Consider the following 57671-nt stretch of genomic DNA (forward strand, 5'->3'; position numbering starts at 1 on the left):
CTGTTTGTGTTCGGTTTTGTCCTGTCATGGTTTCCGACAAGCGGCAGCGTCAATATCCAGGCCCGTGACGGCACGTTTGAATATTACATGAGCAAGGCTTACCATCTGATTTTGCCGGCCTTATCCGGATCCCTGCTCGCAACGGTGGGCACGATCCAGTATTTGCGGAATGAAATCATCGATACAAAAATCAAAGATTTTGTAAAAACAGCGCGGGCAAAAGGCGTGCCTGAGTCCAAAGTGTATACGCGCCATATTTTGAGAAACTCGCTTTTACCGATCGCCACTTTTTTCGGTTATGAGATTACCGGATTAATCGGCGGGTCCGTCATTTTGGAATCGATATTCGGTTATCCGGGGATCGGGCAGCTGTTTTTGCAATCCATTATGCAGCGCGATTACAGCGTGGTCACGGCGCTCGTGATGATTTCCGGCGTGGCGACTTTGTTCGGCACATTATTATCAGATATTATTTTAAGCGCTGTGGATCCGCGTATCCGGATTGAGTAACGGGGGGTGAGAGGATGAAAGCAGTCATTTCAACACAACAGCCCGCAACTGCCGAAACAGAAAAAAGCCCGTCCGGATTTTCGATTATCTGGCGGGAACTGATCAAAGATAAAATGGCCGTTATCTCCATGATCGTGCTGGGGCTGATTCTAGTTACAGTTTACGGCATGTCATTGATTTTAAACGAAAATGAGATTGTAAAGGTTGACCTTTTATCCATTTACGCTCCGCCCTCAGCTGAACACTGGCTCGGCACCGATTACGGCGGCCGGGATATATTCGGACAACTGATTATCGGTGCAAAAAATTCGTTTACAATCGGGCTTGCGATCACATTGATTACCGGTGCGATCGGGCTTGCGGTCGGATTAATTGCCGGTTACTTCGGCGGGATCATTGACAATATCATCATGAGAATCATTGACTTTATTCTTGTCCTACCGTTTCTCATGCTCATCATTGTCCTCGTGACAATCGTACCGAAATATAATGTGTTTTCTTTTATTCTCATTATGAGTGCATTCCTTTGGGTCGGAAAAGCGAGGTTGATTCGCTCCAAGACACTGGCGGAAAGGGAACTTGACTATGTCAGTGCTTCCAAGACGCTCGGCACGCCTGACTGGAAAATTATCCTTTTCCAGGTTCTGCCGAATTTGAGCTCGATTATTATCGTGAACTTGACGATTAACTTGGCAAGCAATATTGGCATTGAATCGAGCCTGACCTATCTCGGCTTCGGGTTGCCAGAAAGCACACCGAGCCTTGGGACTTTGGTTAGTTACGCCACAAACCCGGATGTGCTCCAGCATAAATGGTGGATTTGGTTACCTGCATCGCTCCTGATTCTGGTGATGATGCTGTGTATAAATTTTATCGGCCAGGCGTTAAAACGCGCAGCCGATGCAAGACAAAGACAAGGATAAAAAAGAGGGGGCTTAGCAATGAGGAAAAGAAAATGGTCAAGCGTATTCAGTTTGCTGGTGATGCTCGTATTGGTGCTGTCAGCCTGCAACAATTCACCGAGCAGCGGAAGCAAGGAAGACAAGGCAGTGAAAACGGAAGATTTAACAAGCAAGTTTCCGACTACCGTCAAAAACAACAAAAAAGCGATTGACGGCGGGATTTTGAATTACGGCATCGTTTCCGATACGCCGATTGAAGGCACATTCAACCTTGCTTTCTACCAAGGGACATATGACGCTGAAGTCATTCAGTTTATCGATGACTCGCTGTTAAAAACAGACAAGAACTATGAAATTACGAATGACGGTGCCGCCACGTACAAATTGTCCAATGACAACAAGACAATGACGATTAAAATCAAAGACAATGTCAACTGGTCTGATGGGAAGCCGGTAACCGCCGAAGACCTTGAATTTGCATACCTGGTCATCGGAAATAAAGACTATACCGGCGTGCGCTACGGTGATGCACTGTTCCAAAATATCGTCGGCATGGATGAATACCATAAAGGAAAAGCGAAAAATATTTCCGGTGTTAAAGTAATCGATGATAAAACAATTTCCATTACCTGGAAGAGCGCCAACCCTTCCGAAAAAACAGGCGTCTGGACAACACCGCTTCCGAAACATTACTTAAAAGATGTGCCGATCGCAAAAATGGCACAGTCGGACAAAATTCGGTTACATCCTTTAGGCTTCGGTCCGTTTAAAGTGAAAAAAGTAGTTCCGGGCGAGTCTGTTGAATTGGTCAGAAACGACCATTACTGGGCAGGGAAACCGAAATTGAAAGGTGTCGTCATCAAAGTGGTCAATCCGAAAGTGGTGTTACAAGCCTTGAAAAAAGGCGAGATCGATTATGCCGAATTCCCGGTAGACCAATATGAGGCCGCGAAAGGTGTGAAAAACTTCCAGCTGCTTGGCACGATCGATTTGGCTTACAGCTATATCGGATTTAAGCTCGGCCACTGGGATGCAAAGAAACAGGAAAACGTCATGGATAATCCGAAATTCCAAAATAAAAAATTGCGTCAGGCGATGGCATATGCGCTCGATAACAAGTCAGTTGGCGAAAAAATCTATCACGGTTTGCGTTTCCCGGCGACGACTTTAATTCCGCCATCTTTCCCGGAATGGCATGACAAGTCCGCAAAAGGGTACACGTATGATCCGAAAAAAGCAAAGAAACTGCTTGATGAAGCCGGTTATAAAGATGTCGACAAAGACGGATACCGTGAAGATCCGAACGGCAAAAAATTCGTCATTAATTTCCTTTCCATGAGCGGCGGGGATACGGCCGAGCCGCTGGCAAAATTCTATATACAATGCTGGAAAGATGTCGGCTTAAATGTCAAACTTGTTAACGGTCGACTTGCCGAGTTCAACTCTTTCTATGATATGGTGGAAAAGGATGACCCGAAAGTGGATATCTATTCGGGCGCTTGGGGAACCGGTACCGATGTGGACCCGTACGGCTTATACGGACGGAACGTTATGTTTAACTACACCCGCTTTGTCAGCAAGAAAAATGATGAACTGTTGGAAAAAGGGCATTCTCCCCAAGCCTTTGACACAGCATACCGCAAAAAGGTTTACAATGAATGGCAGGAGTATATGAAAGAAGAAGCGGCAGTCATCCCGACCGTTTACCGTTATCAATTGTATGCAGTAAACAACCGCGTGAAAAATTTGGCTGTATATCCGACTACAGACTGGTATAAGGTAAGTGTCACATCCGAAAAAGCGGATTCCCAGGAATAATCCATAAAGGCCCTGTCTTTGGCAGGGCCTTTTCCCTTTCCGGCTTGTCGGGATCGGGAGAGCAGAGCGTCTTTTTAAAGCAGAGCCTTTATCCTTTGCGACTCACTGAGATTGGGAGAGCAGGGTATCTTTTTAAAGCAGAGCCTTTATCCTTTCCGACTCACCGGGGGAGGGAGAGCAGAGCGTCTTTTTAAAGCAGAGCCTTTATCCTTTGCGACTCACCGAGATTGGGAGAGCAGGGTGTCTTTTTAAAGCAGAGCCTTTATCCTTTCCGACTCGCCGGGGGTGGGAAAACGAAGCGTCTTTTAAAGCAGGCCTTCTTCCTTTTCGACGTGGTGGGATTGGGGTTCTTCTTTTTACAAGCGAAGTGCAATCTTTATTTTCTACACAGCGGAATCCGGAAAAGAAGGAATAATTTAACTGCCCCCTGCCTATACTGAATGACAAACAGAGTATACGGGGGGTTATCCATGCTGTATCTTCACGATATATGGGTCAACTGGTTCGAGGGGGAGGAAAACAGTTATAATGTCTGCCCATTCCATGAGTGGCGGAGGGACGATGTGATTGAACTGCTGGACCAGGTGCCGCTTTTATTTGTGGACACGCTTTTATACGAGTACATTGAAAACGATTTGGCTGAACTGCCGCAAACTTTGCTGAATGATGTTTTCCAGAAGGCGGTTTTGCGCAAAAACCATGAACGAATCCAGCTGGAATATTGTTTTGTCGTGACGGATGGAAAAGGGATTTTGGCGGTGGATACGATCGGCTATACGCTGCCGATCCGCAAAAGCCGGCTGATTCCGAGGCAGGAACAGCTTGTCTATGAAATGATCGAAGGGCATGAACCGGTGTCCTATCCGTTTGAAAACCGCAGCAATCCGAAAGAACATCATATTTTATCCCCGTCGCCGGAATGCATGCAGGGGCTGACAAGAAGGGAACGACAATTAAAGCAGCTGTTATTTATGGCGCTCGACCAGCTCTATTCCTCGAAAAATACGGCGGAAGTGCGGTACTGGTATACAGAGTGGTGCCCGGAGCAGTATGAACACATCCAGTTTATGCCTTTTGAAGATGCGTGGGAGCGGCTTTATGCAGAAACAAAAACAGGCTGGTCCAAAAAGCATGAACAGTTGTGCGAAAATATGATCAAAGGGCAGCCTTTTTTTGAAAAACTATGGGAACTGGAACACAATGAAAAAAGCGAACTGATGTAAAAACGAGTTGCGAAACCTCCGCAACTCGTTTTTTTCTTAATGGCGTTTTTTTCTGCCCAATCCCATCGCATTTTCCATTTTCCTCAGCATATTTCCGGCTACAATACTGGCTTTTTCCGCGCCTTCATCTAAAATCCGGTCCAGTTCCTCCGATTCAATCAGTTCATAATACCGTTTTTGAATCGGGGCAAGCCCTTCATTCACTACATCAACGAGATCCGCTTTAAACGCTCCATAGCCGACGCCGTCATATTTCCGTTCCAGCTCTTCAATGGTCAAGCTGCTGAAGTTGGAATAGATGTCGAGCAAATTGGAAATGCCCGGTTTCCGCTCTTTGTCGTATTTGACCACGCCTTCTGAGTCTGTAACCGCGCTTTTAATCTTTTTGTCGACCAGTTTCGGGTCATCAAGCAGCGAGATAAATGCTTTTTTATTCGGATCGGATTTGCTCATTTTTTTCGTCGGGTCCTGCAGCGACATAATCCTTGCTCCGGAATTGGAAAGCTTAATGTCCGGCAGCGTAAAAATTTCGAGGTAACGTTTATTGAACCTTTCCGCCAAATCCCTTGTCAGCTCGAGATGCTGTTTCTGGTCCTCACCGACCGGCACAAGATCCGTGCTATACAGTAGAATATCAGCGGCCATGAGCGGCGGGTATGTGAGAAGCCCGGCCGATACGCTTTCTTTCCCTGCAGATTTGTCTTTAAACTGCGTCATTCTTTCCAACTCGCCGACATAGGCAACGCATTGCAGCATCCATCCGGCCTGGGCGTGCGCCGGCACTTCCGACTGGATAAAGAGCGTCGCTTTGTTCGGGTCAATGCCGACTGCCAGATAAAAAGCGGCAAGGCTCCTGATGTTTTTGCGGAGTTCAAGGCGGTCTTGCGGGACGGTAATGGCGTGCTCGTCAGCAATGCAAAAATAGCAATTAAAGCTGTTCTGCAATTCCACAAACTGCTTCATTGACCCAAGATAGTTCCCGATGTGGATCGTTCCACTCGGCTGAATAGCTGAAAAAATCGTCCTCATTTTTTCTTCCTCCTAAAGCATGGATATTTTTCCAGAAAAATAAAAAACCCATTCATCCAAAATTAGGGACGAATGGGATAAATCCGCGGTGCCACCCTAAGTGCCCGGCAATACGGGCCGCTTAGTTCCAATACCATTGGAGCCTCGTTAACGCAAGGCGTACGCCGGAAACTAATGAGGCGGCCGCCCGTTCATCTCCGGAGCTCGAAAGCCCATTCCACCTGCAGGCATGTTTGTTTCCACCAGCCACAAACTCTCTGAAAAGCCATAAACAGATGTACTCTTCTTTCTCATCGCTTCTATATACCAGTATCATTATAATGAAAAGATGGAAAAATGTCAAAAATTGCTGTCCGCCAAGGCCCGCTTGTATGCAGGATTCCGCCTTTGCCTGATCGTTTTAAACGGCCAGCATTTCAGGACGAACTTTGCAGAAAAAGGGCAATGGCCATCATTACCATCATGAACACCCCGGTGAGAAAAGGCATGGAAACACGCAAGGTAATCAGCTTCGACAGCGGGCGGACGTCCTCCTCGTTAAATTTGGAAGACATTCTTTGAAACCCGTAAATAAACGCATCAAAAAAACCGGTTCGCGCCATCAAAACCGACGCGGCAAAAAGAATCAACAGTGCCCCGATCGTAAATGAAGTATTAATATAGCTAAGCAAATCGATCCGCTTATACACCAAAAAAGAAAAAAACAAAACAAGCAACTGGGAGGCCAGCAACCAGCAGACAAGCTTTTTGAACATACGCTCACCTACAAAATGATTTTCATTCATTATACAGGAACAAAAGAAAAGATGAAATAGCGGAAAATCTAAACCTAAATTAAAGTTAAATTAAATTTATTAAAATTAATGAAAAAATTATAAATACAACGGAACGCGGAAGTTAAGCGTTTGTTAACGCTTTCAAACAAAAAACATTGTTAAAAAACCTACCAAAGTTTATTCATTTTAATAGTTTTATTTAAAATTTTTTCAACCATTTGTAAGGGGTTACAATATTGAGATGACAATATCTTTTTGGTTTATTACTCCTTTTACGTAATTAAAAAAGATTAAAAAAACATGTACAAGAAAGTGAAATGTTAGTATAATTAAATTCGAAAAGTCGCTCGCTTTTCAGAAAAATAAAAAAAGGGTGGTTAGCTGATGAAGAAGTCAAAATTTTATGTGTTTATGACGCTGACTTTTGCCCTGTCGCTCGTCCTCGGCGCATGCGGCGGCGGAAGCAAAAACAGCAGTTCAGGCTCAAGCGGCGGTTCATCCAAAACCAAGCAAGTGCTGAATATGGATGAGACGGCTGAACTTCCGACAGGGGATCCGACACTTGCAACGGATGTCGCAAGTTTTACCGTTTTCGGTAGTACAATGGAAGGCCTTTATGTCGTTGGGAAAAACGATGAACTGAAGCTCGGGATTGCGAAAGCAGAACCGACAGTCAGCAAAGACGGCAAAACGTATACGTTTAAGCTCCGTGAAGACGCGAAATGGTCAAACGGCGATCCGGTTACGGCAAAAGACTTTGTTTACTCCTGGCAAAGGGCCGTGAATCCGAAGACAGGCTCACAATATGCCTATATTTTCGGAGGTGTCATTAAAAACGCCTCAGATATCATTGCCGGCAAAAAAGATCCAAGCACTTTAGGGGTAAAAGCGATTGATGACCACACATTGCAAGTCCAGCTTGAAAAACCGGTCCCTTACTTAAAATCATTGCTGGCTTTCGGCACGTATCTGCCGCTCAACCAAAAATTTGTTGAGTCAAAAGGCAGCAAGTTCGGGACAAATAGCGACAATATGTTGTTCAACGGCCCGTTCGTGTTGAAAGACTGGAACGGCACAGGCCTGACATGGAAATACGTGAAAAACCCGAATTACTATGACAAGAAACATGTGAAACTGAAACAGATCAATGTCCAGGTTGTGAAATCGCCAAGTACCGGGGTCAACTTGTACAATACGGGCAAAATCGACCGGACTGTTTTGAATGCTGAATACGCGAAACAATATAAAAACAACAAAGATGCGATGACAGTTCCGGAAGCTTCTGTTTTCTACTTCAAATACAATGAAGTCAGAAACGGAAAGAAAACCGCTCTGGCAAACAAAAATATCCGGATGGCGCTTTCAATGGCTTATGATAGAAAAGCATTTGTTAATACAGTGCTATCTAACGGGTCTTTCCCTGCAAACGGCTTAGTACCAAAAGACTTTGCAAAAGATCCGAAAAATGGCAAAGATTTCCGTACGGAATCCGGTTCTTACCTCCAGTATGATCCTGCAGAGGCAAAGAAATATTGGGAAAAGGGCTTGAAAGAATTAGGTACAAAATCATTGTCATTTGAAATTTTATCTGATGATACCGATACGGCTAAATCAACACTGGAATTCATGCAGAACCAGCTTGAAAAGAACTTGCCTGGTTTAAAAGTGACATTGAAAAATGTACCGTTTAAAAACCGCCTGCAGTTGGATACCAACCAGGACTACGATATTCAAGTTGCAGCATGGGGACCGGACTATAAAGACCCGATGACATTCCTCGACTTGTTTGTCACAAACGGGGATAACAACAATTCCGGCTATTCGAATAAAGAATACGATAAGCTGATTGATGAAGCGAAGAACAAATACGGCAATGATCCGGAAAAACGTTGGCAAATCATGCTGCAAGCTGAAAAAATCCTGATGGACGATGCGGCGATCGGCCCGATTTATCAACGTGCTACATTACGCCTTGTTAAACCGTATGTAAAAGGGATCGAGTACCATACATTCGGGCCGGATTACACATTTAAAGATGCATATGTTCAAAAGTAAGAAAACTGCATGACTTCAATTAAAAAGGTAAAAGAGAGTATTTTCTTTCCGAAATACTCTCTTTTCACCGTTAAGCGGATTTTTATGCGAAAAATTTAAACATTCCTTTTCTTTGGGAGGTGTCACGTGTGACGAAGTATATTGTGCAAAGGATTATTTATTTGTGCATTACCTTATTTATTATTGCTTCTTTTACGTTTTTCCTGATGAAATTTTTGCCGGGGACCCCGTTCCGGAACCAGCAAAAATTGTCAACGGAGCAGGTTCAAATCCTGAACCAGAAATACGGGCTGAATGAATCTATGCCTGTCCAGTATAAAAACTATATGGTGAATTTGCTGAAAGGGGATCTCGGTGTTTCTTTCCAGTTTGACAACCAGCCGGTTGCACAGCTGATTGCGGATAGGATGGAGCCGTCCTTGCAGTTGGGGATTCAGGCCATGATTGTCGGCACGTTAATTGGCATATTACTAGGCGTACTGGCGGCAATGTTTCAAAACACATGGATTGACTACGGAAGCACATTTCTTTCGGTCCTCGGTATATCCATTCCCTCGTTTGTATTTGCCGCAGTCCTGCAATATGTGATAGGCGCGAAACTGCAATGGCTGCCGGTTGCAGCTTGGGATGGGTTCGCCTCTTCGATCTTGCCCACGATTGCGCTCGCTATTTTTCCGGTTGCCACAGCTGCACGGTTTATGAGAACGGAGCTGATTGAAGTGTTCGGTTCCGATTACATTACGCTGGCGAGAGCAAAAGGGAATTCTTACGGGCAAATCGCCTTTAAGCACGCGATCCGGAACGCGCTGATTCCGCTTATTACGGTGCTTGGGCCGCTTGCCGTTAACTTGATGACCGGATCGATGGTTGTGGAACAAATTTTTGCTGTTCCCGGGATTGGCGAACAATTTGTTAAATCCATTCAAATGAATGATTACCCGATTATTATGGGGACAACCCTCTTTTTCTCATTCCTGTTAGTTTTGATTACATTAGTTGTCGACATTTTATACGGTGTCATTGACCCGAGAATTCGATTGGCCGGGGGGAATAAATCATGAACAACAACATAGAGGCATTGCCGAAAGAATTATTTGAACCCGCAGCCCCGGATCGTGAACAAAGTGAATTGATTGCCAAACCGCAACTGTCCTTTATGCAGGATGCATGGATGCGGATCCGCAAAAACAAAGGTGCGGTTGTCAGTTTGTTTGTGATTGTAATTTTAATTTTGATGGCGATCATTGGGCCGCATCTTTCCAAATCGGGTCCGTACGCGCAAGATACATCCAGGGCGAATTTGCCGCCAAGAATTCCTGTGATTGAAAAGCTCGGCATTTTTGACGGATCCCAGACGGTTGGCGGGCAAAAAGTGAACATGTATGAACAGAACCATATTCAAACGTATTACTGGTTCGGCACGGATGCTCTCGGCCGCGACTTGTTTGCAAGGGCATGGCAGGGGACGAGAATTTCCTTATATATCGCCTTCCTTGCGGCGTTGATCGATATGATCATCGGCGTTTCTTACGGCCTCATATCCGGATATAAAGGCGGGCAGGTCGATAACGTGATGCAGCGGATTATTGAAGTTTTGTCCGGCATCCCGAACTTGATTGTCGTTATCTTAATGCTGCTGATTTTCAAACCGGGGATCCTTTCCATCACGATTGCCATGGTGATCACCGGCTGGCTGAATATGGCGCGGGTCGTCCGCGGCCAGGTGTTAAAGCTGAAAAATATGGAGTACGTATTGGCAGCAAAGACACTTGGCGCTTCGAACATGCGGATTTTATTTAAACATCTGCTCCCGAATTTAACCGGGGTGATTATTATCAATACAATGTTCACCATTCCAAGTGCGATTTTCTTCGAAGCCTTTTTAAGTTTCATCGGGATCGGGCTCCAGTCCCCGGCTGCATCGCTTGGGACATTGATTGAAGACGGTTATAAGACATTCCAGTTCCTGCCGTATTTGATGGCAGTGCCGGGCACGATTATTTGTCTGCTGCTCGTTGCCTTCAACCTGCTGGCTGACGGTTTGCGTGATGCATTTGACCCGAAAATGCGCGATTAAGAAATGAGGTGAAGCCGAATGGAAAAGATTTTGCAAGTGAAAGACCTGAATATATCCTTTCACACTTTTGCCGGTGAAGTAAAAGCGATCCGCGGTGTGAGTTTTGATTTATATAAAGGGGAAACATTGGCCATCGTAGGGGAATCCGGTTCAGGGAAATCGGTGACGACGAAATCGATTATGCGGCTGTTGCCCCCGAACAATTCGGAAATCAAGTCGGGGCAAATCCTGTTCGGCGACGTCGACATTGCCAAAGTGTCAGAAAGAAAGATGCAGTCGATCCGCGGGAAAGAGATTTCGATGATTTTCCAGGATCCGATGACTTCTTTAAATCCGACCATGACAATCGGGAAGCAGATTATGGAGCCGCTTTTGAAACACCAGAAAATGCATAAAAATGAAGCGAAAAAACGCGCAATCGAACTGTTAAAACTGGTCGGCATCCCGAATGCGGAGATCCGTATCAAACAGTATCCCCACCAGTTTTCCGGCGGGATGCGGCAAAGGGTCGTCATTGCCATTGCCTTGGCGTGCAACCCGAAAATTTTAATTGCGGATGAACCGACAACGGCGCTTGATGTTACGATTCAGGCGCAAATTCTGGAACTGATGAAAAAACTGCAGTCCAAAATTGATACCTCCATTATTTTTATTACGCACGATTTGGGCGTGGTTGCCAATGTGGCAGACCGTGTTGCCGTCATGTACGGCGGGAAAATTGTCGAAATCGGAACAGTGGATGAAATTTTTTATAATCCAAAACATCCGTATACATGGGGGCTGATTAGTTCGATGCCGAGCCTCGATGTCAGGGATGAAGAACTGTACGCGATACCGGGCACCCCTCCGGATTTATTGAACCCTCCAAAAGGGGATGCCTTTGCGCCGCGCAATCCGTACGCACTTAAAATCGATTTGGAGCAGGAGCCGCCGATGTTTAAAGTGTCGGATACGCATTATGCCGCAACATGGCTTCTGCATCCGGACGCCCCAAAAGTGGAGCCGCCGGAAGCCGTGAAAAAGCGGATGTACAAGTTTAAAGGGAACGTGCGCCCGGTACCGGCTGAGGAGGGGAAGTAAAGTGGCAGTGAAAGAAAAACTGATCGAAGTCAAACATTTAAAACAATATTTCAATGTTGGAAGGGCAAATGAAGTCCGTGCTGTCGATGATCTCACATTTGATATTTACAAAGGCGAAACCCTCGGGCTTGTCGGCGAATCCGGCTGCGGCAAATCGACAACCGGGCGGACGATTATCCGCCTTTACAATGCAACGGCAGGGGAAGTTTTGTATGGCGGCAAAAATGTCCATGACAAAATGTCCCATAAAGAGCTGAAACAGTTCCGCCGGAAAATGCAAATGATTTTCCAGGATCCGTATGCTTCGCTCAATCCGCGCTTGAAAGTGGCCGATGTCATTGCGGAAGGAATTGATATCCACGGGCTTGCAAAATCAAATGAAGAACGGATGCACCGGGTTTATGAACTGCTGGAAACGGTCGGCTTAAGCAAAGAACACGCCAACCGTTATCCGCACGAATTCTCGGGCGGGCAGCGGCAGCGGATCGGGATCGCCAGGGCACTTGCGGTCGATCCTGAATTTATTATTGCTGACGAACCGATTTCAGCGCTGGACGTCTCAATTCAGGCGCAAGTTGTGAACCTGTTGAAAAAACTGCAGAAAGAACATCATTTAACGTATCTGTTCATTGCCCACGATTTGTCGATGGTGAAATATATCAGCGACCGGATCGGCGTCATGTATTTCGGCAAGCTTGTGGAACTGGCCGATGCCGATGATTTGTATAACCATCCGCTTCATCCGTACACGCAGTCCTTGCTATCCGCCATCCCGCTTCCGGACCCTGACTATGAACGGACACGGCAACGGAAAATTTACGACCCGTCCGTCCATCAATATAAGGAAGGCGAAGAAGTAAAAATGCGCGAAGTGGCGCCGCACCATTTTGTCTACTGTTCGGAAAGGGAACTCGAGCAGTACAAAAAAGCTTATAATGGCTGACCATTCTCAAGTGGGAAGAAGAACGCATGCCGGTTGAAGTGCGTTCTTCTTTTCGCTTTTTTATAAAAAAATGAAGAATAAGGGTTTAAATAGAGAGAATTGGGGAAAAAGAAGACTATTAAACCGGGGAAAAATACAACAAACTATTTTTCAAAAAAATATATTCAATAACGCGGATATAGTGTATAATACATAATAGAGATTGTTTGATTAAACTTATTTTAATGTGAGAATCAAATGGGAATCCAAATATAAAAATTTAGGAGTGTGAATGCTAGATGGTCACATTATACACTTCACCAAGTTGCACATCATGCAGAAAAGCAAGAAATTGGCTTGAAGAAAACCATATTGAGTATAAAGAGCGCAACATTTTTTCTGAACCGCTTTCACTGGATGAAATTAAAGGGATATTGCGGATGACGGAAGACGGGACGGACGAAATTATTTCCACCCGTTCGAAAACATTCCAAAAATTAAACGTTGATCTGGATGCCCTGCCGCTGCAGGAATTATACACTTTGATCCAGCAAAACCCCGGTTTATTAAGACGGCCGATTATCGTGGACGAAAAACGGCTGCAGGTCGGCTATAACGAAGATGAAATCCGCCGCTTCCTGCCGCGGAAAGTGCGGACATTCCAGCTCAGGGAAGCACAAAGGCTTGTGAATTGACAACTTTTATCATTTCTTTTGCCGGATGCCTTTCATCCGAAAGCGTAAACCGGCAAATCACCTCCCAGGTTCCGGCCCGGGAGGTTTTCTTCACCTTTTTGTCATAAAATTGTCAAATAATGAATATGTATTTAGAAAATTTTGTCTTGAATTTCTGCAGCAAATCGGATACAATACAAAAAAGATGCAAATGATCTTTTTTTGCCGGATGTTTAAGAAATGGGCCGGCGTGGAATTTTAAAAAGGAAAGTTTTTTTATTTCCATTTGCCAGTATTTTATCATAAAATAAAAGTACAAGGTTACCTATACCTGAATGGGGGAACATGTCCCTTCACTACACCTGCAAGAAGGGAGAGCTGATGTATGGAAATCGAAAGAATCAATGAGAACACGGTGAAGTTTTATATTTCGTACGTTGATATAGAGAAACGCGGGTTTAATCGTGAAGAAATCTGGTATGATCGGGAAAGAAGCGAAGAATTGTTCTGGGAAATGATGGATGAGATTCACACGGATGACGATGTATTTGACCCGGAAGGCCCGCTTTGGATACAGGTGCAGGCGCTCGAAAAAGGGCTGGAAGTGCTTGTCACAAAAGCGCAGTTGTCGAAAGACGGACAGCGTTTTGAGCTGCCGATTCCGGACGAAAAGCTGAAAGAACTGCCAATCGGCGACCAGCTTGAAGAATTCTTCAGTGAGAACTTCCAAACGCCGATGCAGCAGGTTTTCACGGACGGCGATCCGCTCGAACAGGTCTTGTATTTCAGGGACTTTGAAGATTTGCTGGCGCTGGCCAAAAACGTTCGGATGGAAGACGTCAGCACGAAGCTGTACGCCTTTGAAGGCAAATATTATCTGTATGTCCGCTTCCCGGAAGAGGAAACGGAAGAAGCCAATGACTTTAAGTTAAGCCAGCTGCTGGAGTATTCCGACCTTTCCTCTGTCACAAGCCACCGTCTCCTGGAATACGGAAAGCTGATCATTGACAGCAATGTATTTGCGAAATTAAACTCGTACTTTTAATCGATAAAAAATCGGTGCCGCAAACGCATCGATTTTTTTGTTTATCCGGAAAAAATTCATCCTGGCAAACAGGATTTTTCGCCCCGGGTGGTGAATGTATTCAATACGGCTGTGCATGGCGTTTATACAGATAAGGGCCGGTCAATCTAAGGCTTGCGGAGAGGCCGGCAACTGCATACGACCGAATGCCACGGCCAAACAAAAGCGGGACTGCCGGCTAGAGGGCCCGCCTACAGTTAAAAAAGGAGAGGATGCCGTTGCTTTCTGCGCTAAACGAGCGGGGGGAGCTGATCATGCTGACGGAACGCTTTACAAGATTGGATCTAAAGCAGTTAAAAACCTCCCATACGTTTTACTGTCGGGACTGCCGTGAACCCCTCATTTTAAAAATCGGCAGCCGTGTCACCCCCCATTTTTCCCATTACCGCCATTCCACTTGTGCCACATTTTCTGAACCGGAAAGCCCGATGCATTTGCAAGGCAAAAAAGACTTGTTTTTATGGTTGAGGGGGCAGGGGCTCGATGTTTCCCTCGAACAATATTTTCCTTCTATCCGGCAAAGGGCAGATCTTGTGGTGCGCAAATACCGGCAGCTTTTTGCCATTGAATACCAGTGTTCCCCGATCCCGTTTGAGCGGCTGATGGAGAGAACGGAAGGGTACAGGCACCTCGGCATTTTGCCTGTTTGGATACTGGGCGGTATGCCTTTCCGGTCCTCAGGGAAAGAGGCGGAAAGCGTGTACCGTTGCAGCGATTTTCAGTTGTCTTTTTTACGGCATACCCGGCACCACTTTTATTTATTCAGCTATGCTCCCGGCAAAAAGAAGGTCTGCCTCTTGTCCCACATGACGCCCATATCCGCCAAAACGTTCCACGCCTGTTACGCGGAAAAGCCGCTGTCTGCCTTTTCTTTTCCGTTTACAGATGACCAGTTTTCACTTGTTTCTGCCCCTGTGCCGCTTCCTGAATGGTTTGCGGAAAGGCGGCGCTGGATCGGCCTGAAGATTCAGTTTGGAAAAGCCTTTCAAGACCCGTTTTTACGGCACGTGTATGAAGCGGGAATGCACCCCGGGTCCCTGCCGCCGTTTATCGGCCTGCCGCTTTTGCACATGGCTGCCTGTAAACAGCATCCGGTCGAGTGGCAATTCTATATATGGCTGGATGCCCTTTTCGCATTGCGGACAAAAGCAGCGGTTTCACTGGACGAACTGCTGCGGCTGTTTACCGTGAGGATGGAAAAAAAGGAAATTGCATTCAGAAAGTCACCGTATGTACGCGAAAGGAACGCGGCGAAAGCGATGATTTATGAGTATGCGCAGCTGCTCGTTCAATTAGGGCTCTGGTCAAAAGGAAAAGCAGGCTACTATATGAATAAAAATGTTTTTGCGCCAAAAAATACAGAAGAACTTGAACATATGGAGCGCCATCTGTCTTCCGTGCTCGGGGCCGGTGTTTCAACCGGGAAAGCGGAACAGTAGCGGGATCAGGGGAGTTACGCTAAAATGAAAAAAGAAGGAATTTTTTGTGAAGAATGGAGGAAAATTGATGGAAAATGGGAAAAAAGTACACGCGTTGCCAAGCCGGGACGAGGTTCGTGAAGCATTAACCTGGAGGCTTGAGGATATTTTTCCAAGCGACGATGACTGGAATAAAGAATACCAAGCAGTAAAAGAAAAGCTGGCCGATGCCGCTTCTTATCAGGGGAAACTTGGCGAAAGCGCTGAACAGCTTTATCATGCGCTAAAGTTCCAGGATGAAGTGACAGAAAGGTTCGGCAAGCTGTATACATACGCGCATATGCGTTATGACCAGGATACAACGAATGCCTTTTATCAGGGGATAGACAGCAAAGCGAAAAGTCTTGCCGCCCAGGTTGGGAGCGCGTTTGCGTTTGTGGTGCCGGAAATTCTTTCGATTGAAGAAGCGAAACTGAACGAATTCCTGGAAGCTTATGAGCCGCTGCAATTGTACCGGCACGCATTGGAAGAAATCAATGAGATGCGCCCGCATATTTTATCGAAGGAAGAAGAAGCATTGCTCGCACAGGTTTCAGAAGTGTTGAATACTTCCAGCACCACTTTCGGCATGCTCAACAATGCAGACCTTGAGTTCCCAACTGTGATCGATGAAAACGGCAATGAAGTGCAGATCACGCACGGCCGTTTTACACGCCTGCTGGAAAGCAAAGACCGCCGCGTGCGCAAAGAGGCATTCCAGAAATTGTATGCGACCTACAAAAAATTCACCAACACGTTTGCGAGCACGCTCAGCGGCCAGGTGAAAAAGAACAATGTTGTTGCGCAAATCCGCCATTACCGTTCGGCGCGTGAAGCTGCCCTTTCGGCAAACCATATTCCTGAAAAAGTGTACGACCAGCTTGTGGAAACGGTGAACAAGCATCTCGGTTTGCTGCAGCGGTATGTTGCTTTGCGCAAAAAAGTGCTGCAGCTTGATGAAGTGCATATGTACGATCTGTATACGCCGCTTGTCCAGGACGCCGATATGGAAGTGACATATGAAAAAGCGAAAGAGATCGTGCTTGACGGACTCCATCCGCTCGGCGGGGAATACCAGGGCATTTTACAGCAGGCGTTTGAAAACCGCTGGATTGACGTGGTGGAAAACAAAGGCAAGCGGAGTGGGGCCTATTCTTCGGGCGCTTACGGGACCAATCCGTACATTTTGCTGAACTGGCAGGACAATATTGACAATGTGTTCACCCTCGCGCATGAGCTCGGCCACAGCGTCCACAGCTATTACACGCGGAAGAACCAGCCGTATCCGTACGGGGATTATTCCATTTTTGTGGCGGAAGTGGCTTCCACGTGCAATGAGGCGCTGTTGAACGATTATTTGTTAAAAACGATCAAAGACGAGAAACAGCGGATTTACTTATTGAATCATTATCTGGAAGGTTTCCGCGGGACGGTCTTCCGCCAGACGATGTTTGCCGAATTTGAGCATCTGATCCATCAAAAAGCGCAACATGGCGAAGCGCTGACAGCGGAACTTTTGACAGATGAGTATTATAAGCTGAACCAAAAATACTTTGGCACGGATATCGCCATCGATCAGGAAATCGGGCTTGAGTGGGCACGCATTCCGCATTTTTATTACGATTATTATGTATATCAGTATGCGACCGGCTTCAGCGCCGCGACCGCATTAAGCAAACAAATCCTCGAAGAAGGGGAACCGGCTGTCAAACGCTATATCGGCTATTTGAGCGCCGGCAGCTCGGAATATCCGATTGAAGTATTGAAAAAAGCAGGCGTCGATATGACGTCACCCCAACCGGTCGAAGATGCGTTAAAAGTTTTTGAAGAAAAATTAACGGAAATGGAAAACTTGCTCGGATAAAGAAACAACGGCGGAATTTTTCCGCCGCTCATTTTGTATGGGACACTTTTTGTAGATAAGGGAGCAGGCCCGCGGCGTTGTTTTTTAAGCCGCTTGCCGCCTGTTAAATCTTTTAAAACGGTTGCATTAAAAGTATTTGAAGAAAAATTAACGGAAATGGAAAACTTGCTCGGATAAAGAAACAGCGGCGGAATTTTTCCACCGCTCAATTTGTATGGGACACTTTTTGTAGATAAGGGAGCAGGGTAGCAAGCGTTGTTTTTTAAGCCGCTTGCCGCCTGTTAAATCTTTTAAAACGGTTGCATTAAAAGTATTTGAAGAAAAATTAACGGAAATGGAAAACTTGCTCGGATAAAGAAACAGCGGCGGAATTTTTCCACCGCTCAATTTGTATGGGACACTTTTTGTAGATAAGGGAGCAGGCCCGCGGCGTTGTTTTTTAAGCCGCTTGTTACAAGTGGCGCCTGTTAAACCCTTTAAAACGGTTGCGGCGGTTTACATGCAAAAGCAGCGCGAAGATGGCCGCGAACAAAAGCGTGGACGTGAGAAAAAGAGGGAGAAGCTTCATCAGGCCGAGCAGATTCAGGCAGAATAAAGCGCAGAAACCGGCGGCAAGTGCGATAAGTTTACATTTTTTCATATCCACCAGGCTCCTTTCATCAGGTTTACACAGTCTCGGTCTTCTGTTATTTACACAGCTTCAGTGCTATTTTATGAACAGGCTGACGCGGTATGCAAAATTTAAATTTGACAGATGTGTGAACTATTTAACAAGTACTTGCATACCGGATAGGGGGATGTTATTATATAGATGTGAAGTTGATCACAAGCAAACATACCCCTTTGTTTGACCGTGAAAAATTTCTCCCATCCCCTTTGTTCGTGTTGAAAGAGGCCTTGCAAACGCAAGGCCTCTTTCTTTTTTAGGGATTGGCAAGGATGTTTGGAAAAAATAAATGCAAGCATTTTATGGAAAATCCAGGACGCGAAAGCTGATTCAACACATGGAGAAGACAAACGCACGCATTTTCGTAAATCAAACTCAAAATCGGATTCGTTCAGCAAGCCTTATTTTAAAATATAAAAATCCCCTGCCAGAGACAAGGGTCAGTTGATATATTTCCAGAATGAGCCGTGCTTTCCTTCGATTTTCCGAACCTTTTGCTGAAGAACGAGCTTTTTCAATTCTTTTTCGGCTTCATGGACCGGCAGATCGTATACCACCGCAATTTCCTTTGATGCCACAAACCCGAAATACTTCAGAAATTCCTCCAATGGGGGGAGCGGCAATGGTGAAGGCTCTTTGCCCAGCATCTCCTGAAGAACTTGTACATAAATATCATAAGAATAGAGTCCGGAAATTTTTAATCCTTCATCTTCAATATGTTCATTAAAGAAAACAAGCGACGGGCTTTCGGTTACTTCCATTTCCGACGTAATTTTCAAATCGCACTGAAAAGCCTTCGCTGCGCTTTCGGAATGGATGTCATGCAAAAATTCGTCGACATCGATGGAAGCGCCTTTTGCACAATCCACTAAAATTTGGATATCCGATATATTTCGTTTTTCAAGAAAGACGAGCTCCTGTACTTTCCGCAAAAACCGCAATCCCTGTTTCTTTCCCTGCAGTTCGGCCGCTTTTATCGCAATCGACACGATATAAGGCGACGTAATCGGGTTTTCAATCCATAAACTGCCGTCGCAGGACATGCCGGTGCGGCTCGCCGTTTTTTCCCAGTAATCCGCAATCGCTTCCCGTTTTTTCGGAATGTCGTTCAGATTGGATAATTTTCCGATCAGCACATGGCGGAGGCGGAAATAGACGCCATACTCGAGACGCAGCTTTTTTAAAACCGGTTCCAGCGCCCAGCATTCCGGGCAAAGCGGATCGATAAAAACGTAGATTTCCAGCGGCTTCTTTGAAAAACAGCTGGAATGTTTCATTAAATCAATCATGTTTTTCAATTTGCGTCACCTGGCACATCATCCGGAGTATTGACCATATGCTGTGCGGTCAGGACAAGCCTTTGAAAAAAGAAGTCGTGGAATTCGCCGTCAATCCCTGTTTCGTCCATTGCGGCACTCATGCAGGACAGCCATGCTTTGGCGCGTTTAGGCGTAACTTCATGTGGCAGGTGCCGCGCCCTGAGCATCGGATGCCCGTGCTCTTCCGTGTACAGCGGGGGACCGCCCAAAAACTGCGTTAAAAACTGCTTCTGCTTCCTGGCAACTTCCGTTAAATCATCAGGAAAAATCGGGATTAAATCCGGATGTTTGGCGACCCGCTTGTAAAACGCATCAACAAGCCGGCCAAGTTTTTCTCCCCCAATGATCTCATATGGCACAGTTTTCTTTTCCACCATAGAATAACTGCTCCTTTATCTCGTTTTTATCTTGCGTATATTTGAAATCGACGGAAAGGTTTGCTCATTAAAATTTTTGTCGACATATCTGCCATTTGTTCTTTATTTTATCAAGGGGGCCGCAATAACTCAAACAATCCGCTTTATTTGGCAAACTTTCACAGCTTCCTATGACCTGCAGCAATAGGTGTCATAATATTTATTTTGGAAAACCTGCGCGATCGGCCTGATGAAAGACAATTCATTGGGATGTAAACGTGGTAATGATATTTATCGGGGCGGGGAAGGACAAAATGTATGCGTGTGACCGGGGAAATGTCCTTCATTGCGGCGGGATGAACAAGAGGTATGCGTGTGAGGCGGCGAACTGTCCTTTTGAACCTGTCAAAAGGACAAAACAGGATGCACCCGGGCTCGAAATGTCTTTTTGAAATTGTCAAAAGGACAAAACAGGATGCACCCGGGCCCGAAATGTCTTTTTAAAGCCGCCAAAAGGACAAAAGGAGTGGCGATTGGGCTCGAAATGTCTTTTTGGGGCTGTCAAAAGGACAAAACAGGCTGCATTCGGGCTCGAAATGTCTTTTTGAGCTTGTCAAAAGGACAAAACAGGCTGCGTCTGGGTTCAAACTGTCTTTTTGAACCTGTCAAAAGGACAAAACAGGCTGCATTCGGGCTCGAAATGTCTTTTTGAGCTTGTCAAAAGGACAAAACAGGCTGCGTCTGGGTTCAAACTGTCTTTTTAAAGCTGTCAAAAGGACAAAACAGGCTGCGTCTGGGTTCAAACTGTCTTTTTGAACCTGTCAAAAAGACAAAACAGGCTGCATCCGGGCTCAAACTGTCTTTTTGATGTCGCCAAAAGGACAAAAGGAGTGACGTTTGAGCCCGAAATGTCTTTTTGAGCTTGTCAAAAGGACAGAACACGCTGCATACAGGCCCGAAACGTCCTTTTGAATCTGTAAAAGGGAAAAAACGCATGCCCGAAACCGTTGAAATGTCCTTCATCGGGGTGATGAAGGACAAAAGTGAGCCGCCAAACATTGAAATGTCTTTCATCGGGCAAATGAAGGACAAAATGCAGGCCCGAGACCGTGAAAATGTCCTTCACCGGGTTGATGAAGGACAAAACGCGAGCCCGAGACCGTGAAAATGTCTTTCACCGGGTTGATGAAGGACAAAACGCGGGCCGCCAACCATTGAAACGTCCTTCATCGGGCAAATGAAGGACAAAACGCATGCCCGAAACCGTTGAAATGTCCTTCATACGGCAAATGAAGGACAAAACGCGAGCCCGAGACCGTGAAAATGTCTTTCACCGGGTTGATGAAGGACAAAACGCATGCCCGAGACCATGAAAATGTCCTTCATCGAGGTAATGAAGGACAAAACGCGTGCCACCACACATTAAAATGTCCTTCATTGGGTTAATGAAGGACAAAACGCATGCCACCAACCATTGAAATGTCCTTCATCGGGCAAATGAAAGACAAAACACGAGCCCCGAACCGTGAAAATGTCCTTCATTGGGTTAATGAAGGACAAAACGCATGCCACCAACCATTGAAATGTCTTTAATAGGGCAGATGAAAGACAAAACGCAGGCCCGAGACCGGGAAAATGTCCTTCACCGGGTTGATGAAGGACAAAACACGAGCTCGAAACCGTAGAAATGTCCTTCATCGAGGTAATGAAGGACAAAACGTGAGCCACCAACCATTAAAATGTCCTTCATCGGGCAAATGAAGGACAAAGCGCGGGCCACCAACCATTAAAATGTCCTCCACACGACAAATGAAAGACAAAAAAGCGGAGCCTTGACCGGGTAATGTTCTTCATCGGCTCCAGTCAGAAATTTCCCCATAAAAAAATGCCGCACAGAGCGGCGGGTTTTAATCGTTATGCCAAATGATTCATAATCGATGAGACGTATTTCTGTGTTTCTTTGAATGGCGGAATACCGCCGTATCGGTCGACATTGCCGGGGCCTGCATTATAGGCGGCCAATGCAAGCTGGACATTGTGGTCGTATTTTCCCAGCAAAGATTTCAAATACTTTGTGCCGGCGTCCACATTTTGTTCCGGGTCAAGTACATTGCTTACCCCGAGCGAGGCCGCCGTTTCTGGCATCAGCTGCATCAGCCCTGCTGCGCCTGCCGCACTCACTGCATCCGGACGATAACCGGATTCCTGTTTGATGACAGCTTGAATGAGCTTTTCTGGCACGCCGTATTTTTCCGATGCTTGCTGAATCGCCTGGCTGATTTTCGCCGGGATTCCACCACTGCCGGAAGCGGCTGTTGTCTGCGTGCTTTCTGAAGCTGAATTTTGTGCAGAAGCGGAAAAAGCCGCGCTTGTTCCTGCCTGCGCAGTAGCTGCTGTCGCTTTACCGGACAAAGTGCTTAATCCCGTAAAGGCAGGCAACGTGGTAAGCACCGGATTTTCCCCTGTTAAAGAAGACAATGAATTGAACGCCGGATTTAAAGTTGCTGCCAGGGATGATAACACCCCGGATTCGTCTTTACCGCTTGCGCCAGCAGCCGTTTCATTTTCCTTTGCTTCTTCTAAAAAGCTTGACAGCATCTCCTGAAAAAGAGAGGTGCTGTTGCCCGTTTGAGCAGCATTGCTGCCGGGAGAAAGCGACTGCAGCGCCTCCAGTTCCATTAAAGACGCGATTTGGCTGATTGTACTCATCTCTCATTGCTCCTTTTTGCCTCATAAAAGCGGAGAACCTTGTTTTTTGCCGGATGGTGCGGGATGCCGTATGTTTCCAGCAATTTTAAAAATTGTTTTGTGCCTGTTTCCAGTTCACTTACTTCATATTCTATCTCAAAATCTTCCTTGTTTAAATAAAAATTATGGTCAAACACGAGCAGCCCGCCTTCATATGCAATTTCAGCCCGCTTCGTTGCAAGCTTTCCAAAATACACCAATTTACTTGGCGCCACCTGCAGTTCCATTAATTTTTCCATGACTTCGCCTTCCGGAAACCAGCCCTCGTTTTTGAGCTTTTGAAAAACTTTTTCGCCGATCATCTGGCTTGTTTCCAGCAGCCCGGTTTCCTCCGGCGTTTTCAGGGTGAGCTGGAAGCGTCCTGTCTTTTTCCGGACACGCAGGGCCGATTTTCTATGCTTTAAAGCAAAATCAGGCGTATCAAAATAAAAGTTTTTCTGCTGTTTAAAATCATGTTCCGCGATGCCAAAAGCCCGGGCAAGGCGGCAGAAATCACGGCGGGTGACCATATTTTTACATTCAATTTCAATTTCTTTGCTCATGATAAGCCCTCACTTCCATCATCATTATACTAAAGCGAATCCCTTCCTTAAAGTGTCTATTCTTTGTGGAGATATGGTAAAATAAAATGGGATTGAAACTTGTTCTCCGATGGGAAGGAGAGGGAGGGAAAACGGATTGCGAAAGATTATTGAACTGGGGCAACCTGAATGGAAAGACGGGATTCTCGAACTGTATGCTGAGCGCCCGGATGTTTCCATGCGGAGCCTGAAGCCGGCAGGGCAAATGATCGTCGATTCGGATGCCTGTGCCTTTATCTATCTGGCTGAAGACGACGGCTGTGAGGATTATACATATTTATATTTGCCTGTTCCGGTTTGGAAAGAGATTCGGACGGCGGCATTTGAACATAAAAAAGTGGTTGCTGTTTCAAAAAATGGAAAATTGGAGCTTACAGGGCTTGATGAGGAACTTCATTTTTTGCTCGATAATATCCGGGGCAACAGCAATTACGGAAAAAAGATGCTGGATAAGGTAGAGGCCGTTTTTGCATTGGAATGAGATCCGAAGAGGTGATCAGGCAGTGGATTGGGAGGAATTTTTAACCCCGTATAAACAGGCTGTTGATGAATTAAAAGTGAAGTTAAAGGGGATGCGCACCCAATTTGAAAAAGAGCATACCCATTGCCCGATTGAGTTTGTAACAGGGCGTGTAAAGCCGGTAGCAAGCATTATAGAAAAAGCAAACATAAAAGGCATCCCGCTTGGCCGGCTGGAGGCGGAAATGCAGGATATCGCCGGGCTCAGAATGATGTGCCAGTTTGTGGATGATATTAAACTGGTTGTCGGGCTTCTCAGGCGCCGAAACGATTTCCGGATTGTCGAAGAAAAAGACTATATTTCGAATAAAAAACCGAGCGGCTACCGGTCTTATCATGTCATTATTGAATATCCGGTGCAGACGATCCGCGGGGAAAAGAAAATTCTTGCGGAGATCCAGATCCGGACGCTGGCGATGAATTTTTGGGCAACGATTGAACATTCTTTAAACTATAAGTATAAAGGCAGGTTTCCCGAAGAAATTAATATACGGCTGAAGCGGGCTGCCGAAGCCGCTTTCCGCCTTGATGAAGAAATGTCCGAGATCCGTGAAGAAATTCAGGAAGCCCAAATGTATTTTTCAAAAAACAAAGAGCGCGCGGAACAAAAAAAGCCATGAAACCGGTGGCAAAAAAAGAAGGGGAGGGGAAGCAGCTTGAAATTTGCCATCACTTCTAAAGGGGATACGGAATCCAATATATGGATGCATAAAATCCGTTCTTATTTGCAGGATTTCGGGCTTGTTTACGATGAAGCACAACCGGATATCGTCATCTCGGTCGGCGGGGACGGCACGCTTTTGTATGCTTTTCACCGCTACAGTTCCCGGCTTGACCGGACGGCTTTTGTCGGGGTGCATACCGGCCATCTCGGCTTTTATGCCGACTGGGTGCCGGATGAAATTGAGGAGCTGGTCGATGCGATCGCCCATAAAACTTACACTACGGTGGACTACCCGCTTCTTGAAGCGATGATTGCGTATGAGCACGGCGGCCACGAAACGCGTTACCTTGCGTTAAATGAGTCAACGGTCAAATGCGTGGACGGCACCTTTGTCATCGATGTTGAGATCAATGGCCGGCATTTTGAGCGTTTCCGCGGCGACGGATTATGCCTTGCCACACCAAGTGGCAGTACGGCTTATAATAAGGCGCTCGGCGGGGCTATTGTCCACCCTTCCCTGCAATCGATCCAGCTCACCGAGATGGCATCCATTAACAATAAAGTGTTCCGGACAATCGGCTCGCCGCTTATTTTGCCGGGGCACCATACTTGTGTGTTGCGCCCGGTCCGGCAGAAAGATTTTTTGGTAACAGTTGACCATTTAACGCTGCTCCATAAGGAAGTCCGGTCCATCCAGTACCGCGTGGCAAAAGAAAAGATCCGGTTTGCCCGTTTCAGGCCTTTTCCTTTCTGGAAGAGGGTGCATGATTCTTTTATTTCGGATTAGGTGAAAACATGTTGACATTATCGTGGACAATTACAGAAGCTGAGGCACATCAGGAACTGAAAGAATTTTTAAAAGCGCGTCATATCTCGAAACGGGCGCTTGCGGATATTAAATTTCGCGGCGGGATGATCCTTGTGAACGGCCGCGAAGTAACGGTCCGCTATCGCTTGCAGCCGGGCGATGCGGCCGCCATTGTTTTTCCAAAAGAAACCCCGAGCCCCAATCTTACGCCCGAAAACATTCCATTCGGCCATGTCTATGAAGATGAAAGCGTGCTTGTTGCCGATAAGCCGGCGTTTATGAATACAATCCCTTCCCGCGAGCACCCGTCCGCAAGCCTTGCCAATGCGGTGCTCGGCCATTACCGGAAAAACGGGATAGAATCCGCGGTCCATGTTGTGACCCGGCTTGACCGAAACACATCCGGGCTTGTCCTGATCGCAAAAAATCGTTATATCCACCATTTATGCAGCCTGATGCAGCAAAAGCATGTAATTTGCCGGACGTACGAAGCGCTCGCGGAAGGGGCTTTTACTGAAAAAAGCGGCACAATTGAAGCCCCGATCGGGAGAAAAGAGACGAGCATTATAGAACGCGGAGTCCGGGACGATGGCCAGTTTGCGCGCACCCATTATGAAGTGGTCCGGCAATTTCCGGCATATGCACATGTGCGTCTCCGGCTTGACACCGGCAGGACGCACCAGATCCGTGTCCATCTTTCCTATATCGGCCACCCGCTTCTCGGCGACAGCCTGTACGGTGGCAACACGAGCCGCTTCACCCGGCAGGCGCTCCATTGCAGTGAGCTTTCATTTCAGCACCCGGTTTCAGGGAAAGAAATGCATTTCTTTTCTAAACCGCCCTTTTTGGATCTTCTTTGATGTTGATTCGGATTTCCCTGCTTCTGATGCCAGCGTTTAGTTTACGGCATGGGCGCTTATCCTTAATTTTGCTGTTGCATGTTCTTTTCTCCCCGGGACTTTATGATTGCTACAGGATGTCCTGAAAAAGCTCAACGCTCTAAAAAAACATGAAGATGGTTATTCCATTATTGCCATGTGGAACGGGAAACGTCAAAATAATTTTATTAAAGCTTAGTTTTTCTACTCTTTTTTAACTATTCCAATTTGTATAAAGAAAAATAAATGCCGATAAAGGAATAATGATTAACGAAGAATAATATAAAAAAGCCTCTAAAAGAGAAAGTTTCCTTTCTCTTTTAGTTCTTTTTAAATGTCGAGAATAGCCTGCCGCATATACTAGGGTAAGTAGTTGAGTTAGAAAAAGTAAATGATTTAATGTCACGATTGTTTATTCTCCTTTTAGCTGACTGGTTCGGCACCACCTATGCGGATACTGGGTTAACAAATAAACCGGTGGCAACAAGCTTTCCAGCAGCAAGCCAATTCCCCTTTTCGACTTCTCGCGCAACTTCCTGTGCCATTGATTTGCTAATGTGAATCGCATCTTGTAAGGCGTTTTCCTGTGGTTGACCACCTTTTGATTCGTAAAATCTAAAAAATTTTTAGTAACTTTAAATGAAGAGTTTTCAAGTTCTTACTGGTTAATTGTATATTCTCCCGCTTTATTTTTTATCATAACATGTTCTAATATAGGGCTTACTGAATCAGTAAAATTTCTAGATTTGGCAAGGCTGCTGACAGCTTTGACAACCATTTTAATGCAAGAGTTTTACAACAAATCTAGAGAATGATTGCCCTCGAAAGCCGATTCAACGTATGGAGAAGATCAAATCACCCCTTTTCGCAAAAGGATTCTTCTATATTTTTAAGACAGAACTTGCAGACAAATTGGGTATAAACTCAGAATCGGATCCGTTCAGCAAGCCCTAATATAATTCATGGTGTCTTGAGTCTGTTATAATTGTTCTTTAGAAAGATCGTTATAGAACTCATTCCATGAAGTAGACAAGTTAAAACATACTTCCATGGATTTTTTTCTTCCTCTCTGGGAAGGGATGCCAAATGCTTCTCAATTCAGGCGAACGTCCTGAACTTTTCTTCCACATATGGCATTGAAGAGGGGACGGAGACGGTTTCAATTTCCGGATACCGGAGTGCTGTCAGTTTGCCGCCGAATACGCAGCCGGTATCAATATTGACCGTGTGGCCGATCCATCGCGGTTCTTTCACCGGCGTATGCCCGTATACAATCCAGCTTTCCCCTTCGTCATTTTTCGCCCAGTCGCAGCGCACCGGTGTCCCGTCCGGATTGGTTTCCCCGTTAATATCACCGTAAAGCACAAAAGTCTGGACCGATTTATTCATCTTCCCAATATCCTTGCGCCGGATCCCGGCATGGGCGATGACAAGCTTGCCGCCGTCTAGAACAAGATAAAGCGGGGATTTCTCATACAGTTCCATAAATTGTTTGCTGTGCCGTTCCCGCTCTTTTACGGGGAGCGCCTCCAGTTCCGCCACCGTTGTTTCAAGGCCGTGCTTCTGCTGGACATTTCTCCCTAAAAAATATCGGTACAGCTTGTTGCAGTGGTTGCCGGGGACATACAGGCCAAGCTTCTTTTTCCACAATCGATAGACAGTATCGGCCACTTCCAAAGATGCCGGCCCGCGGTCTGTCAGATCACCGACAAAACCAAGCAGCCGGCCACCTGGATGAACGGGCATACCGTTTTCCCATTGATACCCCAGTTTTTCCGTAAGCTTCCTGAATTCCGCCATGCAGCCATGTATATCCCCAATGATATCGATTTTCATTGAACTCGCTCCTTCCATCTCTATTTTATGTTGTCCGGCGCGCCTAAACAAATGCCGGGTAGTTGAAAAAAGGTTGGTATTCCCCGGGGTCCCGGTACGATTATCCTGCAACAAATAAAACACAGGTGCTTTTCAAACCCGGAAAGTTCATGTAGAATTGGTATCAGGTACTAAAAATCGTATATAAATTGTAAATAAAGGAGTTAACATGATGCAGTTATCTTTGGAAAATAAAACATTTGTTGTGATGGGTGTTGCAAATAAGCGCAGTATTGCCTGGGGAATTGCCCAATCGCTTGATGCAGCAGGCGCAAGGATTATTTTTACCTATGCGCTCGACCGGAATGAAAAAAGCATCCACGAACTTGCTGAAACGCTGAATCGAAAGGACTATCTGATCCTTCAATGCGACGTGGAAAGCGACGAGCAGATTCAGTCATGCTTTCAAACGATCAAAAAGGAAGTCGGCACGATCGACGGTATTGCCCACTGTGTTGCGTTTGCCCGCAGAGAAGAATTAAAAGGCGACTACACAAATGTGACGCGTGAAGGGTTTTTACTGGCCCATAATATTAGTTCCTATTCGCTGTCGGCCGTTGCCAAAGCGGTGAAAGAACTGGAACTCATGCCAAACGGGGGCAGCATTGTCACCCTTACCTACCTCGGCGGCGAACGCGTGATGGAAAATTACAATGTGATGGGTGTAGCGAAAGCTTCCCTCGATGCAAGCGTCCGCTATTTGGCATATGACCTTGGGAAACTCAATATCCGTGTTAACTCGATCTCTGCTGGCCCGATTCGCACTTTGTCGGCAAAAGGTGTTAGCGACTTCAACAGCATTTTGAAAGTGATGGAAGAAAGGGCGCCGCTTCACCGCGGTGTGGATACACGCGAAGTCGGCGATACCGCGTTGTTTCTTTTTAGTGACCTGTCGCGCGCTGTTACAGGCGAAAACATTCATGTGGATGCCGGCTATCATATTATGGGCTAACCGACAATTCCGGACGATTCGAAAACTGGTCCTTCCGAATGCCGGCTATCATAAAATGCAACGGCTTGTCCAAAAGCGCAAATAAAAAAAGCCAGGAGGTGAAACCTTCCTGGCTTTTTTGACATCGCATCAGTCCCTGTAATCTTTTTTATGGCCTTTTTTGCTGTCATGGTGATAATGGTCGTTATCTTCAATTTCTGCAGCAGAGAATGTGTAGCTGACAACATTTTGAGGCGTCAGTGTAATGGTTCCAAGCAGGGTAGGTGCAACCCCCGGAATCGTTGTATCTGGAGCGAAATTACCGAGTTCAATGGTTAAGAAGTATTCGTTTTTCCCTTTGGACGGATCGGTATCTACGGCGTGAACCGTCGTTGTCACGTTTTCAAAGAGTACTGTAACGAGTCCGCCGGCTGTAAGAATGCCAATGCCGGAAATTCCGCTTTCATCCCGTTTTTGGGAAATGAGTGTCGTACCGGAAGAATTTCTTCTCCAAATTCTAAAGACTGCCGGAATGGTTAACGGAATGACGATCCCTGGTCCTGCTCCTGTAATTGCCCCAATTAAGGCTGCAAGTGTTACACCGAGTGGCAGGTCTGCTGGCGACCATTCGACAGTTGCGAGCAATGAAACACGGTCATCATAATCATCCACTTTTACATCTACTTCCGCAATGGCGTTTGCCATGTTAAAGACGCCTGTCACGGATACAGGTACGGACGGCGATTGATCCACATCGAATTCCGACAGAAGCCCCCGTTCTTCCTCGTCTTGCCGTTTGTGGCGGCGATGATCATCATAGCAGCTGTCGTTTGAGTCGTAATAAGACATTTAAATGCCTCCCTTCGTTTTGTTACTATATTCTACTCATTCGCATATTTTTGGAATAGACGGATGGTAGCGTATAAAAGCACATTTTTCCCTGCTTTATCCATTTGTGCCAATATGCTGTGGAAACCGCGGTTCCGTTCCTTGTCCCCAAAACATACGATAAGGCAGAAATAGCAAATGATTGGGAGATTCAAGCTCTAGGCACATTTCTTATTTTCATGCATAGTTATAAAGCGAGCCAGAAATCAGGAGGAGGGATTTTGGAAACATGGAGGAGAGCCAGTACAGCAGCCAAAAACCGCTTCTTTATATTATCCAGCCGAAAAATGTTCCGCTCGCGATCAAGATGCAGAAAGTGTACAGAAATGTGGTGAGCGAAAAACCTGAACATGCCGGCCATGGAACGATCGTGGAACCAATGCCTGCCGGCGGCGATACAGGGCATGCCGAAGAAAAAAACAATGCAGCCGCACACGAGAAAAAAACAGAACCGGAACAGCCCAAACCAAATAAAGCGGCAGAACAGGAAAAAACAGAAGGAGCTGCAGAACGCGGGGGAGTCGTAAACGTTTCATCCAAGACAAAAACGGCAGATCCTGCGGAACATGAGGAATCGGCAAATGCCATGGGGCAGCAACATGTTGCGGAACCCGCCGGAGCGGTGGAAGCGGAGACGGATTTGGAAACGGACGGCGCTGACAAAGCCGACACCTGGCCGGAACAAGAAACCATTCAACCGCCATCGAGAAAACGGTTCAAAGAAATGACGGTCCATGAAAAAATTGACTATTTAATTCATAAGCCAGGTTTTCTACCGGAAATCCCCGTCATGATTCAAACGAACAGCATCGCCTATCGTGCCGTGATCCTTGAACGGATGGAAGACCAATTGTCCGTCATGCCTTTTTCCTCAATGGAGACGGCCTGGATCAATCTGGACGAGATCACGGACATTAAATTACTGGTTCAGTAAAGCCACGGAAAAAAAGTCGATAAGCGGCAACTTATCGACTTTCATACATTACAAATTGACAAAAGTGTCTTCGAGGCATTGAATGGCAATGAAATCGGTTAAATCAAGCGTGATGCATGTATCGGTTGCTTCGAAGTGGACCCTAGAATGGCCGTCATGATGTTCGCAGACGCATTTTAAAACCCGTACAACAGCACAGCACCCTTCCACATTTTCGACTCTTAAAAATTTCGATTTTTCGCAGAAGTCGTCGCAGCTGTCAAAGTGGTGATTTTTGTAAAATGGTTCAAAAGCACAACCGTCTTTTGTATATAGAATGAATGGACGTGTGTTGACATGTGAATGTTTTTCCCTGTTGGCACCGAGCACGGGATTCAAGCAGTTGGTCGGGCAGCTGCTGTCTTCTACCGCAGCATCCTGCAAATCGTTGATGAAATGTACGACATCACAAACGCAAGTACGGGAATATTCATGGGATTTACTGCTCATTCATTTTTCAACTCCTTCAATGGTTTAGTTTCAGTACACTATAGAATATTGTCTCGGTGCTTTTTTTGTTACGAATGTCCCCGCGTTTTTGCAAAAATAGGCAAACAACTTGCATAGGGAATTTTGTACCCGGGGAAGGAGGCAGGAAATGGTTTCCTATTGGCTTGATTTCGTTCTGCTTGCACTGGCCAGTTTCAGACTGACGCGCTTGTTGGTTTATGATAAAATTACGGCCTTTTTACGAAAACCTTTTCATAAAGAAATAACCGAAATGGCGCCTGATGGAACAATCGAGGAATATATTGAAATCAAAGGAACAGGGATCAGAAAGTGGATTGGCGAATTATTAAGTTGCCACTGGTGCACCGGTGTCTGGTCCGCGGCCATCCTGTACGGGAGTTGGATGCTTTTTCCGCAAATCGGGTCGCCTATTGTCATGATCCTTGCAATTGCCGGCCTGGCGAGTATCCTCGAAACCGTTCTTTTGCGGATCATGGACGAATGAAGTGAACAACCGTGAAAATGCTGCATACGATAAAAAAGGAAGCGCGAATCCTGAGGAAAGGATGGTAAGATTATGGGCAAACCACGCATCAAAATTCCGGTCACCCCTTCATCCGTCCCGGCGTATACAAACAATCAGAAAAAAGTCAAAAAAGGCGGATGCGGCTGCGGCGGCAAAAAAACGCGATAAAACAAAAGCGGAAGGCAGGATTGCACTTCCGCTTTTGTTTTCCCTTTTTTCCAGGATGCGGCAAGAATTTCTAATTATAAAATCTGCGCTTGCGCGAAAAATAGAGAGGTAAAAGTTGAAAGCGCAGAGGGATGAGTATGAAAAAAATCATGTATGTTTTAGCTTCAGTATGTTTGCTCACCGGCTGCGGTTTTAACGGGCCGGAACACAAGGACAGCAAAATGGCCCTTGTGAAAAAAACACAACCGTCGCCGGTGAGACTCACGAACACCGGGAATAAGGCCGTTTCAGGACAATTGAAAAAAGATGTCCTTGGCTTTGACAGCATTTACGATGTGGCCATCATTGAAGGGCCAAAAGAAACATTGGTTGCCTACAAAGTCAGGCATCTGCACCGTTTTAAAATGAAGAAAATCGAAAAACAGCTCAACGCCTTTTTAAAGAAACGCTACCCCGGACGCAAATTTATTACTTCCAGCGACTATAAAATTTTCCTGGAAACCGTCCGCCTCAAGGAAGATATGGACGAGCACAAAATTTCAGCCGGCAAGGCAAAAAAACGTTTCAAAGACATCATCAAGCTGAAACAGGAATTAACATAGGAAAAGGGCTGAGATAATGGCAAACAAAAATCAAAACAAAACACCCGAACAAAAAGCGTATGATCAGTTCGAAAAAAAGCATGAGCTGAAAAGGCCGGTATTGAAAAACTGCATCCGTGCATTTTGGGTAGGCGGCTGTTTTTGTCTGGCTGGTCAGGCCCTTACTTACTTCTATATATACATGTTTAATTTCACCGAAAAAACGGCCGGCAACCCGACAACCGCGACAATGGTGTTTTTATCCATGCTGTTGACCGGCTTTGGCATTTATGACCATATCGGGCAGTACGCCGGTGCAGGGAGCGCGGTGCCGGTAACGGGCTTCGGGAACTCCGTTGTATCCGCTGCGATTGAACATCGGACGGAAGGCTATGTGCTCGGCGTCGGCGGAAATATTTTTAAACTTGCCGGCACCGTCATTGTATTTGGTGTGTTTTCCGCGTTTGTTGTCGTCCTGATCCGGACCGTCATCATGATGTGGGGGGGATCGTAATGCCCGCAAAATCGCAAACATGGACTTTCACGAACCGCCCGGCCATTCTTTCAACCGGTGTTGTCGGGGGCCCGTTTGAGAAAAAGGGGCAGATGGCAGACGATTTCGACCGGTTTTTTGAAGATTTGTGGATCGGCGAGGATTCGTATGAAAAAGCCCAGCGCAAACTGATCGAGGAAGCAGTTGGCATTGCCCTGAAAAAGCGAAACCTTAAGGAAACCGATATTCAGTTTTTTCTCGCTGGTGATTTGATTAACCAAATCACGCCGACAAGTTTTGCGGCAAGGACAAATGCGATTCCTTACCTGGGCCTTTTTAGCGCCTGTGCCACTTCGATGGAAAGCCTGGCGCTTGCCGCTTTCATCGTTAATCACGGTGGGGCGGAGAAAGTGCTGGCCGGGGCTTCGAGCCACAATGCAACAACAGAGAAGCAATTCCGTTATCCGACCGAATACGGCGGGCAGAAACCGCCGACCGCACAATGGACAGTGACGGGAGCGGGATTCGCGGTGGTCGGTACGGAAGAAAACGGGCCGGCGCCGCGGATTACGTCGGCCACGATCGGAAAAGTACTGGACCTTGGCATTTCCGATCCGTTTAATATGGGTGGTGCAATGGCGCCGGCTGCGGTCGATACGATTGAACAGCATCTCCGGGAAACCGGCCGTGATCCATCTTACTATGATTTGATTGTGACCGGCGATTTGGCGAAAATTGGCCGTTCCATCGCGCTCGATCTTTTCAAACAGAGGAATCTTGACATTCGCAGCGAACAGTTCCAGGATTGCGGCCTGATGGTATATGACAAGTCCCAGCCCGTGCAGGCCGGGGCAAGCGGGGCCGGATGTTCAGCGATTGTCTTGTACGGCCATTTGCTAAACGAAATGAAAAAAGGCCGTTACCAAAAAATCTTGCTCGTCGCAACCGGCGCACTATTGTCGCCTTTGTCTTATCAGCAGGGCGAAACCATTCCGTGCATCGCGCACGCCTGCGCCATCGAATATTTGTAAGAAAGGGTATTGCCTGGGTTGCGTTGCGGCATGGATTGAGCCTGCGCCATCGATATTTGCTTAGGTTGCGGCACGGATACGGATAATTTGAGGTGCGCGATCGAGTATTCGCTTAGGTTGCAGCATGGATTGTGTGAGCCTGAGCGATCGAGTATTTGTAAGAAAGGAAGGATGCGTAATGCTTGCAATGTTTTTCTGGGCCTTTGTGATTGGCGGGCTGATTTGTGTAATTGGCCAGTTGCTGTTTGATGTCGCAAAATTATCGCCGGGGCATACGATGAGTGTCCTCGTTACGGCCGGCGCGATTTTATCGGGCCTCGGCCTTTATGAACCGCTTGTAAATTTTGCCGGTGCCGGGGCGACCATTCCGATTACAAGTTTTGGCAATTCGCTTGCAACCGGCGCCATGCAGGAAGTGCAAAGGCATGGCATTGTCGGGGTATTGACCGGCATGTTTGAAGTCACATCTTCCGGCATTTCGGCTGCGATTATTTTCGGATTTATCGGCTCGCTCCTCTTTAAGCCAAGAGGATAATAATGCCGTCCCTGACACACGCCTATACCGAATGCCTGCACCTTACATATTGTATAGTGTAATACAAGAAGTGAGGTGAAAAACATGTTTGGATACGGTTATGGCTGCGGCTACGGCTATGGCGGTTACGGCGGTGGTTACGGCGGTGGTTACGGTTACGGCAGCACATTTGTATTGATCGTTGTTTTGTTCATTCTGTTAATTATTGTCGGTGCAAGCTTCTGCTGACAAGTTGCGGGGAGGATTCCCCGCCTTTTTTTATAGCCGGAGAAAAAACGCTCGTACGAGGGGAACGGGCACAAAATGCGAGGCCGGGAATCGGCGAACTGTTCTTCATAGGGAACGATGACCGAGCCGCCTCTAATTGGACAAAAGCCCCGGAACCCGAGCGTGTTTTGTCTAATTGGAAGATCCAATTAGACGCCCATGCTGCAGTGAACGCGCACCAACAGTAGAATGAAAATCAGCTGGCGCATATTTTTCAGGATAGACAAAAGTGAACCGTCAAATTGTCCTTCATCGGAGTAATGTTTTGTTTTGTCCGTGTGGCAACTTCAAAAAGACATTTTGATCCAGTCGCGACTCCTTTTGTCCTTTTGACAGGTTCAAAAGGATATTTGGGCCCAAACGCGATCCTTTTTTTGTCCTTTTGGCAGGTTCAAAGGGACATTTCGGATCCAGACGTAACGTGTTTTGTCCTTTTGGCAGGTTCAAAAAGACATTTTGGACCCGGAAGCAGCGTGTTTTGTCCTTTTGACGGCTTCAAAAGGACATTTCGGATCCAGACGTAACGTGTTTTGTCCTTTTGACGGCTTCAAAAAGACATTTCGAGCTCGGATGAAACGTGTTTTGTCCTTTTGACGGCTTCAAAAAGACATTTCGAGCTCGGATGAAACGTGTTTTGTCCTTTTGGCAGGTTCAAAAAGACATTTCGGACCCGGAAACAGCGTGTTTTGTCCTTTTGACGGTTACAAAAGGACATTTCGGGCCCGGATACATCGTGTTTTGTCCTTTTGACGGCTTCAAAAAGACATTTCGGGCCCGGATGCAGCGTGTTTTGTCCTTTTGACGGTTACAAAAGGACATTTCGGGCCCGGATACATCGTGTTTTGTCCTTTTGACGGCTTCAAAAGGACATTTCGGATCCAGATGCAGCTTGTTTTTCCTTTTGGCAACTTCAATGAAAGACAAACCCCAGGCCTGGCAAAGCCGAAATGTCCTTCATCGAGATGATGAAGGACAAAACACCGGCTGAAAAATACCAAATTGTCCTTCATCGAGGTGATGAAAGACAAAACCCAGGTCTGGCAAAGCCCAATTGTCCTTCATCGAGGTGATGAAGGACAAAACACTGGCCTGGCAAAGTCAAATTGTCTTTCATCGAGGTGATGAAAGACAAAACACCGGGCGGATAACGCCGAAATGTCCTTCATCGAGGTGATGAAGGACAAAACTCAGGTCGGGAAATGCAGAAATGTCCTTCATCAGGGTAATGAAGGACAAAACCCAGGCCGAAAAACGCCAAACTGTCCTTCACCAGGTTGATGAAAGACAAAACAAGTGCCATGAAACATCAAACTGTCCTTCATCAAAGCACTGGCTGTAAATCAAGCTTGTGCACCGGGAAAATGCACTTTTTTGCAATGTAAAATTCCGGCTAACACGTTTTCAATTGAAAATCCACTTTTGTACTGTCAATCCGGCTTCTTTTTTCATACGATAAAACAGCTTGAAGAGAGGAGCGACGAAGGTGGATCATCAGTTTTTCAAGAATATCGAAAAGAAGACAGGCGTTAATATGAATGACATTTTCCAGCTTGCAAATTCCCTGCAGAACGCGAATTTTAAAGATGAAAATACCGTCCGTGGCATCATCCAGCGCGTCTCGCAAATTGCAAACAAACGGGTACCGAAAGAGCTGGAAGATAAAATTGTTGAATCAATTGTCAAAGATGGAAAAAAGCTCGATTTTAACACGATCAACAAAATGATGAACAACGGAAAGTAACCAAAGCGGGCTTGCAAATCAGATGCAAGTCCGCATTTTTCTGTTTAAAATGAAAGAAGAGAGGGAAAAGAATATAGAAATCATTTAAAGGGGTGACTGCCATGAGTTTGATCGCTCCAATTCCAGACTATCAGGCAAGCCAGTACCGGCTTTATGACGGAATGTCCTTACGCCAGCTTGAAGTGGAAAAAGCAGATGCCGTTTCGAGGGCTTATCCTGTTAAGCGGCAAAACGGCGTCACGGGCGGAACAGAATACCATTTTAAAGCAAATGAACAACCGGGAAGAAAACCGGCAAAAAGCCGGATCATCGCAAAAATCACCGGCCTGGGGCAATATATTGATCTTTCGGTTTAAATCTTTCCCGCTGAAGTGTGAATTTTTTCACAAGATAAGCAGCAAGGTTGAAAAAGCGATTATATAAAATAAACAAAATTGGTGCAAAAAAATAAGGCCATTCTATAGACAAAGCGGCGAGACACAACTCCTTCTCGCCGCTTTGTCACGGATTCTGCAGCCCCAGTTTCCGGATGCTATTTGATCGTTTTCTCCATTGCTTTATGCGGAATGCCGGCATCGAGAAATTCACCGGAAACAACACGGTATCCGAGTTTTTCGTAAAAAGGAATCGCGTGTGTCTGTGCGTTTAATTTGCATTTTTGCACGCCTTGTTCTGCGGCATAATGTTCAATTGCCAGCATCAGTTCCCGGCCGGCCCCTTTCCCGCGCACGGACGGAAGGATGCAGATGCGTTCCACTTTCCCGTACCCGTCCACCATCCGAAAACGCCCGGCGCCTGAGGGTTTCCCTTCATCATCGTACAGCAGAAAATGCGTGCAGTCCTGTTCCAATGCGTCAATTTCTTCTTCAACCGGGACGTGCTGCTCTTCTACAAATACTTTTTTCCGGATTTGAAAAGCCGTCTCCAGTTGTTCTTCATTTTCTACAATTATTACGTCCACATTTGTTAGTCCTTTCCGAGATGATAGGTCTCATAAACGGTCCAAACCCCGTTTTCCAGCTGATATAAAAGATGGAACCGGTTTACCTTTTCTTCGTGGTCAATGCCAACCATTTCCAGCTGGCGGAACACATCGGCATGTTCCTCTTTAGACAACTCCTGGCCGATGGTAATATGCGGCACAAACGGGTACGGAGGCGGCCCGCCCGGCAGACGGTCCCTGAAATCTGCGAAAAGCCCTTCCAGTTCAGGCGTCGGTTCAACTTTAAAATAAATCGTATTGCTGACGGGTTCAAAAGATTTCACTTTTGTTACTTTCAACAAAAACGGGTTGTATTTTTTGGCAATTTCCTTCAGTTGCCCGCGAAAAACTTCCGCCTCTTCTTCGGATGCCTCGAACGCTGCTTTTAGCGTAATATGCGGCGGGATTAGCGCGTATTTCGGATCATAGCGCTTCCGGTAGGAGTTAACAAGGTCCTGAAGTTTTTTTGATGGAAAGACAACAAGCGCATAATTCATAAAATGGCCTCCTCTTTCTGGATATTAAGCCGTTATAATACAATTTTATCAGAAAAATTGCCGAAAATTAATCTTTTTTAAACAGGTACTTGAGGGCACGTGGCAAATCTTTTTGCCAGTACCTCCAAGAGTGATCACCGTCAAATTCGTCATAAAATCCGGGGACCCCTTTTTCTTCCAGAACTTGATGCAGGGTGCGGTTCGGTGTGATAAAATTCTGGATCTTGCCGTCAGTCGTTTTCACTTCCGTCTCGCCTTTTCCAGCAATATGGTAAATGTCCAGCAACTTTGGATCCGTACATTGTTTTGCGGCTTCCATCACTTTTTCATTCACGAGCGGCGACATTAATGCGGCTTTTCCAAATGTATGGGGGTACTTGAATGCCGCCATGAGCGAGACGGTTGCCGCCAGTGAGTCTCCCGCCAGTGCTCGGTCCGATGCCATTTGCGCAGTCGGAAACTCACGGTCAAGGAAAGGGACAAGTTCATGCGCCAAAAACCGGATATAAGCGCCATGTTGCTCGCCGTCAGGATGGTATTTCCGGCGCCTGTCCGGAATATCCGCATAAGGGATCCCGACAATAATCAAGTCTTCAATTTCGCCTTTTGCAAGCAGTTCATCCGCCGCACGTGCAATCCGGCCGAGCTGGAAGAAGTCTTTTCCGTCCTGGCATATGCATACGGCATATTTATAAAGCGGGGAAAAACGCGCCGGCAAGTATACCCAGAGATTGAGCGTTTCCCCGAGTTCCCTGCTTTCAAACGGGACATCTTTAATCGTGCCTCTTTCAATTTCCATATGTTGAAAACCTCCTTCTCAAGATGGGGGCTGCCTCGCCTTCCCGGAAAAAATGGCATTCAGGAAAAAATTTACACACCCCGCTGCCTGTAAATTCAGTTTACCAGCCCATGCGAAAAACATCCAGAATCCGGCAACGCTTGATATGGATAAACCAAGCACCTTTGATGAAGAGAGCTGATTACAGCATGGATAGATTTGGAAAAACGAAGACGTGAGGGAGATCCTAAATTTGAATGTGATATCCATCCGGATGGGAAAAACGGAGCTCATTTTATATGAAGAAAAATTCTCATTAATTTTTTGCCGAACCTGTCTGCATCCTTGCCAAATCTAGGAATTTTGCTTATTTAGCAAGCCCTACTTAAAAATTTTTATTGTTTTCCTTCATTCTCTTTTTCAACATTTCGCGTATAAGTCTTGTCGTTTCAATATCTTTCTGTCGTTCTTCTTCAGAAGCATAATGCTTAGTTCCGCTTACAATAGCAGTGAATTTACCATCGGATGTCATTCCTGGTGGTTCTGTCCATCGTTTGTCAGAAAATAGTTTTTTGCTGCTCATTTACATTTCCTCCAACTCAAACAAAATTTTACCGGATTGAAACTTTTGATTTAAGATTTTAAATTGACTCTCTTAAATAATACTTTGGCCTCCTGATCATTAATTCCTTTCAAATCTCTACCGATTGGGCAGCATCATTCTATCCTTCAAAGATATATATTCTTTAAAAGTAATTTTGGTTTTTAATATGTCGTTGGAATCCATGGAATGGATCATAATATTCCAACGACAAATTCTATTTATCCGGCATTTCTTTACTGGTTGATGGCGGTTATACGGCAAAATAATAAGGAAATGAAGCGTTATGTAAATATTTGCATCCAATTTTAAATTTTGATATAAACGAGCACATGATTCCGGGAACCTTTTTTCAAACTAATTCAGGTACGCTTCCGGGATCATATGCTCGTTTGTATGATTATCTATGAACTTTTGAATTTCCAGGTAAATTACCTATAACTTGGAACTTCCAATGTCATACCGTAATGGTCTAATAGATTGTATAAATTATAGATTTCATTCACTTGTTTGTAAGCCCAGCCAATGTCTGTTGCATATTGATGAGAAGCATAACCATTTGTTGCGGCGCTATCCGGATTCCATCTCATTTTATACAATGTATCTTGTCCAACGCCAAGGTAATTGCTGTTGATAAATTTAGCTCCACCAATGATGGCAGCTTCCGGAGTCGTCCAACCTTGATGATAGGCATACGCTGCCCCGTTTTGTATGGGATTGCCATCATTCGCACCAATACCATACATATTATAAACAGTTTTACCATTATATTGAACACCATTTGCAAGCTGGGATGTTCCATTACCTGTTTCAAGTAAGGCATGTGCAATCAAATAAATTTCATTTACCCCATTTTGTTTTGCAGCTGTTAAAAATGTAGAGGCTTTTCCAGATAAAATGCCTTTACCTGCAAGAATCTTTTGGTTCACTTCTGCTGCACTTAGATTGGCAGTCGTTGTTAATTTTAAAAACTGAAGGGAGCGAACTGGATCTGAAATAAAGTTAGCGGGATTTAAATAATATTTCACTTCATTATTGGTTGCTTTTTTCCATGCTTTATTGTAGCTAATTTGATACCATGGATAGCCTTCATCACCTTTTACGGTGGATAAGATGGTTACCTTTGTACCTTCTTTAAGTGTTTCACCAACTTCATGATTTTTCGTACCAGCACCATCTCTGACATTCCAACTTCCATGTTGGACAACGCCTGTTGTTTTACTGGTTAGCTTAATGGCATCACTTCTGATATATCGTTTATTTGTATCTGTTTGTGGTGAAACTTTCATTTCAATATTTGCAAATTCATCTAATGAAAGATCATATGGATGATGAATTGTTGTAATCTTACCATTGGGTTTTTTTGCAGTGGATGTTAAATATTTTGTACTAACGTAACCGGTTTTTCCGCCTATTTCCACCTTTGCCCAACCATCATTTTCTGAATAGACCTTCACAGCTGTTCCTTTATCAAGGACTTCAATTACTCCTGTTGAGGTAGAAGCACCTTTACGCAAATTTAAATTAGCTGTCGTGTATTTTGTTACCGTAGAAACTGGTGTTTTATCGGAACTATTATGGTTGTTTGATGTTGATTCCTTTTCTGTACTTGCATCAGGATCTGCACTTGCTAGATAAGATGCAAGTACATAACCGGTTTTGCTACCTGCTTTCACTTTTACCCATGGGCCTGAGGATGAGTAAACCGTTACTTTTTCTCCTCTTGGTAGACTGGCTAATCTGCTGCCGCTTGTAGAGGCTTTTGAACGTAATAATAGATGGGAGCCTTTGTCCACATTTACATATTTCGTCGTTGTTTTAGATGATGGTGAAGCCTTTGCTGCGCTGCTATCGGGTGCTTTGTTTACCAAATAAGATGCATGCACATAACCGGTTTTATTCCCGGCTTTCACTTTTGCCCAAGATCCTGATGTTGAGTAAACCGTTACTTTTTCTCCTCTTGGTAAGCTTGCTAATCTGCTGCCACTTATAGAGGCCTTTGAACGTAATAACAGATGGGAGCCTTTGTCCACATTTACATATTTCGTCGTTGTTTTGGGTGATGATGAAGCCTTTGTACTGCTGTCAGGGTCTTTGTTTACCAAATAAGATGCATGCACATAACCGGTTTTATTCCCGGCTTTCACTTTTGCCCAAGATCCTGATGTTGAGTAAACCGTTACTTTTTCTCCTCTGGGCAAACTTGCTAATAGGCTGCCACTTGTGGAGGCTTTTGAACGTAATAATAGATGGGAGCCTTTGTCCACATTTACATATTTCGTTGTTGTTATGGATAATGATGAAGCCTTTGCTACGCTGCTGTCAGGTGCTTTGTTTACCAAATAAGATGCATGCACATAACCGGTTTTATTCCCGGCTTTCACTTTTGCCCAAGATCCTGATGTTGAGTAAACCGTTACTTTTTCTCCTCTTGGTAGACTGGCTAATCTGCTGCCACTTGTAGAGGCTTTAGAACGTAATAATAGATGGGAGCCTTTGTCCACATTTACATATTTCGTCGTTGTTTTGGTTGTGCTCGTTGTTTTTGCAGTGCGACCAGGTTTTGTACTGCTTAAATATTTAGCACTAACATAGCCCGTTTTTGTCCCTGCTTTTACTTTTGCCCAACCATCAGATACAGCGTATACCAATACAGCTGTTCCTTTTTTTAAACCGTCTAATTTTGTAGCACTTGTTGAAGGCTTTGTTCTTAATAACAAGCTTGAATTTGCATCAACATTTACATACTTTGTTTCTGCTTTGACTGCTTGTACATTTGAATTATGTATGTTGTTTCCTTTCGGTGAAGCAGCCTGTACAGCTTTATCAAAAGCCGGAGTGGATAATACTGCTAAACATAGAGGTATGACTAAACCTTTTTTCATTTCAATCTCCTTTTAAAATCAAAATTTTAAAGCTTTGGAAATTCTTGATACTTATCAAAAAGAAAAATTCATTTCATTATAACCAGACTATTGAACTATAACTTTTGGCTCACTATACCAAAATCTCCAAAACTTTGTAGTACCAGTCTAGTATAATTATCGCCACTTTTTAAGGAGTTTTTAAGATAAACCCACATTTCGCATGTCTTAAATAAAATTCATTCTAATTTTTGAATGAACTATATTTAAATGGTTTGGTGGGATGATATCTTCTTATTTTTGAGGAATTTTCGATAAAGTTCTATTGAATTCGACATTCTTTTCATGAATTCCTCCTGTTGTGTGTTATTCGCCTTTGTTTTCGACATTTTTTGACACGTATATTGATAGATCATACCCGCATAATTCAATGATTTTTTTGGCTTGTGAATCAATATTATCGGGTAAGAGCCTTAATTTTTGTCGATTTTGATTTATAAGGATCACGGTGATATCTTCTAATTGCTCTAACAATGCTTGACCTGTGGGTTGATAGAGTTTCCTTTTTCCTTTCAAGATTAGAGATAGGTTCTTTTCTTTCAGTTCTTTTCTAACTCGATATTCTAAAATTCCATAGATTAATAAAGCCATCACATACACAATCCCTAAGGCCTCAACCCTTTCCGGGGTTTTCAAGTAAATGGCATCAATCATTTGTGAATCTTTGATTAATCGGAAACGGGTCTCAACGGCCGACTGTCCTTTATAAACCCTCAAAACTTCTTGATTGGATAGTGTCTCCTCGTCTAATTTATTTGTGATTAAAACAAAAGTGCTGAGCATTCTTTTCTTATTTTCGATAAAATCATGATCTTTTTCAAACGATTCCAGTTGTATCTGATAGATTTGTTCTCGTTTTGTCTGTTCGTCCTTTTTAGGTCTTCCTCTCTTTTTTCGTTTGATAGGTTGATCACTCATCTGGACGTTTAGTTTATAACAGAAATATGAAGCCTTTTGTTTTTTCTTAAAAGATTGAATTGCTTCTAGTGCGTCCTCTTTACAATGAAAGATAACTTTACTTAGTTTTTCTATCTCTTTTTTTAATTTTATTTCTTCCTTTTCGATCGCCCGATTTAGGGTTTTCTCTTTTCGTTGATCTAAATTGTTTGAGTGGACAACAAGAAACCGGTAAGGAAGGTTTTGAATTTGTCTTTCAAAAGCTTGAATTTGGTAAATAGCTGCGTCTTTTTTATTGCTAAGTGAGCCTACCCTTTCCCAGTTATTGAGCAACCATGCCTCTTTCTTTAGTTCTGTGCTTAAACCGAATGTATCAGGTAAACGGGAAATAAACGATAAATTTTGTTGTTGAATTTCCGCTAGATTTTCCGTTGTGATTAATGCAGAATCGGCTTGATAAATGAGATTTTTCCAATCTTCATGGGAAAGGATTTTTCTCATCTTTTGAATGAATTCCACATTCCAAGATTTATCCGAAGTATTCCCATTTTCTACTTTTGCAAGGATAGGAATTCGTTCAGGTGTGACCCCCATCCCCAGAACGATTTGTTTTAAGTCAGGCCTATGGGCCTTACTATACCCGTACGTAATTTGCAGTCCATCTTCCTTCGGTTGTTTATATTCACCGTAAACAGAAATTGATGTTGTATCGTTATGGAGTACACCAATAGGAAGATTCAATTTTTTTAATGCTTTTAATGCAAGGGTGGAATATACTTTCCATGCTTCGGCTTTATACAAGTAATCTAATGCTCTTCCTAATGCATCATCATTTAATTGATCGGGTGAAATCGATGTATCGAAAAGCATCTCAGAATCTAGGTTTTGATAGAATTCATGAACCTTATAAAGGGGCTTGCCGCTGCATAAAATGTTTAAGACAAGGGCTTTAATCCTTGTTCCAGGTGAGATATGACAACGGACAGAATCCCATTTAACTAAATCATTAATGGTCTTTTCGAGTTCTATTTCATCACACAGTTTAGATAAAAGTTGAGACGGCCCCACATGTAAGGTTAAAATTTGATCTGACATAAAAATTCCCTCGTCTTCCCCTAGTTTAGATAATCATTCAATTCTACAAAGAAGGGGAAAATTCCTTTAAAAAAATCATAAAATGGAAAAATTTACGTGCGGAATATGCGATAAACTATCTAATTTTCTTAAAAATAAAACGAAAGTCCTAAAAAAGCAAAAAAATCCCCTCCAAAATGAAGAGGAACAGATGCATATCAGATACTGATACGAGTGTAACAGGCACTACAGAAGCGGAATTCAAGGTTACGGTGAAATCAGGATCCACAATTTTTTGGGTCAGCTATAGCGGATCGTCCAGGTTCATTTAAAATGCATTGCAAAAGTAGGAATAAAGTCGTATAAGGTTATTGAATTGTATGATAATATGTTTGCTGGGGAGCAATTTAACTGTCACCGCCCAAGATTTGTCCCCTCGTGTGAACTCCTGTATTCCCTTCATTAGGGATTCAAGGTTGTATTCGCTTAAGGATATGCCAATCAATCGTAGTTAAAAAAATGGTTAGAAAAATTCACAATTTTGATGTAATCAGTTTTTTCTTGATTTATAATAGTTTTAAAGGTAAATATAGTGAAAAAGGGGAGTGCGATGAATAATGAAGTTTCTGCGCCACTATACATGCAAGTGCAAACCGTTTTGGAGGAAAAAATAAGGAAGGGGGAATGGGAGAAAAATTTTCAATTGCCTAGTGAAAGAGAGCTGGCGAAACAATTTAATGTCAGTACGATCACGGTTAAAAGGGCAGTTTTAGAATTAGTAAATAAAGGTCTTCTCTATAGGAAGAGAGGAAAAGGCACATTTGTAACAGCAGAAAAAAATGAGAAAGATTTATACAACCTAATTGCTTTTGAAAGTAAGAACAACAGGCAGGATCATCCTCATTTTCTTTTATATTCCGTGTTGGAAGCAGCGGGCAATTCAGTCGCTCAAAAAATGAAGATTCGTCCTGAAACGTTGGTTTATAAATTTTCCAGATTAAAAATGGAAGAAGAACACCCTGTGGCGATTGAATACTCATATATTTATTATCACCTCTGCCCGGAATTCGACGTAAAGAAGACGGAAAACAATTTGATTTTCCACGTACTGAAAGATGAATATGGTATCCAATTAAACCGCGCCAGAATCTATTTTTCAAGTGAATTGCCAGATGATGAGGTGGCAGAAATTTTACAAATAGATAAAGAAGTGCCCTTATTTATTCTGGAAAGATACACATACACGGAAAAAGAAGAAATCATTGAGTACTCAAAATTTATAATGAAACAGGAAAATGCCAGTTATTACTTAGATATATCTCTTTAATTGTTATAAAGTTATAACTTTTAAAAATGTACTTTCAATATTCTAGAGGGAGATGATGAAAAAGTTGTTTTCTTTAAATGAGCAAGGAACTTTTATAGGAAATTATAATATTATAACTTTATATTTTTTAAGGGAGAAGATTTGATGAAACAGTTGAACCAATCGAGCAGCCCTCAAGAAACCCAAGAAGAAGTAGCGTTTTCTTTTGAAGGCAAGAAGTTTACAGCCCGGAAAGGTCAATCAGTTGCCGCTGCATTGTTAAACAATGGTATCAAAAAAATCGCTTTGAGCAAAAAGTTCGGGGAGCCAAGAGGAGCGTACTGTTTAACTGGGAGGTGTTACAGCTGTACAGTGAATATTGATGGCTGCTCACATGTCAGAGCATGCATGGCCCCTGTCCAGGAAAATATGAAGGTTGAAATTGCAAAAGGATATTTTGATGTAAGGGATGATGACAATGGATTGTGATGTACTCGTCATTGGAGGGGGGCCATCAGGCTTAGCGGCTGCTTGGGAAGCCGGAAAAGCAGGGTTATCCGTAATCATTATAGATGAAAATCAAATGCTTGGAGGACAGTTAAATCAGCAGATACAAGTGATTCAAAACTTACCGGGCATTTTTTCAAAACGGCAATTAAAGGGCTTTGAACTGGCGGATGAAATGGTTCGTCTTATTGAGCCTTATGATGTCAAATCTTTAACAGGATATAGCTTTATTGGCGTGGAGGCAGACGGGACAGTAGGGGTAAATAATGGCAGAGAAACACGGAAAATCAATGCAAAATCTATCATTGTTGCAACTGGGGCAGCGGAAGAACCTATTTTGTTTCCTGGTTGGACTTTACCTGGGTCATTTTCAATTGGTGCGATGCAGATCTTAATCAATCGGGAAAAGGTTATTCCGGGCAGAACAGTCGTAATTGTTGGATCAAGCAGCCGAACCTGTGAAATTTCAAATGAGATGCAGCAGGCAGGCATAACTGTTGCGGGAATAATAGAAGAAAGAGATACATTCGACTGTCCTGCATTAGAGTTACAACGCCTGAAGGATTTAAATATCCCTCTCTTTAACGGTGTGTCCCAGATCAGGGTGGAAGGAAAAGAAGAAGTGGAAAGAATTCAATTTCAGACCAGGCATGGAAAGGAATTATCCATAAGTACAGAGCTTATCTGTATAGATGGGGGGCTTTCCCCAATTGTTGAGTCTAATTTTGTTTTAGGCTTCCAGCTTCAATTTAATTCGGGTTTAGGTAATTGGGTTCCTGCCTATGATGCTTGTTTTCATACAAGTGCGCCAAATGTATATGTAGCCGGGAATGCTGCAGGAATCACAACGCATAGCGCTATTATTATTACCGGTCTGATCGCAGGCTTAAGTGCAGCCGAGGCGCTTGGAAAGTATTCGGATAAGGAAGCTGTTTCGAAGCAGAGGGAAAAATGGTGGAGTGAACTGAAAAAAGTTGAAATGGCTTATGATTCAACCGTTTATCAGGCAAGAATTCAGCACGTGAGCCAATTTGAACATGGAAAAGTCAAACAAATGTCTTGAAAAGGAGGCGGGCATATTGAATAAAGAAACGATTATTTGTCCCTGCGAAGATGTTACGCTTTCAGATTTGGAATCCGTTCTATCATTGGGAGCCGAGACTTTTGATGATGTAAAGAGATTTACGAGATGCGGAATGGGGCCTTGTCAGGCAAAAGCATGCTTTTATCAGGTCTCCAAAATGATAAGTGAGCAGAAACAAATCCCTTTATCAAAAATTCCGTATACCCATATGAGACTACCGCTTAGAATGGTACCTTTAGAATCCCTGCTTGGTGAAGAAAAGGAAAAATCAGGAAAAATTCCAATAAGTGAAGGTCATGCAAATGAATAACCAACGTGAATATGAAGTGATCATTATAGGCGCCGGCGTTGTTGGAAATGGAATTGCGTACCATCTATCAGAAAAGAAACAGAAAAATGTTCTTGTCATTGATAAAGGATTTCCATTATCCGGAACATCCGGAGCAACACAAGCTTGGGTATGGGTACACGGTAAAAAACCGGATTCTTATGCCTATTTCACTAAATGCAGTGCAGAACTCTATCCTGAATTGCAAAGGAAAATTGGCGATATCGAATATGCTCGGACGGGCGGTATCGAACCCTTTTTTTCAGTAGAAGAAATGGAAGAAGCCGAAAAAATGGTGCAGTCTCAAAGCAAGGCGGGAATTCCGGTTGAATTATTGAGCCGTGAAGAAGTATTAAAAAAGGAACCCTATTTTTCCCGACGTGTTTTAGGGGCTACATACAGTCCGGTGGATGGAAATGTGAATCCCTTCAAATTACTGGAAAAATATATAAAAGCGAATCGGTTACAAGGTGTTACCTTTTCATTTTATAACAAAGTCATCGGGATCGATCAGACAGCTGGAAAGTTTGTTGTGCATACCCAAAAAGGAAAATTTACGGCAGAAAAGCTTGTGCTGGCTGGGGGGCTCTGGACAAAGGAGCTCGGAGCTTTTCTTCATATCTCTGTTCCAATAGAGAAAGTAAGAGGACAGATCATTGTGACAGAGCCATTAAAACCATTCATTCATCATACAATCGGCGGAATGATGAGACAAATGCAGTGCGGCCCTGTATTAATTGGTTATTCAATGGAAAAGGTTGGCTATGATCGGAGAAGCACACTCGATATTATTCAGGAAACCGCCAAATTCGGAATACAGTACTACCCTGATTTAGCCAAAGCCAATGTAGTAAGGTGTTTTTCGGGGATAAGGGTTGTTCCGGAAGATGGTATTCCAATTTTGGGGAAAGTTCCTCAAGTTGATGGTTTATACATTGCTGTAACCCATAGCGGTGTAACTTTATCTCCGTTAATCGGAACATTAATGTCTGAATTGATCATGGAAGATACTACTTCTATTTCTATTAAAGATTACAATATCAGTCGTTTTTCAAAGCAGCCGGTTTAAAAGCTAAAACTATTGATTATGGGGGGATCCTGATTAATGAGAAAGATATCGTTATTTCTATTGGCGGCTTGTTTTGCAATGATCGTATCTGCATGCGGAAAGGCAGAAAAATCAGTTGGCGCCTCTTCTAAAAAGACACTTGTTGTTGCAGCGTATGGCGGCAGTTACGAGAAGGAAATAAAGAAAACGATTATTCCACAGTTTGAAAAAAAATACAATGTTAAAGTGAAATATATAACCGGCAGCTCTGTGGATACTTTATCAAAGTTGCAAGCACAAAAGGCAAATCCGCAAATCGATGTTGCGATTATGGATGATGGTCCGCAGGCTCAGGCTAGATCATTTGGATTGTTAGCCCCATTAGATAAGAAGGTTGTAACGAATCTAAAGGACACCTATGATATAGCCAGATTACCAGAAGATATTGGTGTTAGCTTCGGTATTGTTGCAACAGGACTGGCATACAGCGAGAAAGACTTTAAAAGCCATAACATAAAACCGGTGGAATCATGGAATGACCTGGCCAACCCGGCATTTAAAAATAAATTGGTGCTGCCTTCCATTACCAATACGTATGGTATCCATATGCTGGTGATGCTCGCAAAGGCAAACGGTGGAGATGAAAATAATATTGAACCGGGATTTAAAAAGCTAAACGAAATTTCAAAGAATACTGTTACTTTTGATAAAACTGCGGATGTTTCCAACTATTTTCTTCAAGGACAAACCATCATTTCGGCGTGGGGAAGCAGCCGTGTCTATACATTAAAGAATAGTGGATTCCCTATTAAATTCGTATATCCGAAAGAAGGGGCGGTTGCCCTTATGACTACAGCCAATGTAGTGAAAAATGCCCCGAACGGCCAATTGGCACAAAAATTTGTGAACTATGTCATTGGTAAAGATGTACAAAAAGAGTTTGCCAAAGCTTTATTTGACGGCCCTGTAAATAAAAAAGTGAAACTGACAGGTGATATCACTAATAAAATTGTTTATGGGAAGGAAAATGTAAACAAATTAGTAAAGGTAAATTGGGATGTGATTAACAAAAAACGTGCTGAATGGACAGAAAGAGCTAATAAAGAAATCGAGATCGCAAAATAACAATCTTTTACCTGCTGGCAGATGGAGGGCATCTAAAATAATTGAAACCTCCGTCTGCTAATGATTTAGCTGGTTTTCAATTTGTAACGGAAATAGGAAGGGGATGGAAAAGAAATTATGAGCTTTTTAAAGCTAGATGGGATCAGCAAAAAATTTAAAGATGTAGAAGTAGTAAAGGAACTTTCGTTGGATCTCGAAAAGGGAGAACTCGTTTCTTTCCTAGGACCCTCAGGCTGCGGCAAAACGACAACCTTAAACATGATTGCAGGGTTTTTGGAAATTGACAGCGGCGATATTCTGGTTGAAGGGAATTCTATAGGACATTTGCCACCAAATAAAAGAAATATGGGCATGGTTTTTCAGAGCTATGCACTTTTTCCTCATATGACTGTTTTTGAAAATGTTGCCTATGGTTTGAAACTGAGAAAAGTAAAAAAAGCGGAGATCAAAAAGAGAGTAGAAGAAGCGCTGAAATTGACGCAATTAATAGGTTTTGAACAAAGATATCCAAAAGAATTGTCAGGTGGACAACAGCAGCGCGTGTCAATTGCAAGAGCGATTGTGATACAACCTAAAGTGTTACTTTTAGACGAACCACTAAGTAATCTGGATGCAAAATTACGTAAACAAATGAGAGAAGATATTGTGCAAATTCAGAAAAGCATTGGCATTACGACAATTTTTGTGACCCATGATCAGGAAGAAGCATTGGCTATTTCCGATCGAATTGCTGTGATGAACAAAGGTAAAATTGAGCAAATAGGTTCTCCGTTTGAAATTTATAACCATCCAAAAACGGACTTTGTATCTGAATTTATTGGGGAAGTGAACGAGTTTAAAGGGAAAGTGATGAGGAGAACGGAAGATTTCTGTACAGTGGATATTCATGGCTTAGAATTTGCGATTCCGAATGAATTTGCAACCGGCACTGAAATATCTTTTTTTGTACGGCCTGAAAATATTCGTATTACAAAAGAAAAGCCATTGAGTCAACCATCACTTATTTCAAAGGTTGAAAGAAAAATGTTTCTTGGTTCTAAAACGAGATACACACTTTTTATTAAGGGGCAAAAAGTCATTGCCGATGTTCCCAGCAACGAAAAAGATGCGGTGGATTTAGGTAAAGGCAGTGAAGCGTATATTTACTGGAAAAATGATGAACTTTTAAATATTCGGGGGTGACAGAAATGAAACAAAATCTAACGGTAGAAATTCCGAGTCAGCCAACTTTGGTAAGAACGAAGAAACAAACCAGTAAAAAATTAGGTTTTGTCGTACTTTTACTTCCGGTTTTGTTTTTATTTCTCCTGTTCTTTTTTGCACCGATGATTGTTTTATTTATTACAAGTTTCCGGACATTTAACCAATCAATAGGAGTAGAAAATCAATGGACCATCCACAACTATGCACAGTTCATAAGCGATTCTTCCTACCTGCTTATATTATGGAGAACGTTGAGAATCGGTTTTATTACAACAATAATTTGTTTAATACTAGCTTATCCGTTTGCTTATCAGTTAGTAAAAATGCCGGATAAATTAAAACGCCTTGTAATTTTATTCGTATTATCTCCCTTGCTGATTAGTATGGTAATCAGAAGTTATGGCTGGGGCATACTCCTCGGCAATAATGGCTTTATTAATCACCTGCTTGTAAACTTAGGAATCACTCGTACGCCGCTCACTCTTATGTACACAGAGTTTAGTGTAATTTTGGGAATGGTTCATGTAGTTTTTCCTTATATGGTATTGAGCATTATGGGATCGTTGGAAAGGATTGATGACAGTTTAATCAGAGCCTCTAAAATTCTTGGTGCCGGATCTATGAGGGCGTTTTTTGGTGTAACGTTGCCATTAAGTCTGCCGGGCATTTTTGCTGGATCTGTGATGGTTTTCAGTTTAACGGTCAGTTCTTTTGTAACGCCATCTATTTTAGGAGGAGCAAAAGTGAAAGTAATGTCTTATTTAACCTATGAACAATTTACAAATACGCTGAATTGGCCATACGGAGCAGCTATCGGCTTCATTCTTGTATTCATTTCCGTTATTACATTAGTTGTTTACAGTAGAATATTAAGTTTTTCAAAAAAAGGGGTGACCATTCAGTGAAATTAAAACTTGGAAGCATTTTGCTGGCTATCTACTCGGTCGTTATTCTCTTATTTCTTTTAACGCCAATCATCGTGATTGTTTTATCATCGTTTACTGAAACAAATTTTATTGCTTTTCCTCCAGAAGGCTTCTCTTTAAAATGGTATCGGGCGATATTGGATCATCCTGAATTTATTCAATCTCTAACCTTAAGTATATATGTGGCGCTTGGAACGGCTCTCATTGCCACTTTGTTTGGAACACTTGCTGCTTTGGCACTCGTGCGTTACGAGTTTAAAGGGAAAGAAGCAATTATACAGTTGATTCAATCTCCTTTGCTGATCCCTTCCATTGTAATTGGAATTGCGTTATTACAATTTTATACATGGATTGGTATAGCTGCCAGCCCGGTTGCATTGATTATCGGCCATGTAATCCTTGCGATTCCTTTTGTTGTGAGGCTTGTAACAGCCAACCTGGTTAATTTTAATCGAACCATTGAAGATGCGGCCTACATTCTGGGCGCATCGAAAATAAATGTCTTTTTTCAAATTACGCTTCCGATCATAAAGTCGGGTGTTATTGCCGGCGGTATTTTTGCTTTTATTACTTCCTTTGACGATTTGACCGTGTCACTATTTATTGTCAGCACAGATATCGTAACACTTCCGGTGAGAATCTATACGTATATGCAATATCAATATGATCCAATTATTACATCAATTTCAACGATCATGATTGTATTAACAGTCATTCTTATTGTCGTAATTGAACGGATTATTGGAGTGGGTAAACTATTTTCTGCAAAATAGATTGTTTACTCAACTTTCGCAGAATGAAAGTTGAGACTAAACCTTACCCTTCTTTATGTTATGGCTCTTTAGATAGGTTCCTTGGCAACAGACATAATCCCAAATTACGAAAGTGTAACGATTTGGTAGGTAGAATTCGACAATCTGGAACAAAATGTAAAAATTGGAATAGTGTCGTAGGGCAATGACTGTTTGAAGGCATACTTTCCCCCTCCCCATTTTTACGGGCTTTTTAATTTCAAGTATTCAGTTCCTGTTTGTCAATCAATCATTCGCACACTTTTGATCATTTTCTCGAATGCCCTTTTATGGGCATATGTTTCGCAAATGTTAAGTGAAACGCTGCGGCTGTGATGTGTCAAAACTCCGGCTGAATAAATGATTTCTCTCCGGAATCTTCTGATGGTATAGGATTTAAATGCTGGCGGACAATGCTCTTTTTTAAAGATCTCAAATAAATTGTACGCCAGTAATTTAATCAGGAGATCCATATGGTTGGCACCAAAGGAATCCGTTGGAATCTTGTCGATGGAAAAACCATATTTAGACTCTTTGATATAGTTCTCCAGACAGGCTCTTTGATTATAGAATCTCCAAATATCCATTGGTTCCCAGTCCATAGTTGTCACAATAGCTTCATAGTCCCAAAGAAAATCAAACAATTGAAGTTGGTCTTCCTCATACTTGTCGGCTTTCCGGATCACTGCAACCCTTCTTGGCTTTTCCCAGGAAGTGGCCTGATAAAGGACTGTTTTTCCCTCTATCACAATCATTTCATCATCAACATAACGAGTCCACGGAGAATCATCGCTTTGAACAAATTTTTTCAGTCTCGAAGTCCATCTCAGTTTGCCGGCATAATCAATTTTGTGCTTTTCCCAGTGGCTGTAAAACTTTTCTCCACCAAAACCCTTATCAAAACGGGCATACCGGATAAAGTACTGTGAGGAAAGCAACCGGTAGGTTTCATCGGCAAATTCGATTACATGATCAGAGGAGTGTACATTACCCGGCCTTAGTACGCCGTTTAAACAAAAATGTGATTTCCCTTCAAATACAAGAAGGGGATGGTAACTTTTTCTTCCTGGCTTATGAGGATTTGCCCCTACTTTAGCACCTTCCTGATTTCCATAGACTGTTTCTACGCTTGAATCAAAATCCAGAATGAGGTCGGAATCCAGCCAGGGTTCAATGATGTCCATTCCCCGTTCTTTAAATTCTATGGCAGCATCTTTAACATTCTCTAGCCTTAATAAATCTTTGCTTAAAAGCGTGTAGTGCGGGCATTTTCCTCCTAGGAAAGCAGTGATCAGAGGATCTTTCTGTAAAGATTGGAAATGGAACATATGGGAACAATCTGCCATCCAACCCGTAATCAGATACAAAAATACTTTGCTTAAAGGGTATTTTGCATTGTCTTTCTTTAAACAGTCAAAATCCCGGAAAGTTTGTTCAATCTTCATCCGTTCCAGAAACTGGAGTAGTGGGAGAAGCCCACTATAATTTGTACTATTCTTTAAATTGAATGCATATTTAGGGCTTGCTGAATAAACAAAAATTCCAGATTTGACAAGGATTTTGGCCACTTTTGTCGAATATAAAGTGTAAGGATTTTATAGGAAACGTGTAAAAAACCTTGCACTTGGAGGCCGTTACGATGTACAAAAAGACTGAACATCAATTAACTTTTGTAGAAGATTTTTTTCTACCATTCGGTGGAAAATTAAATAAAGAAAATCGCTGGGTCCGTCTTGCTGAATTAATCCCTTGGTGGAAGGCTGAAGAAAAGTATGCCAAGTCCTTCAAGAAAAAATTCAAAGGCGAAAAGGCTTATTCTGTCAGAGTTGCTCTTGGGGCTCTCTATATCAAAGAACGGTATAATGGACCCATAAAACTAGACACGAAATGAGGAGATGTTAAAGTAGGTTTATGAGAAAACAATATACGCCAGAATTCAAAACTCAAGTCGTGCTAGAGGTCCTGAAAGAAGAAAAAACGATGAGCGAAATTGCTTCTGCTCATGGAATTCATGTAAACCAAATCCGCCAGTGGCGAAATGCTTTTCTTGAACAGATGCCTAAAGTCTTTGAAAAAGACAACAAAAAAGTTGATAAAATGAAAGCTGAATATGAACAGACGATTGAAAATCTCTATGCCGAAGTCGGCCGCCTAACCACGCAGCTGTCGTGGCTTAAAAAAAAATCTGGCATTAAGGAGTAGGGCTGAACGTATTGAAATGATTGACTGGCATGATGCAGAACTGCCAATAACGTCTCAAGCTGAGCTGCTGAGCCTAAACCGTTCAAGCTTGTATTACAAGCCTGTTGACCCTTCTCCCGAAGAAGTGTCGATCAAGCACCAGATTGATGAGATCTACACCAAATATCCTTTTTTTGGCTCAAGGCGTATTACGGAATGGCTAAATGCCAAAGGTGAGGCTATTAACCGGAAAGCTGTACAACGCCATATGAGGGAAATGGGAATCGCCGGAATTGCGCCCGGGCCAAACCTGAGTAAACGCAATCTTAAACACCGGAGATTCTAAACAGTGATCAAGGCAGCCATTTTACAAGCCCGAAATACACGGATCTCGTGCTTCAAAATGAAATTAAAATCAGCATGGACGGCAAAAAGAGAGCCCTTGATAACATCATTACCGAAAGGCTTTGGCGGACAATTAAATACGAAGAAGTGTATTTAAAAGAATACAATTCTCCTAGAGAAGCCCGGAGAGAAATTGGAAACTTTATTCAATTTTATAATCACGAAAGACCTCATCAGTCCTTAGGCTATAAAACTCCCGCCTCCGTTTATGGCCTCTGAGTGACTCATCCTTTGGCGAGGATACTTCTCTGGGGCTGGTGTGTCAAGGGCGAGTGAAGCGAGGGCTTGCCGTACCCTTGACACACCAGCCCCAGAGAAGCAAAAATAAATCAGGATGAATCACTCCAAAAAAATATGCACCCTCCACTAAACCGCCTCCAATGAGCATCCTCACGCTCTGCCAGGTCGTGTCCATATTTGGGATCTGACCTACCTTAAAAATTTAAAATTAGTGTCTTGACGATGGGGTCCACTTTACGGCTTGGGCTATCTGACCGGGAAACAGTCGAACAGATCACGGAAAACCCGTATCTTCAGTATTTTATCGGGTTGCCTGAATTCCAGGAAAAAGCCCCATTCGATCATTCTCTGATGACTCGTTTTAGAAAACGTTTGGGTGCAAACATCATCAATGAACTGAATGAATGGATTGTTCTGGAAGAACAAGAACGCCAATCGGAAGAAGCATCTAAGGAAAATGACAACGATGATGATCACCATGATGATGACGATCATAGTAGTGGTGATCATCAACCTTCCGGTCCTGCTTCGGAAGAGAATTCAACTGGATCGGCTTCTCCTAAAACGAAGAACAAAGGAAAGCTCATTCTGGACGCAACCTGTGCACCGGCTGATATTGCTTACCCTACTGATCTGGGGCTTTTGAACGAAGCCCGTGAGAAACTGGAACATATCATTGATGTACTGCATGAACCGCACAAAGGAAAATTACCAAAGCCACGGACCTACAGAAAAAGAGCCCGCAGGGACTATCTTTCTGTCGCTAAGCAACGCAAAGCTGGAGCCCGGAAAATCCGGAAAGCTGTCGGCAAACAACTTGGATATGTGAAACGGAATCTGGAGATCATTGGAAATCTCATTTCCCAAAGCTCCCTGTCTCTTTTGAGCAAAGATGAATACCGACAACTCCTCGTGATTCATGAACTTTACCGCCAACAGGCAGAAATGTACAAAAAGAAAACACATCGGATTGACCACCGGATTGTGAGCATTTCCCAGCCGCATGTCCGTCCAATTGTGCGTGGCAAGGCAAAAGCGAACGTGGAATTCGGCTCAAAAGTCGCCCTTAGCGTTGTAGATGGCTATGCCTTGATCGAGCAACTCGACTGGGAAAATTACAATGAAGGGATCACCCTTAGAGAATCTATTGAGAACTACTACAACCGGTTCGGATTTTATCCAGAAGCGATTTTAGCAGATAAAATCTACCGAAACCGTGACAACCTAGCATACTGTAAATCTCTTGGCATTCGTCTGAGTGGGCCAAGGTTGGGACGCCCATCCAAAACGGAAGACAAAACCTTAGAACGCGTGGCAAGGCAGGATGCCTCCGAACGTAATGCCGTTGAAAGCAAATTTGGCGAAGGCAAGCGCAAGTATGGGCTAGGCCTTATTCGAGCACGCCTTCAGGAGACCAGTGAAACAGTAGTAGCCCTTCAATTCCTTATAATGAATCTGGAGCGGAAGCTCAGGGTTCTTTTTTTGAAATTTTTACACAACACTATTTTATATTTTTTTAACCGTAATTTGGCTTGTATCTGACAGAATCGGATTCGTTCAGCAAGCCCTAGATAATACGCATATTCCGCACGTAAATTTTTCCATTTTATGATTTTTTTAAAGGAATTTTCCCCTTCTTTGTAGAATTGAATGATTATCTAAACTAGGGGAAGACGAGGGAATTTTTATGTCAGATCAAATTTTAACCTTACATGTGGGGCCGTCTCAACTTTTATCTAAACTGTGTGATGAAATAGAACTCGAAAAGACCATTAATGATTTAGTTAAATGGGATTCTGTCCGTTGTCATATCTCACCTGGAACAAGGATTAAAGCCCTTGTCTTAAACATTTTATGCAGCGGCAAGCCCCTTTATAAGGTTCATGAATTCTATCAAAACCTAGATTCTGAGATGCTTTTCGATACATCGATTTCACCCGATCAATTAAATGATGATGCATTAGGAAGAGCATTAGATTACTTGTATAAAGCCGAAGCATGGAAAGTATATTCCACCCTTGCATTAAAAGCATTAAAAAAATTGAATCTTCCTATTGGTGTACTCCATAACGATACAACATCAATTTCTGTTTACGGTGAATATAAACAACCGAAGGAAGATGGACTGCAAATTACGTACGGGTATAGTAAGGCCCATAGGCCTGACTTAAAACAAATCGTTCTGGGGATGGGGGTCACACCTGAACGAATTCCTATCCTTGCAAAAGTAGAAAATGGGAATACTTCGGATAAATCTTGGAATGTGGAATTCATTCAAAAGATGAGAAAAATCCTTTCCCATGA

Annotated in this window: 55 protein-coding genes, 3 pseudogenes and 1 other annotated feature (2 of these 59 only partly in view); of the genes and pseudogenes, 41 read left to right on the top strand and 17 right to left on the bottom strand. The window is 43.7% G+C overall.

What is annotated here, in order from left to right; translation table 11 throughout:
• From opp4B to NST70_RS04705, 4 genes are all read left to right on the top strand, one after another.
• Positions 1–510 carry the 3' portion of an oligopeptide ABC transporter permease gene (gene opp4B / locus NST70_RS04690; protein ID WP_035189790.1) on the top strand. Its footprint begins 459 nt before the window's first position, so only the last 510 of its 969 coding nucleotides appear in the window; the start codon falls outside the window, past its left edge; its stop codon occupies positions 508–510.
• A gap of 14 nt (positions 511–524) precedes the next feature.
• Positions 525–1433, top strand: a complete 909-nt coding sequence (locus NST70_RS04695) for an ABC transporter permease (protein WP_017551883.1) — start codon at positions 525–527, stop codon at positions 1431–1433.
• 18 nt (positions 1434–1451) lie between these two features.
• Positions 1452–3230, top strand: coding sequence for an oligopeptide ABC transporter substrate-binding protein (gene opp4A, locus NST70_RS04700; protein ID WP_326244217.1), 1779 nt, complete (start codon positions 1452–1454; stop codon positions 3228–3230).
• A gap of 470 nt (positions 3231–3700) precedes the next feature.
• Complete coding sequence (locus tag NST70_RS04705; protein WP_014095736.1) at positions 3701–4453, top strand: YjbA family protein; 753 nt, start codon at positions 3701–3703, stop codon at positions 4451–4453.
• 36 nt (positions 4454–4489) lie between these two features.
• Here the strand turns inward: NST70_RS04705 and trpS are convergent, their stop codons facing one another.
• Together trpS and NST70_RS04715 are read right to left on the bottom strand one after the other, a co-directional pair.
• A complete protein-coding gene (trpS, locus tag NST70_RS04710) occupies positions 4490–5482 on the bottom strand; it encodes a tryptophan--tRNA ligase (RefSeq protein WP_342475860.1) in 993 nt (330 codons plus the stop codon).
• A gap of 61 nt (positions 5483–5543) precedes the next feature.
• Positions 5544–5785 (bottom strand) — a binding site (T-box leader).
• A 113-nt stretch (positions 5786–5898) separates the two neighbouring features.
• Positions 5899–6237 (bottom strand): DUF3899 domain-containing protein, encoded by a 339-nt coding sequence (locus NST70_RS04715; protein ID WP_342475861.1) that lies wholly within the window; start codon positions 6235–6237, stop codon positions 5899–5901.
• A gap of 405 nt (positions 6238–6642) precedes the next feature.
• Between NST70_RS04715 and NST70_RS04720 the strand changes: the two genes are divergently transcribed.
• The 9 genes from NST70_RS04720 to pepF all read left to right on the top strand — a co-directional run bounded on the left by NST70_RS04720 (position 6643) and on the right by pepF (position 17471).
• The gene (locus NST70_RS04720) at positions 6643–8313 is read left to right on the top strand and encodes a peptide ABC transporter substrate-binding protein (protein ID WP_061577838.1); all 1671 of its coding nucleotides are present in this window, start codon (positions 6643–6645) and stop codon (positions 8311–8313) included.
• Between the two features lie 128 nt (positions 8314–8441).
• A complete protein-coding gene (gene opp3b, locus NST70_RS04725) occupies positions 8442–9374 on the top strand; it encodes an oligopeptide ABC transporter permease (protein ID WP_035189781.1) in 933 nt (310 codons plus the stop codon).
• Entirely contained in the window at positions 9371–10390 is a 1020-nt protein-coding gene (gene opp3C, locus NST70_RS04730) for an oligopeptide ABC transporter permease (RefSeq protein ID WP_035189779.1), read from the top strand. Before opp3b ends, opp3C begins: the two co-directional genes overlap by 4 nt.
• Before the next feature lie 18 nt (positions 10391–10408).
• Positions 10409–11470 (top strand): ABC transporter ATP-binding protein, encoded by a 1062-nt coding sequence (locus tag NST70_RS04735; RefSeq protein ID WP_061575846.1) that lies wholly within the window; start codon positions 10409–10411, stop codon positions 11468–11470.
• A gap of 1 nt (position 11471) precedes the next feature.
• A complete protein-coding gene (locus NST70_RS04740; RefSeq protein ID WP_029141810.1) occupies positions 11472–12413 on the top strand; it encodes an ATP-binding cassette domain-containing protein in 942 nt (313 codons plus the stop codon).
• Between the two features lie 278 nt (positions 12414–12691).
• Positions 12692–13087 (top strand): transcriptional regulator SpxA, encoded by a 396-nt coding sequence (gene spxA / locus NST70_RS04745; protein WP_013858789.1) that lies wholly within the window; start codon positions 12692–12694, stop codon positions 13085–13087.
• 364 nt (positions 13088–13451) lie between these two features.
• Positions 13452–14111 (top strand): adaptor protein MecA, encoded by a 660-nt coding sequence (gene mecA, locus NST70_RS04750; RefSeq protein WP_061577837.1) that lies wholly within the window; start codon positions 13452–13454, stop codon positions 14109–14111.
• Between the two features lie 251 nt (positions 14112–14362).
• Entirely contained in the window at positions 14363–15589 is a 1227-nt protein-coding gene (locus NST70_RS04755; RefSeq protein WP_260832499.1) for a competence protein CoiA family protein, read from the top strand.
• 67 nt (positions 15590–15656) lie between these two features.
• Positions 15657–17471, top strand: coding sequence for an oligoendopeptidase F (gene pepF, locus NST70_RS04760; protein ID WP_168985946.1), 1815 nt, complete (start codon positions 15657–15659; stop codon positions 17469–17471).
• A gap of 451 nt (positions 17472–17922) precedes the next feature.
• Here the strand turns inward: pepF and NST70_RS04765 are convergent, their stop codons facing one another.
• From NST70_RS04765 to NST70_RS04775, 3 genes are all read right to left on the bottom strand, one after another.
• The gene (locus NST70_RS04765) at positions 17923–18111 is read right to left on the bottom strand and encodes a hypothetical protein (RefSeq protein WP_014095724.1); all 189 of its coding nucleotides are present in this window, start codon (positions 18109–18111) and stop codon (positions 17923–17925) included.
• A gap of 467 nt (positions 18112–18578) precedes the next feature.
• On the bottom strand, positions 18579–19436 hold the full coding sequence (locus tag NST70_RS04770) for a ClpXP adapter SpxH family protein (protein WP_014095723.1): 858 nt from the start codon (positions 19434–19436) through the stop codon (positions 18579–18581).
• A complete protein-coding gene (locus NST70_RS04775; RefSeq protein WP_342475867.1) occupies positions 19433–19834 on the bottom strand; it encodes a globin in 402 nt (133 codons plus the stop codon). The genes NST70_RS04770 and NST70_RS04775 overlap by 4 nt, the downstream gene beginning before the upstream one ends.
• Before the next feature lie 973 nt (positions 19835–20807).
• Here NST70_RS04775 and NST70_RS04780 point away from each other — a divergent pair.
• Entirely contained in the window at positions 20808–20978 is a 171-nt protein-coding gene (locus NST70_RS04780) for a hypothetical protein (protein ID WP_155375939.1), read from the top strand.
• A 749-nt stretch (positions 20979–21727) separates the two neighbouring features.
• Here the strand turns inward: NST70_RS04780 and NST70_RS04785 are convergent.
• Together NST70_RS04785 and NST70_RS04790 are read right to left on the bottom strand one after the other, a co-directional pair.
• Entirely contained in the window at positions 21728–22522 is a 795-nt protein-coding gene (locus tag NST70_RS04785) for a lytic transglycosylase domain-containing protein (protein WP_342475869.1), read from the bottom strand.
• On the bottom strand, positions 22519–23103 hold the full coding sequence (locus tag NST70_RS04790; protein ID WP_133536519.1) for a CYTH domain-containing protein: 585 nt from the start codon (positions 23101–23103) through the stop codon (positions 22519–22521). The genes NST70_RS04785 and NST70_RS04790 overlap by 4 nt, the downstream gene beginning before the upstream one ends.
• A gap of 136 nt (positions 23104–23239) precedes the next feature.
• On the opposite strand from NST70_RS04790, the gene NST70_RS04795 reads away from it, so the two are divergent.
• Genes NST70_RS04795 through NST70_RS04810 form a run of 4 tightly spaced genes read left to right on the top strand, consistent with a single transcriptional unit; the run spans position 23240 to position 25993 of the window.
• The gene (locus NST70_RS04795; protein ID WP_013858798.1) at positions 23240–23623 is read left to right on the top strand and encodes a hypothetical protein; all 384 of its coding nucleotides are present in this window, start codon (positions 23240–23242) and stop codon (positions 23621–23623) included.
• Positions 23624–23645: 22 nt separating this feature from the next.
• Positions 23646–24281 (top strand): GTP pyrophosphokinase family protein, encoded by a 636-nt coding sequence (locus NST70_RS04800; protein ID WP_013858799.1) that lies wholly within the window; start codon positions 23646–23648, stop codon positions 24279–24281.
• A 36-nt stretch (positions 24282–24317) separates the two neighbouring features.
• Entirely contained in the window at positions 24318–25112 is a 795-nt protein-coding gene (locus NST70_RS04805) for an NAD kinase (RefSeq protein WP_019721840.1), read from the top strand.
• A gap of 8 nt (positions 25113–25120) precedes the next feature.
• Entirely contained in the window at positions 25121–25993 is an 873-nt protein-coding gene (locus NST70_RS04810) for an RluA family pseudouridine synthase (protein ID WP_342475874.1), read from the top strand.
• A gap of 1116 nt (positions 25994–27109) precedes the next feature.
• Here the strand turns inward: NST70_RS04810 and prpE are convergent.
• A complete protein-coding gene (gene prpE, locus NST70_RS04815) occupies positions 27110–27847 on the bottom strand; it encodes a bis(5'-nucleosyl)-tetraphosphatase PrpE (RefSeq protein WP_014095713.1) in 738 nt (245 codons plus the stop codon).
• 211 nt (positions 27848–28058) lie between these two features.
• Here prpE and fabI point away from each other — a divergent pair, with 211 nt between their 5' ends.
• On the top strand, positions 28059–28838 hold the full coding sequence (gene fabI / locus NST70_RS04820) for an enoyl-ACP reductase FabI (RefSeq protein ID WP_041817844.1): 780 nt from the start codon (positions 28059–28061) through the stop codon (positions 28836–28838).
• Positions 28839–28967: 129 nt separating this feature from the next.
• Here the strand turns inward: fabI and NST70_RS04825 are convergent, their stop codons facing one another.
• Complete coding sequence (locus tag NST70_RS04825; RefSeq protein WP_061577773.1) at positions 28968–29666, bottom strand: hypothetical protein; 699 nt, start codon at positions 29664–29666, stop codon at positions 28968–28970.
• Between the two features lie 268 nt (positions 29667–29934).
• Here NST70_RS04825 and NST70_RS04830 point away from each other — a divergent pair, with 268 nt between their 5' ends.
• Positions 29935–30639, top strand: a complete 705-nt coding sequence (locus tag NST70_RS04830; protein WP_014095710.1) for a spore coat CotO family protein — start codon at positions 29935–29937, stop codon at positions 30637–30639.
• A 48-nt stretch (positions 30640–30687) separates the two neighbouring features.
• Here NST70_RS04830 and NST70_RS04835 read toward each other — a convergent pair whose 3' ends face one another.
• Positions 30688–31128: a CotY/CotZ family spore coat protein gene (locus tag NST70_RS04835; protein ID WP_014095709.1), complete on the bottom strand. Its 441-nt coding sequence runs from the start codon at positions 31126–31128 to the stop codon at positions 30688–30690.
• Between the two features lie 148 nt (positions 31129–31276).
• On the opposite strand from NST70_RS04835, the gene NST70_RS04840 reads away from it, so the two are divergent.
• From NST70_RS04840 to NST70_RS04875, 8 genes are all read left to right on the top strand, one after another.
• The gene (locus NST70_RS04840) at positions 31277–31633 is read left to right on the top strand and encodes a DUF1360 domain-containing protein (protein WP_014095708.1); all 357 of its coding nucleotides are present in this window, start codon (positions 31277–31279) and stop codon (positions 31631–31633) included.
• 326 nt (positions 31634–31959) lie between these two features.
• A complete protein-coding gene (locus tag NST70_RS04845; RefSeq protein ID WP_014095706.1) occupies positions 31960–32424 on the top strand; it encodes a sporulation protein in 465 nt (154 codons plus the stop codon).
• 16 nt (positions 32425–32440) lie between these two features.
• A complete protein-coding gene (spoVAC, locus tag NST70_RS04850; RefSeq protein WP_014095705.1) occupies positions 32441–32917 on the top strand; it encodes a stage V sporulation protein AC in 477 nt (158 codons plus the stop codon).
• The gene (gene spoVAD, locus NST70_RS04855) at positions 32917–33927 is read left to right on the top strand and encodes a stage V sporulation protein AD (RefSeq protein ID WP_014095704.1); all 1011 of its coding nucleotides are present in this window, start codon (positions 32917–32919) and stop codon (positions 33925–33927) included. Before spoVAC ends, spoVAD begins: the two co-directional genes overlap by 1 nt.
• A gap of 178 nt (positions 33928–34105) precedes the next feature.
• On the top strand, positions 34106–34462 hold the full coding sequence (spoVAE, locus tag NST70_RS04860) for a stage V sporulation protein AE (protein ID WP_014095703.1): 357 nt from the start codon (positions 34106–34108) through the stop codon (positions 34460–34462).
• 84 nt (positions 34463–34546) lie between these two features.
• Positions 34547–34690 carry a YjcZ family sporulation protein gene (locus NST70_RS04865; RefSeq protein WP_014095702.1) on the top strand — a complete coding sequence of 48 codons (144 nt, stop codon included), beginning with the start codon at positions 34547–34549 and terminating at the stop codon, positions 34688–34690.
• Positions 34691–36212: 1522 nt separating this feature from the next.
• Positions 36213–36470, top strand: coding sequence for a stage VI sporulation protein F (locus tag NST70_RS04870; protein ID WP_014095701.1), 258 nt, complete (start codon positions 36213–36215; stop codon positions 36468–36470).
• A 101-nt stretch (positions 36471–36571) separates the two neighbouring features.
• On the top strand, positions 36572–36826 hold the full coding sequence (locus NST70_RS04875; protein ID WP_014095700.1) for a hypothetical protein: 255 nt from the start codon (positions 36572–36574) through the stop codon (positions 36824–36826).
• Positions 36827–37002: 176 nt separating this feature from the next.
• Here the strand turns inward: NST70_RS04875 and NST70_RS04880 are convergent, their stop codons facing one another.
• The 6 genes from NST70_RS04880 to NST70_RS04905 all read right to left on the bottom strand — a co-directional run bounded on the left by NST70_RS04880 (position 37003) and on the right by NST70_RS04905 (position 44244).
• The gene (locus NST70_RS04880; RefSeq protein WP_014095699.1) at positions 37003–37431 is read right to left on the bottom strand and encodes a GNAT family N-acetyltransferase; all 429 of its coding nucleotides are present in this window, start codon (positions 37429–37431) and stop codon (positions 37003–37005) included.
• Positions 37432–37436: 5 nt separating this feature from the next.
• On the bottom strand, positions 37437–37949 hold the full coding sequence (locus NST70_RS04885; RefSeq protein WP_014095698.1) for a 2'-5' RNA ligase family protein: 513 nt from the start codon (positions 37947–37949) through the stop codon (positions 37437–37439).
• Between the two features lie 67 nt (positions 37950–38016).
• The gene (locus NST70_RS04890) at positions 38017–38748 is read right to left on the bottom strand and encodes an alpha/beta hydrolase-fold protein (protein ID WP_014095697.1); all 732 of its coding nucleotides are present in this window, start codon (positions 38746–38748) and stop codon (positions 38017–38019) included.
• A 364-nt stretch (positions 38749–39112) separates the two neighbouring features.
• On the bottom strand, positions 39113–39310 hold the full coding sequence (locus NST70_RS04895) for a hypothetical protein (protein WP_014095696.1): 198 nt from the start codon (positions 39308–39310) through the stop codon (positions 39113–39115).
• A 449-nt stretch (positions 39311–39759) separates the two neighbouring features.
• On the bottom strand, positions 39760–42213 hold the full coding sequence (locus NST70_RS04900) for an SH3 domain-containing protein (RefSeq protein ID WP_110133877.1): 2454 nt from the start codon (positions 42211–42213) through the stop codon (positions 39760–39762).
• Positions 42214–42558: 345 nt separating this feature from the next.
• Positions 42559–44244 carry an IS1634 family transposase gene (locus tag NST70_RS04905; protein ID WP_110134228.1) on the bottom strand — a complete coding sequence of 562 codons (1686 nt, stop codon included), beginning with the start codon at positions 44242–44244 and terminating at the stop codon, positions 42559–42561.
• A gap of 589 nt (positions 44245–44833) precedes the next feature.
• Here NST70_RS04905 and NST70_RS04910 point away from each other — a divergent pair.
• From NST70_RS04910 to NST70_RS04950, 9 genes are all read left to right on the top strand, one after another.
• On the top strand, positions 44834–45550 hold the full coding sequence (locus tag NST70_RS04910) for a GntR family transcriptional regulator (protein WP_061086893.1): 717 nt from the start codon (positions 44834–44836) through the stop codon (positions 45548–45550).
• A gap of 144 nt (positions 45551–45694) precedes the next feature.
• The gene (locus NST70_RS04915; protein WP_061086892.1) at positions 45695–46018 is read left to right on the top strand and encodes a (2Fe-2S)-binding protein; all 324 of its coding nucleotides are present in this window, start codon (positions 45695–45697) and stop codon (positions 46016–46018) included.
• Entirely contained in the window at positions 46008–47099 is a 1092-nt protein-coding gene (locus NST70_RS04920; RefSeq protein WP_110133878.1) for an NAD(P)/FAD-dependent oxidoreductase, read from the top strand. The genes NST70_RS04915 and NST70_RS04920 overlap by 11 nt, the downstream gene beginning before the upstream one ends.
• A 16-nt stretch (positions 47100–47115) precedes the next feature.
• Positions 47116–47430 carry a (2Fe-2S)-binding protein gene (locus NST70_RS04925; protein WP_061086891.1) on the top strand — a complete coding sequence of 105 codons (315 nt, stop codon included), beginning with the start codon at positions 47116–47118 and terminating at the stop codon, positions 47428–47430.
• On the top strand, positions 47423–48517 hold the full coding sequence (locus NST70_RS04930) for an FAD-dependent oxidoreductase (protein ID WP_061086890.1): 1095 nt from the start codon (positions 47423–47425) through the stop codon (positions 48515–48517). Before NST70_RS04925 ends, NST70_RS04930 begins: the two co-directional genes overlap by 8 nt.
• A 36-nt stretch (positions 48518–48553) precedes the next feature.
• A complete protein-coding gene (locus NST70_RS04935) occupies positions 48554–49621 on the top strand; it encodes an ABC transporter substrate-binding protein (protein WP_061086889.1) in 1068 nt (355 codons plus the stop codon).
• A gap of 117 nt (positions 49622–49738) precedes the next feature.
• Positions 49739–50803 carry an ABC transporter ATP-binding protein gene (locus NST70_RS04940; RefSeq protein WP_061086888.1) on the top strand — a complete coding sequence of 355 codons (1065 nt, stop codon included), beginning with the start codon at positions 49739–49741 and terminating at the stop codon, positions 50801–50803.
• Between the two features lie 5 nt (positions 50804–50808).
• Positions 50809–51729 carry an ABC transporter permease gene (locus NST70_RS04945; RefSeq protein ID WP_061086887.1) on the top strand — a complete coding sequence of 307 codons (921 nt, stop codon included), beginning with the start codon at positions 50809–50811 and terminating at the stop codon, positions 51727–51729.
• A complete protein-coding gene (locus NST70_RS04950) occupies positions 51726–52523 on the top strand; it encodes an ABC transporter permease (RefSeq protein ID WP_061086886.1) in 798 nt (265 codons plus the stop codon). Before NST70_RS04945 ends, NST70_RS04950 begins: the two co-directional genes overlap by 4 nt.
• Before the next feature lie 260 nt (positions 52524–52783).
• Here NST70_RS04950 and NST70_RS04955 read toward each other — a convergent pair whose 3' ends face one another.
• On the bottom strand, positions 52784–54082 hold the full coding sequence (locus NST70_RS04955; RefSeq protein ID WP_081092965.1) for an IS1380 family transposase: 1299 nt from the start codon (positions 54080–54082) through the stop codon (positions 52784–52786).
• Positions 54083–54180: 98 nt separating this feature from the next.
• Between NST70_RS04955 and NST70_RS04960 the strand changes: the two are divergent.
• From NST70_RS04960 to NST70_RS04975, 4 genes and pseudogenes are all read left to right on the top strand, one after another.
• Positions 54181–54399 (top strand): annotated as a pseudogene (locus tag NST70_RS04960) (IS5/IS1182 family transposase); the annotation flags it as partial.
• A gap of 53 nt (positions 54400–54452) precedes the next feature.
• A pseudogene (locus NST70_RS04965) lies at positions 54453–55346 on the top strand (integrase core domain-containing protein).
• Positions 55347–55604: 258 nt separating this feature from the next.
• Positions 55605–56909, top strand: a pseudogene (locus NST70_RS04970) (IS5-like element ISBco3 family transposase); the annotation flags it as partial.
• A gap of 145 nt (positions 56910–57054) precedes the next feature.
• Positions 57055–57671, top strand: partial view of an IS1634 family transposase gene (locus NST70_RS04975; RefSeq protein ID WP_260832507.1) — the 5' end (the start) only. Its footprint extends 1042 nt past the window's final position; only the first 617 of its 1659 coding nucleotides appear in the window; its start codon is at positions 57055–57057; its stop codon lies off the right edge, out of view.

This window comes from Weizmannia sp. FSL K6-0777, assembly GCF_038593185.1.
Lineage (GTDB): Bacteria > Bacillota > Bacilli > Bacillales > Bacillaceae_C > Weizmannia > Weizmannia faecalis.

Excerpts from the sequence above, each read along its gene's own strand:
- NST70_RS04695 (WP_017551883.1), top strand. The coding sequence starts at position 525 with ATGAAAGCAGTCATTTCAACACAACAGCCCGCAACTGCCGAAACAGAA.
- opp4A (WP_326244217.1), top strand. The coding sequence starts at position 1,452 with ATGAGGAAAAGAAAATGGTCAAGCGTATTCAGTTTGCTGGTGATGCTC.
- NST70_RS04705 (WP_014095736.1), top strand. The coding sequence starts at position 3,701 with ATGCTGTATCTTCACGATATATGGGTCAACTGGTTCGAGGGGGAGGAA.
- trpS (WP_342475860.1), bottom strand. The coding sequence starts at position 5,482 with ATGAGGACGATTTTTTCAGCTATTCAGCCGAGTGGAACGATCCACATC.
- NST70_RS04715 (WP_342475861.1), bottom strand. The coding sequence starts at position 6,237 with ATGTTCAAAAAGCTTGTCTGCTGGTTGCTGGCCTCCCAGTTGCTTGTT.
- NST70_RS04720 (WP_061577838.1), top strand. The coding sequence starts at position 6,643 with ATGAAGAAGTCAAAATTTTATGTGTTTATGACGCTGACTTTTGCCCTG.
- opp3C (WP_035189779.1), top strand. The coding sequence starts at position 9,371 with ATGAACAACAACATAGAGGCATTGCCGAAAGAATTATTTGAACCCGCA.
- NST70_RS04735 (WP_061575846.1), top strand. The coding sequence starts at position 10,409 with ATGGAAAAGATTTTGCAAGTGAAAGACCTGAATATATCCTTTCACACT.
- spxA (WP_013858789.1), top strand. The coding sequence starts at position 12,692 with ATGGTCACATTATACACTTCACCAAGTTGCACATCATGCAGAAAAGCA.
- mecA (WP_061577837.1), top strand. The coding sequence starts at position 13,452 with ATGGAAATCGAAAGAATCAATGAGAACACGGTGAAGTTTTATATTTCG.
- NST70_RS04755 (WP_260832499.1), top strand. The coding sequence starts at position 14,363 with ATGCCGTTGCTTTCTGCGCTAAACGAGCGGGGGGAGCTGATCATGCTG.
- pepF (WP_168985946.1), top strand. The coding sequence starts at position 15,657 with ATGGAAAATGGGAAAAAAGTACACGCGTTGCCAAGCCGGGACGAGGTT.
- NST70_RS04765 (WP_014095724.1), bottom strand. The coding sequence starts at position 18,111 with ATGAAAAAATGTAAACTTATCGCACTTGCCGCCGGTTTCTGCGCTTTA.
- NST70_RS04775 (WP_342475867.1), bottom strand. The coding sequence starts at position 19,834 with ATGGTGGAAAAGAAAACTGTGCCATATGAGATCATTGGGGGAGAAAAA.
- NST70_RS04780 (WP_155375939.1), top strand. The coding sequence starts at position 20,808 with ATGCCCGAAACCGTTGAAATGTCCTTCATCGGGGTGATGAAGGACAAA.
- NST70_RS04785 (WP_342475869.1), bottom strand. The coding sequence starts at position 22,522 with ATGAGTACAATCAGCCAAATCGCGTCTTTAATGGAACTGGAGGCGCTG.
- NST70_RS04790 (WP_133536519.1), bottom strand. The coding sequence starts at position 23,103 with ATGAGCAAAGAAATTGAAATTGAATGTAAAAATATGGTCACCCGCCGT.
- NST70_RS04810 (WP_342475874.1), top strand. The coding sequence starts at position 25,121 with ATGTTGACATTATCGTGGACAATTACAGAAGCTGAGGCACATCAGGAA.
- prpE (WP_014095713.1), bottom strand. The coding sequence starts at position 27,847 with ATGAAAATCGATATCATTGGGGATATACATGGCTGCATGGCGGAATTC.
- fabI (WP_041817844.1), top strand. The coding sequence starts at position 28,059 with ATGCAGTTATCTTTGGAAAATAAAACATTTGTTGTGATGGGTGTTGCA.
- NST70_RS04825 (WP_061577773.1), bottom strand. The coding sequence starts at position 29,666 with ATGTCTTATTACGACTCAAACGACAGCTGCTATGATGATCATCGCCGC.
- NST70_RS04830 (WP_014095710.1), top strand. The coding sequence starts at position 29,935 with ATGGAGGAGAGCCAGTACAGCAGCCAAAAACCGCTTCTTTATATTATC.
- NST70_RS04835 (WP_014095709.1), bottom strand. The coding sequence starts at position 31,128 with ATGAGCAGTAAATCCCATGAATATTCCCGTACTTGCGTTTGTGATGTC.
- NST70_RS04840 (WP_014095708.1), top strand. The coding sequence starts at position 31,277 with ATGGTTTCCTATTGGCTTGATTTCGTTCTGCTTGCACTGGCCAGTTTC.
- NST70_RS04845 (WP_014095706.1), top strand. The coding sequence starts at position 31,960 with ATGAAAAAAATCATGTATGTTTTAGCTTCAGTATGTTTGCTCACCGGC.
- spoVAC (WP_014095705.1), top strand. The coding sequence starts at position 32,441 with ATGGCAAACAAAAATCAAAACAAAACACCCGAACAAAAAGCGTATGAT.
- spoVAD (WP_014095704.1), top strand. The coding sequence starts at position 32,917 with ATGCCCGCAAAATCGCAAACATGGACTTTCACGAACCGCCCGGCCATT.
- spoVAE (WP_014095703.1), top strand. The coding sequence starts at position 34,106 with ATGCTTGCAATGTTTTTCTGGGCCTTTGTGATTGGCGGGCTGATTTGT.
- NST70_RS04865 (WP_014095702.1), top strand. The coding sequence starts at position 34,547 with ATGTTTGGATACGGTTATGGCTGCGGCTACGGCTATGGCGGTTACGGC.
- NST70_RS04875 (WP_014095700.1), top strand. The coding sequence starts at position 36,572 with ATGAGTTTGATCGCTCCAATTCCAGACTATCAGGCAAGCCAGTACCGG.
- NST70_RS04885 (WP_014095698.1), bottom strand. The coding sequence starts at position 37,949 with ATGAATTATGCGCTTGTTGTCTTTCCATCAAAAAAACTTCAGGACCTT.
- NST70_RS04890 (WP_014095697.1), bottom strand. The coding sequence starts at position 38,748 with ATGGAAATTGAAAGAGGCACGATTAAAGATGTCCCGTTTGAAAGCAGG.
- NST70_RS04895 (WP_014095696.1), bottom strand. The coding sequence starts at position 39,310 with ATGAGCAGCAAAAAACTATTTTCTGACAAACGATGGACAGAACCACCA.
- NST70_RS04900 (WP_110133877.1), bottom strand. The coding sequence starts at position 42,213 with ATGAAAAAAGGTTTAGTCATACCTCTATGTTTAGCAGTATTATCCACT.
- NST70_RS04905 (WP_110134228.1), bottom strand. The coding sequence starts at position 44,244 with ATGTCAGATCAAATTTTAACCTTACATGTGGGGCCGTCTCAACTTTTA.
- NST70_RS04910 (WP_061086893.1), top strand. The coding sequence starts at position 44,834 with ATGAATAATGAAGTTTCTGCGCCACTATACATGCAAGTGCAAACCGTT.
- NST70_RS04915 (WP_061086892.1), top strand. The coding sequence starts at position 45,695 with ATGAAACAGTTGAACCAATCGAGCAGCCCTCAAGAAACCCAAGAAGAA.
- NST70_RS04920 (WP_110133878.1), top strand. The coding sequence starts at position 46,008 with ATGGATTGTGATGTACTCGTCATTGGAGGGGGGCCATCAGGCTTAGCG.
- NST70_RS04930 (WP_061086890.1), top strand. The coding sequence starts at position 47,423 with ATGAATAACCAACGTGAATATGAAGTGATCATTATAGGCGCCGGCGTT.
- NST70_RS04935 (WP_061086889.1), top strand. The coding sequence starts at position 48,554 with ATGAGAAAGATATCGTTATTTCTATTGGCGGCTTGTTTTGCAATGATC.
- NST70_RS04940 (WP_061086888.1), top strand. The coding sequence starts at position 49,739 with ATGAGCTTTTTAAAGCTAGATGGGATCAGCAAAAAATTTAAAGATGTA.
- NST70_RS04945 (WP_061086887.1), top strand. The coding sequence starts at position 50,809 with ATGAAACAAAATCTAACGGTAGAAATTCCGAGTCAGCCAACTTTGGTA.